Origin of the sequence: Streptomyces sp. NPDC048417, assembly GCF_040651615.1 — a bacterium.
In the GTDB taxonomy this organism is placed as follows: Bacteria; Actinomycetota; Actinomycetes; order Streptomycetales; family Streptomycetaceae; genus Streptomyces.
In genome coordinates this window covers 119,897-173,572 of sequence record NZ_JBEZKI010000004.1, presented here as the reverse complement: position 1 = coordinate 173,572, position 53,676 = coordinate 119,897, and the positions used below count along the sequence as shown (strand labels likewise).

At 71.3% G+C, this 53,676-nt stretch carries 62 protein-coding genes (1 of these 62 running past the window's edge); 33 read left to right on the top strand and 29 right to left on the bottom strand.

From position 1 onward, the window contains the following. The 3 genes from AB0D59_RS07885 to AB0D59_RS07875 form a co-directional block, all read right to left on the bottom strand. Positions 1-331, bottom strand: partial view of an NADAR family protein gene (locus AB0D59_RS07885; protein WP_362562169.1) — the 5' end (the start) only. 791 nt of this gene lie to the left of the window's left edge; 331 of the gene's 1,122 nt are visible here — the first part of the coding sequence; it begins with the start codon at positions 329-331; its stop codon lies beyond the left edge, outside the window. A gap of 103 nt (positions 332-434) precedes the next feature. After that, positions 435-1,109: a response regulator transcription factor gene (locus AB0D59_RS07880; RefSeq protein WP_362562166.1), complete on the bottom strand. Its 675-nt coding sequence runs from the start codon at positions 1,107-1,109 to the stop codon at positions 435-437. Next, on the bottom strand, positions 1,106-2,353 hold the full coding sequence (locus tag AB0D59_RS07875) for a histidine kinase (RefSeq protein ID WP_362562163.1): 1,248 nt from the start codon (positions 2,351-2,353) through the stop codon (positions 1,106-1,108). The genes AB0D59_RS07880 and AB0D59_RS07875 overlap by 4 nt, the downstream gene beginning before the upstream one ends. 173 nt (positions 2,354-2,526) lie before the next feature. On the opposite strand from AB0D59_RS07875, the gene AB0D59_RS07870 reads away from it, so the two are divergent. The 4 genes from AB0D59_RS07870 to AB0D59_RS07855 all read left to right on the top strand — a co-directional run bounded on the left by AB0D59_RS07870 (position 2,527) and on the right by AB0D59_RS07855 (position 7,319). After that, positions 2,527-3,219: an ABC transporter ATP-binding protein gene (locus tag AB0D59_RS07870; RefSeq protein ID WP_362562161.1), complete on the top strand. Its 693-nt coding sequence runs from the start codon at positions 2,527-2,529 to the stop codon at positions 3,217-3,219. After that, entirely contained in the window at positions 3,216-5,558 is a 2,343-nt protein-coding gene (locus AB0D59_RS07865; RefSeq protein WP_362562158.1) for an FtsX-like permease family protein, read from the top strand. The genes AB0D59_RS07870 and AB0D59_RS07865 overlap by 4 nt, the downstream gene beginning before the upstream one ends. Positions 5,559-5,637: 79 nt before the next feature. Further along, positions 5,638-6,003 (top strand): DUF779 domain-containing protein, encoded by a 366-nt coding sequence (locus tag AB0D59_RS07860; RefSeq protein ID WP_351733646.1) that lies wholly within the window; start codon positions 5,638-5,640, stop codon positions 6,001-6,003. A gap of 143 nt (positions 6,004-6,146) precedes the next feature. Beyond that, positions 6,147-7,319: a phosphodiester glycosidase family protein gene (locus AB0D59_RS07855; protein WP_362562155.1), complete on the top strand. Its 1,173-nt coding sequence runs from the start codon at positions 6,147-6,149 to the stop codon at positions 7,317-7,319. Between the two features lie 49 nt (positions 7,320-7,368). Here AB0D59_RS07855 and AB0D59_RS07850 read toward each other — a convergent pair whose 3' ends face one another. The 6 genes from AB0D59_RS07850 to AB0D59_RS07825 all read right to left on the bottom strand — a co-directional run bounded on the left by AB0D59_RS07850 (position 7,369) and on the right by AB0D59_RS07825 (position 12,658). Then, positions 7,369-7,563, bottom strand: a complete 195-nt coding sequence (locus AB0D59_RS07850; RefSeq protein ID WP_362562152.1) for a hypothetical protein — start codon at positions 7,561-7,563, stop codon at positions 7,369-7,371. A gap of 102 nt (positions 7,564-7,665) precedes the next feature. Next, positions 7,666-8,529, bottom strand: a complete 864-nt coding sequence (locus AB0D59_RS07845; protein WP_362562149.1) for a phosphatidylinositol-specific phospholipase C/glycerophosphodiester phosphodiesterase family protein — start codon at positions 8,527-8,529, stop codon at positions 7,666-7,668. Between the two features lie 227 nt (positions 8,530-8,756). Next, positions 8,757-9,848 (bottom strand): acyl-CoA dehydrogenase family protein, encoded by a 1,092-nt coding sequence (locus AB0D59_RS07840; protein WP_362562146.1) that lies wholly within the window; start codon positions 9,846-9,848, stop codon positions 8,757-8,759. Further along, complete coding sequence (locus AB0D59_RS07835) at positions 9,845-11,026, bottom strand: acyl-CoA dehydrogenase family protein (RefSeq protein ID WP_362562143.1); 1,182 nt, start codon at positions 11,024-11,026, stop codon at positions 9,845-9,847. The genes AB0D59_RS07840 and AB0D59_RS07835 overlap by 4 nt, the downstream gene beginning before the upstream one ends. Further along, on the bottom strand, positions 11,023-11,991 hold the full coding sequence (locus AB0D59_RS07830) for an NADPH:quinone oxidoreductase family protein (RefSeq protein ID WP_362562140.1): 969 nt from the start codon (positions 11,989-11,991) through the stop codon (positions 11,023-11,025). The genes AB0D59_RS07835 and AB0D59_RS07830 overlap by 4 nt, the downstream gene beginning before the upstream one ends. A gap of 91 nt (positions 11,992-12,082) precedes the next feature. Beyond that, entirely contained in the window at positions 12,083-12,658 is a 576-nt protein-coding gene (locus AB0D59_RS07825; RefSeq protein WP_362562138.1) for an XRE family transcriptional regulator, read from the bottom strand. A 78-nt stretch (positions 12,659-12,736) separates the two neighbouring features. On the opposite strand from AB0D59_RS07825, the gene AB0D59_RS07820 reads away from it, so the two are divergent. The 5 genes from AB0D59_RS07820 to AB0D59_RS07800 all read left to right on the top strand — a co-directional run bounded on the left by AB0D59_RS07820 (position 12,737) and on the right by AB0D59_RS07800 (position 17,420). Continuing rightward, a complete protein-coding gene (locus AB0D59_RS07820) occupies positions 12,737-13,666 on the top strand; it encodes an NAD(P)/FAD-dependent oxidoreductase (protein WP_362562135.1) in 930 nt (309 codons plus the stop codon). 29 nt (positions 13,667-13,695) lie between these two features. Continuing rightward, positions 13,696-15,234, top strand: a complete 1,539-nt coding sequence (locus AB0D59_RS07815; RefSeq protein WP_362562132.1) for an ATP-dependent DNA ligase — start codon at positions 13,696-13,698, stop codon at positions 15,232-15,234. After that, positions 15,231-15,698 (top strand): NUDIX domain-containing protein, encoded by a 468-nt coding sequence (locus tag AB0D59_RS07810; protein WP_362562130.1) that lies wholly within the window; start codon positions 15,231-15,233, stop codon positions 15,696-15,698. Before AB0D59_RS07815 ends, AB0D59_RS07810 begins: the two co-directional genes overlap by 4 nt. Positions 15,699-15,773: 75 nt before the next feature. Further along, positions 15,774-17,159, top strand: coding sequence for an NADP-dependent succinic semialdehyde dehydrogenase (locus AB0D59_RS07805; RefSeq protein ID WP_362562127.1), 1,386 nt, complete (start codon positions 15,774-15,776; stop codon positions 17,157-17,159). A gap of 24 nt (positions 17,160-17,183) precedes the next feature. After that, positions 17,184-17,420, top strand: coding sequence for a DUF6213 family protein (locus AB0D59_RS07800; RefSeq protein WP_351698394.1), 237 nt, complete (start codon positions 17,184-17,186; stop codon positions 17,418-17,420). A 76-nt stretch (positions 17,421-17,496) separates the two neighbouring features. On the opposite strand, the gene AB0D59_RS07795 is transcribed toward AB0D59_RS07800, so the two are convergent. Next, positions 17,497-18,159, bottom strand: coding sequence for a transcriptional regulator (locus AB0D59_RS07795; protein ID WP_362562125.1), 663 nt, complete (start codon positions 18,157-18,159; stop codon positions 17,497-17,499). A gap of 184 nt (positions 18,160-18,343) precedes the next feature. On the opposite strand from AB0D59_RS07795, the gene AB0D59_RS07790 reads away from it, so the two are divergent. Genes AB0D59_RS07790 through AB0D59_RS07780 form a run of 3 tightly spaced genes read left to right on the top strand, consistent with a single transcriptional unit; the run spans position 18,344 to position 21,169 of the window. Continuing rightward, positions 18,344-19,408, top strand: a complete 1,065-nt coding sequence (locus AB0D59_RS07790; protein WP_362562123.1) for a type III polyketide synthase — start codon at positions 18,344-18,346, stop codon at positions 19,406-19,408. Positions 19,409-19,413: 5 nt separating this feature from the next. Continuing rightward, positions 19,414-20,640: a cytochrome P450 gene (locus AB0D59_RS07785; RefSeq protein ID WP_362562674.1), complete on the top strand. Its 1,227-nt coding sequence runs from the start codon at positions 19,414-19,416 to the stop codon at positions 20,638-20,640. A gap of 7 nt (positions 20,641-20,647) precedes the next feature. Then, positions 20,648-21,169, top strand: a complete 522-nt coding sequence (locus AB0D59_RS07780; protein WP_362562121.1) for a cupin domain-containing protein — start codon at positions 20,648-20,650, stop codon at positions 21,167-21,169. 83 nt (positions 21,170-21,252) lie between these two features. Here AB0D59_RS07780 and AB0D59_RS07775 read toward each other — a convergent pair whose 3' ends face one another. Beyond that, a complete protein-coding gene (locus tag AB0D59_RS07775) occupies positions 21,253-22,482 on the bottom strand; it encodes an acyl-CoA dehydrogenase family protein (RefSeq protein ID WP_362562119.1) in 1,230 nt (409 codons plus the stop codon). 172 nt (positions 22,483-22,654) lie between these two features. Between AB0D59_RS07775 and AB0D59_RS07770 the strand changes: the two genes are divergently transcribed. After that, positions 22,655-23,299 (top strand): TetR family transcriptional regulator, encoded by a 645-nt coding sequence (locus AB0D59_RS07770; protein ID WP_362562116.1) that lies wholly within the window; start codon positions 22,655-22,657, stop codon positions 23,297-23,299. 94 nt (positions 23,300-23,393) lie between these two features. On the opposite strand, the gene def is transcribed toward AB0D59_RS07770, so the two are convergent. Further along, positions 23,394-23,933 (bottom strand): peptide deformylase, encoded by a 540-nt coding sequence (def, locus tag AB0D59_RS07765; RefSeq protein ID WP_362562114.1) that lies wholly within the window; start codon positions 23,931-23,933, stop codon positions 23,394-23,396. A 152-nt stretch (positions 23,934-24,085) separates the two neighbouring features. On the opposite strand from def, the gene AB0D59_RS07760 reads away from it, so the two are divergent. The 7 genes from AB0D59_RS07760 to AB0D59_RS07730 all read left to right on the top strand — a co-directional run bounded on the left by AB0D59_RS07760 (position 24,086) and on the right by AB0D59_RS07730 (position 31,062). Beyond that, positions 24,086-25,324, top strand: coding sequence for a MurT ligase domain-containing protein (locus AB0D59_RS07760; RefSeq protein WP_362562112.1), 1,239 nt, complete (start codon positions 24,086-24,088; stop codon positions 25,322-25,324). Positions 25,325-25,347: 23 nt separating this feature from the next. Continuing rightward, positions 25,348-26,076, top strand: coding sequence for a glutamine amidotransferase (locus AB0D59_RS07755; RefSeq protein ID WP_351698376.1), 729 nt, complete (start codon positions 25,348-25,350; stop codon positions 26,074-26,076). 179 nt (positions 26,077-26,255) lie between these two features. Then, positions 26,256-27,281 (top strand): 6-phosphofructokinase, encoded by a 1,026-nt coding sequence (locus AB0D59_RS07750; RefSeq protein WP_362562110.1) that lies wholly within the window; start codon positions 26,256-26,258, stop codon positions 27,279-27,281. Between the two features lie 192 nt (positions 27,282-27,473). Further along, the gene (locus AB0D59_RS07745; protein ID WP_362562108.1) at positions 27,474-28,427 is read left to right on the top strand and encodes a cytochrome c oxidase assembly protein; all 954 of its coding nucleotides are present in this window, start codon (positions 27,474-27,476) and stop codon (positions 28,425-28,427) included. A 128-nt stretch (positions 28,428-28,555) separates the two neighbouring features. Then, positions 28,556-29,842, top strand: a complete 1,287-nt coding sequence (locus tag AB0D59_RS07740; RefSeq protein WP_362562105.1) for a PASTA domain-containing protein — start codon at positions 28,556-28,558, stop codon at positions 29,840-29,842. 4 nt (positions 29,843-29,846) lie between these two features. Then, the gene (locus AB0D59_RS07735; protein WP_362562103.1) at positions 29,847-30,878 is read left to right on the top strand and encodes a protein kinase; all 1,032 of its coding nucleotides are present in this window, start codon (positions 29,847-29,849) and stop codon (positions 30,876-30,878) included. Between the two features lie 13 nt (positions 30,879-30,891). Beyond that, the gene (locus AB0D59_RS07730; protein WP_362562101.1) at positions 30,892-31,062 is read left to right on the top strand and encodes a hypothetical protein; all 171 of its coding nucleotides are present in this window, start codon (positions 30,892-30,894) and stop codon (positions 31,060-31,062) included. Between the two features lie 21 nt (positions 31,063-31,083). On the opposite strand, the gene AB0D59_RS07725 is transcribed toward AB0D59_RS07730, so the two are convergent. The 4 genes from AB0D59_RS07725 to AB0D59_RS07710 are packed head-to-tail and all read right to left on the bottom strand — an operon-like array spanning position 31,084 to position 35,158. Then, positions 31,084-32,289 carry a histidine kinase gene (locus AB0D59_RS07725; RefSeq protein WP_362562098.1) on the bottom strand — a complete coding sequence of 402 codons (1,206 nt, stop codon included), beginning with the start codon at positions 32,287-32,289 and terminating at the stop codon, positions 31,084-31,086. Then, a complete protein-coding gene (locus AB0D59_RS07720) occupies positions 32,286-33,998 on the bottom strand; it encodes a cation acetate symporter (RefSeq protein ID WP_362562096.1) in 1,713 nt (570 codons plus the stop codon). The genes AB0D59_RS07725 and AB0D59_RS07720 overlap by 4 nt, the downstream gene beginning before the upstream one ends. 48 nt (positions 33,999-34,046) lie before the next feature. Further along, a complete protein-coding gene (locus AB0D59_RS07715; RefSeq protein WP_362562094.1) occupies positions 34,047-34,406 on the bottom strand; it encodes a hypothetical protein in 360 nt (119 codons plus the stop codon). Positions 34,407-34,408: 2 nt separating this feature from the next. Then, positions 34,409-35,158 (bottom strand): LytTR family transcriptional regulator DNA-binding domain-containing protein, encoded by a 750-nt coding sequence (locus tag AB0D59_RS07710; RefSeq protein WP_362562092.1) that lies wholly within the window; start codon positions 35,156-35,158, stop codon positions 34,409-34,411. 120 nt (positions 35,159-35,278) lie between these two features. Between AB0D59_RS07710 and AB0D59_RS07705 the strand changes: the two genes are divergently transcribed. From AB0D59_RS07705 to rocD, 3 genes are all read left to right on the top strand, one after another. Continuing rightward, complete coding sequence (locus AB0D59_RS07705) at positions 35,279-35,764, top strand: Lrp/AsnC family transcriptional regulator (protein WP_351698356.1); 486 nt, start codon at positions 35,279-35,281, stop codon at positions 35,762-35,764. 99 nt (positions 35,765-35,863) lie between these two features. Then, positions 35,864-36,727 carry a dimethylargininase gene (ddaH, locus tag AB0D59_RS07700; protein ID WP_362562670.1) on the top strand — a complete coding sequence of 288 codons (864 nt, stop codon included), beginning with the start codon at positions 35,864-35,866 and terminating at the stop codon, positions 36,725-36,727. 19 nt (positions 36,728-36,746) lie between these two features. Further along, positions 36,747-37,967, top strand: coding sequence for an ornithine--oxo-acid transaminase (gene rocD / locus AB0D59_RS07695; protein WP_362562089.1), 1,221 nt, complete (start codon positions 36,747-36,749; stop codon positions 37,965-37,967). 422 nt (positions 37,968-38,389) lie between these two features. Here the strand turns inward: rocD and AB0D59_RS07690 are convergent, their stop codons facing one another. Next, entirely contained in the window at positions 38,390-38,881 is a 492-nt protein-coding gene (locus tag AB0D59_RS07690; RefSeq protein WP_362562086.1) for a MarR family transcriptional regulator, read from the bottom strand. 119 nt (positions 38,882-39,000) lie between these two features. On the opposite strand from AB0D59_RS07690, the gene AB0D59_RS07685 reads away from it, so the two are divergent. The 4 genes from AB0D59_RS07685 to AB0D59_RS07670 all read left to right on the top strand — a co-directional run bounded on the left by AB0D59_RS07685 (position 39,001) and on the right by AB0D59_RS07670 (position 42,176). Continuing rightward, positions 39,001-39,741, top strand: a complete 741-nt coding sequence (locus AB0D59_RS07685; RefSeq protein ID WP_362562083.1) for a glucose 1-dehydrogenase — start codon at positions 39,001-39,003, stop codon at positions 39,739-39,741. A 249-nt stretch (positions 39,742-39,990) separates the two neighbouring features. Then, entirely contained in the window at positions 39,991-41,037 is a 1,047-nt protein-coding gene (locus AB0D59_RS07680) for an AAA family ATPase (RefSeq protein WP_362562081.1), read from the top strand. A gap of 66 nt (positions 41,038-41,103) precedes the next feature. Next, positions 41,104-41,859, top strand: a complete 756-nt coding sequence (locus AB0D59_RS07675; protein ID WP_362562078.1) for a hypothetical protein — start codon at positions 41,104-41,106, stop codon at positions 41,857-41,859. Positions 41,860-41,894: 35 nt separating this feature from the next. After that, positions 41,895-42,176 carry a LuxR C-terminal-related transcriptional regulator gene (locus AB0D59_RS07670; protein WP_362562076.1) on the top strand — a complete coding sequence of 94 codons (282 nt, stop codon included), beginning with the start codon at positions 41,895-41,897 and terminating at the stop codon, positions 42,174-42,176. Positions 42,177-42,308: 132 nt separating this feature from the next. On the opposite strand, the gene AB0D59_RS07665 is transcribed toward AB0D59_RS07670, so the two are convergent. Next, complete coding sequence (locus tag AB0D59_RS07665) at positions 42,309-43,850, bottom strand: aromatic amino acid lyase (protein WP_362562074.1); 1,542 nt, start codon at positions 43,848-43,850, stop codon at positions 42,309-42,311. Positions 43,851-44,351: 501 nt separating this feature from the next. Between AB0D59_RS07665 and AB0D59_RS07660 the strand changes: the two genes are divergently transcribed. Further along, a complete protein-coding gene (locus tag AB0D59_RS07660) occupies positions 44,352-45,209 on the top strand; it encodes a SigB/SigF/SigG family RNA polymerase sigma factor (protein ID WP_362562667.1) in 858 nt (285 codons plus the stop codon). 137 nt (positions 45,210-45,346) lie between these two features. Here the strand turns inward: AB0D59_RS07660 and AB0D59_RS07655 are convergent, their stop codons facing one another. Genes AB0D59_RS07655 through AB0D59_RS07645 form a run of 3 tightly spaced genes read right to left on the bottom strand, consistent with a single transcriptional unit; the run spans position 45,347 to position 46,955 of the window. Then, positions 45,347-45,715 carry a hypothetical protein gene (locus tag AB0D59_RS07655; RefSeq protein WP_362562071.1) on the bottom strand — a complete coding sequence of 123 codons (369 nt, stop codon included), beginning with the start codon at positions 45,713-45,715 and terminating at the stop codon, positions 45,347-45,349. Next, positions 45,715-46,389 carry a hypothetical protein gene (locus tag AB0D59_RS07650; protein ID WP_362562069.1) on the bottom strand — a complete coding sequence of 225 codons (675 nt, stop codon included), beginning with the start codon at positions 46,387-46,389 and terminating at the stop codon, positions 45,715-45,717. Before AB0D59_RS07650 ends, AB0D59_RS07655 begins: the two co-directional genes overlap by 1 nt. After that, complete coding sequence (locus AB0D59_RS07645; protein WP_362562066.1) at positions 46,380-46,955, bottom strand: sigma-70 family RNA polymerase sigma factor; 576 nt, start codon at positions 46,953-46,955, stop codon at positions 46,380-46,382. The genes AB0D59_RS07650 and AB0D59_RS07645 overlap by 10 nt, the downstream gene beginning before the upstream one ends. A gap of 180 nt (positions 46,956-47,135) precedes the next feature. On the opposite strand from AB0D59_RS07645, the gene AB0D59_RS07640 reads away from it, so the two are divergent. From AB0D59_RS07640 to AB0D59_RS07620, 5 genes are all read left to right on the top strand, one after another. Next, a complete protein-coding gene (locus AB0D59_RS07640; RefSeq protein ID WP_362562063.1) occupies positions 47,136-47,624 on the top strand; it encodes an Asp23/Gls24 family envelope stress response protein in 489 nt (162 codons plus the stop codon). 77 nt (positions 47,625-47,701) lie between these two features. Further along, a complete protein-coding gene (locus AB0D59_RS07635; protein ID WP_362562706.1) occupies positions 47,702-47,872 on the top strand; it encodes a hypothetical protein in 171 nt (56 codons plus the stop codon). Continuing rightward, positions 47,869-48,282 (top strand): Asp23/Gls24 family envelope stress response protein, encoded by a 414-nt coding sequence (locus tag AB0D59_RS07630; RefSeq protein ID WP_362562060.1) that lies wholly within the window; start codon positions 47,869-47,871, stop codon positions 48,280-48,282. Before AB0D59_RS07635 ends, AB0D59_RS07630 begins: the two co-directional genes overlap by 4 nt. Before the next feature lie 49 nt (positions 48,283-48,331). After that, positions 48,332-49,042: a DUF6286 domain-containing protein gene (locus AB0D59_RS07625; RefSeq protein WP_362562057.1), complete on the top strand. Its 711-nt coding sequence runs from the start codon at positions 48,332-48,334 to the stop codon at positions 49,040-49,042. A gap of 31 nt (positions 49,043-49,073) precedes the next feature. After that, entirely contained in the window at positions 49,074-49,682 is a 609-nt protein-coding gene (locus AB0D59_RS07620; RefSeq protein WP_362562054.1) for an alkaline shock response membrane anchor protein AmaP, read from the top strand. Between the two features lie 205 nt (positions 49,683-49,887). Here AB0D59_RS07620 and AB0D59_RS07615 read toward each other — a convergent pair whose 3' ends face one another. The 8 genes from AB0D59_RS07615 to AB0D59_RS07580 form a co-directional block, all read right to left on the bottom strand. Beyond that, a complete protein-coding gene (locus tag AB0D59_RS07615) occupies positions 49,888-50,298 on the bottom strand; it encodes a gas vesicle protein K (protein WP_362562051.1) in 411 nt (136 codons plus the stop codon). After that, positions 50,282-50,530 carry a gas vesicle protein gene (locus AB0D59_RS07610; RefSeq protein ID WP_362562048.1) on the bottom strand — a complete coding sequence of 83 codons (249 nt, stop codon included), beginning with the start codon at positions 50,528-50,530 and terminating at the stop codon, positions 50,282-50,284. Before AB0D59_RS07610 ends, AB0D59_RS07615 begins: the two co-directional genes overlap by 17 nt. Continuing rightward, positions 50,527-51,357 carry a GvpL/GvpF family gas vesicle protein gene (locus tag AB0D59_RS07605; protein ID WP_362562045.1) on the bottom strand — a complete coding sequence of 277 codons (831 nt, stop codon included), beginning with the start codon at positions 51,355-51,357 and terminating at the stop codon, positions 50,527-50,529. The genes AB0D59_RS07610 and AB0D59_RS07605 overlap by 4 nt, the downstream gene beginning before the upstream one ends. Beyond that, the gene (locus tag AB0D59_RS07600) at positions 51,350-51,757 is read right to left on the bottom strand and encodes a gas vesicle protein (protein ID WP_362562042.1); all 408 of its coding nucleotides are present in this window, start codon (positions 51,755-51,757) and stop codon (positions 51,350-51,352) included. Before AB0D59_RS07600 ends, AB0D59_RS07605 begins: the two co-directional genes overlap by 8 nt. A 39-nt stretch (positions 51,758-51,796) precedes the next feature. Beyond that, on the bottom strand, positions 51,797-52,039 hold the full coding sequence (locus AB0D59_RS07595; RefSeq protein WP_351698326.1) for a gas vesicle protein GvpG: 243 nt from the start codon (positions 52,037-52,039) through the stop codon (positions 51,797-51,799). 20 nt (positions 52,040-52,059) lie between these two features. Continuing rightward, on the bottom strand, positions 52,060-52,773 hold the full coding sequence (locus tag AB0D59_RS07590; RefSeq protein ID WP_362562039.1) for a GvpL/GvpF family gas vesicle protein: 714 nt from the start codon (positions 52,771-52,773) through the stop codon (positions 52,060-52,062). Positions 52,774-52,800: 27 nt separating this feature from the next. Then, positions 52,801-53,283 (bottom strand): gas vesicle structural protein GvpA, encoded by a 483-nt coding sequence (locus tag AB0D59_RS07585; RefSeq protein WP_362562036.1) that lies wholly within the window; start codon positions 53,281-53,283, stop codon positions 52,801-52,803. Between the two features lie 28 nt (positions 53,284-53,311). Next, positions 53,312-53,676, bottom strand: a 365-nt coding sequence (locus tag AB0D59_RS07580; protein WP_362562033.1) for a gas vesicle protein, incomplete at its 5' end; no start/stop codon positions are given.

Genomic DNA, 53,676 nt, shown 5'->3' with positions numbered 1-53,676 from the left:
CCGGGCGGCCGTTGAGCTGGTCGATGGTGTCGCGTACCTCGCCCAGGAGTTGCTCGGGGGTGTGCCACATGCGCGGCTCGCTGAACTTCCAGGCGGCCAGTTCGTGCGAGGACGCCCGTGCCCCGTCCGGGAGTTCGGTGGCCACCCAGCCGCTGCGCAGCTTCTCCTCGAACTCCTCCAGAGTGACCAGACCCCAGCAGTTGACGAGCCCGTCCGCGTAGATGAACAGGTCGGTCAGGAAGTAGTCGCCGTTGCGGATGAAGGCATGGCGCCAGGTCCCGGGAACGCGTATGCCGTCCGCCATGCGGTAGGTGATTTTCTCGCCGATCATCACGTCAGTGTGACGGCCCGACCGGACGGCCCGCGCGCGGTTTTCCGCCGGGTCGTCCGGCGGACCAGGTCCGCTGTCCCAACCGCCGTGTGAGAAGGGGAACTTACCGGCCGCCCGGGGTGACCAGTCCGGTCTCGTAGGCGACGACGACCGCCTGGGCGCGGTCGCGCAGCGACAACTTGCCCAGAACCCGGGAGACATGGGTCTTGACGGTGGCCTCGGAGAGATGCAGGCGGGCGGCGAGTTCCGCGTTGGACAGGCCCTGGGCGAGCAGCCGCAGGACGTCGAGTTCGCGTGGGGTGAGGTGGGCGAGGTCGCGGTGCAGGGCCGCGGTGTCGGCGCCGGCCCGGGCGAAACGTTCGACGAGACGGCGGGTGATTGCGGGGGCCAGCAGCGCGTCACCGTCCCGGACCATGCGGACGGCGGCCGTGAGGTGCTCGGGCGTGACGTCCTTGAGCAGGAAGCCGCTGGCCCCGGCGGACAGCGCCGCGTACACGTACCGGTCGAGGTCGAAGGTGGTCAGCATCAGGATCCGGGGCGGGTCGGGGGTGGCCAGGATGCGGCGGGTGGCCTCCAGGCCGTCCAGCTCGGGCATCCGGATGTCCATCAGGACGACATCGGGCCGGGTGCGCCGGACCGCGTCCACGGCCTGGTGGCCGTCGGTGGCCTCGGCGACGACCTCGATGCCGTCGGCGGTGAGGATCAGCCGGAAGCCGGTGCGCACCAGAGCCTGGTCGTCCACGACGACGACCCGTGGCGGGCTCACCGATGAACTCACGCGGTCTCCAGGGGAATCAGGGCGCGAATCCGGTAACCGCCCAGCGGGCGAGGTCCGTTGCTCAGGATGCCGTCGTGAACGGCGAGCCGCTCGCGCAGCCCGATCAGCCCGCGCCCGTTGCCCGTGGTGGCGCCCGGTCCGCGGGTGCCGCCGGAGTCGGTGACCTCGACCCGCAGTTCGTCGGCGCCGTACTCGACGCGCACGCTCGCCTTCGAACCGGCCGCGTGTTTCAGGGTGTTGGTCAGCGCCTCCTGCACCACCCGGTAGGCGGTGAGTTCGACACCGCCGGGCAGCGGGCGGACGGTCCCGGAGACGGTCAGCTCGACGGGCGTACCGGCGCCGCGCAAGCCGTCGACGAGGGCCCCGAGCCCCTCCAGACCGGGCTGCGGCGACAGCTCCGGCTCGTCCGGGTCGTCCATCGTGAGCAGCCCCATCACCTGCCGCAGCTCCCCCATCGCCGTACGGCCGCCCGCCTCCACCGCGAGCAGCGCCTCGCGCGCCAGCTCCGGTGAACTGTCCATGATCTTACGGGCGGCGCCGGCCTGGATGACCATCACACTGACGTTGTGCGTCACGACGTCGTGCAACTCCCGGGCGATCCGAGCCCGTTCGTGTGCCACGGCGCTGCGCAGCGCCTCGGCCTGCCGCCGCTCGACCTCCACCAGCCGGATCCGGCTCTCGGCCGCCCGGACCTTCCAGGTGCGCAGACCGACGGTGGCCACGACCAGCGGCGCGGAGATCATCAGGGGCACGTACTGGGTGGGGACGGTGGGTTCGACTCCGAACGGACTGTGCGGTACCGACTTACCGATCGTGAAGGTGAGCAGCACGGCCAGCGCGAGGGTGGCCGTCGCCGCCGTCCGGTAGGGGCTGTAGGCGGCCGCGCTGTAGGCGGCGATGACACAGGCGTAGAAGGTGAGCCGGGTGACGTCGCCGGGGGTGAGCGCGTTCGCCGCCAGCACGATCCAGAGCACGGCCAGCGGGTAGCGGCGGCGCCAGGCGAGCGGTACGGAGGCCAGGAGCACCAGGCAGACCAGAGCCGTCGTGCTGTGCGTGTGCCACTGCTCGTCGAGATCGCCGGTCGCGTAGTCGAGCGAGGAGACGAGGACGACCAGGGTCAGGGCGGCGTCGAAGAGCCTGTTGCGTACGGTGGGCGTGGGCGTGGGGCCGTTCGGCTCGGCCAGCGCGCACAGCCGTGCCCGCACCCGCTCCGGGAGCGGCTCCCCGGCCCGCGTAGTCGTCATCACCCCATTCTCGGCGTGCGCCGCCGCCCGGGCATCCCTCCCCCGACTACATCTCAGGGATGACCCCGGGCCGGGTACTTCCGGCACGGTACGGCGATTACGCCCGGCGGCCGTCGTGCCCGCCCCGGCCGGCTCCCTAGCGTCGGCGGCCACCGACGAACGGAGACTTCCTGATGACGGCACCGCTGATCGAACTGCGGGACGTGACCCGGCACTACGACGCCGGACCACCCGCTCTGCTGGACGTGACCCTGACCGTGGCGCCCGGTGAGGCGGTCGCCGTGCTGGGACCGTCCGGCAGTGGCAAGTCGACGCTGCTGAACCTGATCGCGGGACTCGACCGGCCGGACGAGGGCACGGTGACCGTGGACGGGGTGCGGGTGGACCGGCTGGGCGAGGCCGGCGCGGCCCGCTACCGGCGGACGAAGGTCGGGATGGTGTTCCAGTTCTTCAACCTGCTGGACGACCTGACCGTCGCCGACAACGTCGTGCTTCCCGCCCAACTCGCCGGAACGGGACGCCGCGAGGCCCGCCGCCGGGCGGACGAGCTGCTGGAGTCACTGGGCATCGCCGCTCAGGCGACCGCCTACCCGGGCCGGCTGTCGGGCGGGCAGCGGCAGCGCGTCGCGGTGGCCCGGGCGCTGATGAACCGTCCCGCGCTGCTGCTGGCGGACGAGCCGACGGGCGCCCTTGACTCCGCGTCCGGCGCGGACGTCAGCCGTCTCCTGCAGGAGCTCAACGACGACGGCCAGACCCTCCTCCTGGTCACCCACGACCACGGGCTGGCGGCGGCCTGCACCCGGCGCACGGTCCACCTGGCCGACGGCGGGATCGCCACCGACGTCACGGCGGAGGTGGTCCGATGAGCGCCCTGGTCCGGGTCGTCCGGTCGGGCATGGGCCGCCGCCGTACGCAGACGCTGGTGATCGCGCTGGCCGCGCTGCTGGCGGTGACGGCGTCCGTGCTTGCCGGCGCGCTGCTGGTCGCCTCGCGGGCGCCCTTCGACAAGGCGTTCGCCCGCCAGCACGGGGCGCAGCTCGCCGCGCAGTTCGACGCGCGCCGGGCGACCAGTGCCCAAGCCGCCGCTACCGCCCGTGCCTCCGGGGTGACGGCATCGTCGGGTCCGTTCCCGACAGCGACCGTCACGCCGGACCACTGGGGCGCGCTGTCGGTCGTCGGACGTGCGGATCCCGGCGGGCCGGTCGACCGGGTCACGGTGATGGAGGGCCGGTGGGTGCGGCGGAAGGGTGAGATCGTGCTGGCCGCCGACTCCGACGCGCCGCCCGTACGCCTCGGGCAGACGCTGGAGTTCTCCGCCCTGCCCGGCAGCCCGACGCTCACCGTGGTCGGTACGGCCCGCTCGGTGAGCCGCACCGCGGAGGCCTGGGTGGTGCCCGCGCAGCTCGCCGGGCTCACCAAGTCCGCTCAGCCGGACGGTTACCAGATGCTGTTCCGCTTCGACCGCGCCGCCACCAAGGCCCAAGTCGCCCAGGACCGCGCGACGGTGGCGGCCACGGCACCGAAGGGCGCGTTGTCCGGTACCCAGTCCTGGCTCTCGGTACGGCAGTTCGCGACCCGCGAGACCGCGCTGTACGTGCCGTTCCTGGCCGCCTTCGGGGTGCTGGGCCTGGTGATGTCGGCGCTGGTCGTCGGGAACGTGGTCGCCGGTGCGGTGGGCACCGGGCTGCGGCGGATCGGCGTCCTCAAGGCGATCGGCTGCACTCCGGGACAGGTCGTCCGGGCCCATGTCGCGCAGGCGCTCGTGCCGGCCGCGCTCGGCAGCGGACTCGGCGTGGTCGCCGGGCAGTTGCTCGCCGCGCCCCTGCTGGCCCAGACCGCGGCCGTGTACGGCTCGGTCGGACTCGGAGTCTCCGCCGGCGTCGATCTGGCGGTGGTCGGCGGAGTGCTGGGTGTGGTCGCGGGCACGGCGTGGGTGAGTGCCTGGCGGGCGGGGCGGCTGCGCACGGTCGACGCACTGGCCGTCGGCCGGACCCCGGCGGCGGGCCGGGGGCGCCCGGCGGCCCGGCTGGCGGCGCGGCTGCCGGTGTCACGACCGGTCGGTCTCGGTCTGGCCCGGCCCTTCCACCGGCCGGGCCGCGCCGCCTCGATGGTCGCGGCGGTCGTCTTCGGCGCGGCGGCGGTCACCTTCTCCGTCGGGATGGCCGCGTCCTTGGGTGAGGTGATCGCGGCCAAGAACCATGACGCGGCCGATGTGACCGTGAGCGCCGAGCGGCCGGGAGTTCGAAGGCCCGTCCCGATGGGCGCGCCACAGGTGACGGCAGCCCAGGCCGCCGCCGTGAAGGCCGCCATCGCCGCCCAGCCGGGCACCCGCGACCAGTACGGCAGCGTCACGACCGACGCCAAGGTCTCCGGCGTGACGGGCAGCGTCCCGGTGATCGCCTACGACGGGGACGCCTCCTGGGGCGGCTTCACCATGGTCTCGGGGCGCTGGATCCGCTCGGCGGGCGAAGCGGTCGTACCGGCCCCGTTCCTGACCGCGAGCGGGGCCGAGGTCGGCGGGACGGTGACCCTCGACGTGAACGGCTCACCCGTACGGATCCGGATCGTCGGCGAGGTCTTCGACACCGGCCAGCAGGGCATGCGCGTGTTCACGGACCTGGCTACGCTCCGGACCGCCGCCCCGGGCCTGCACCCGGCCGACCACGCCGTACGGCTCGCACCGGGCACCGACGTGCAGGCGTACGTCAGGCATCTCGGCAAGGCACTGAAGACACTCGGCGTCGCCGCGACCGACGCCAAGTCCGTCAACGGCAGCGACGCGGTGGTCGCCCTCGACTCCCTCACCGTGGCGCTCACCGTGATCCTGGTCGCCGTGGCCGGACTCGGGGTGCTGGGCGGGGTCGTCCTCGACACCCATGAGCGCATCCGGGACCTGGGCATCCACAAGGCGCTCGGGATGACACCCCGGCAGACGGTGACGCTGGTGATCGCCTCGGTCGTGCTGCCCGGGCTGGCGGGCGGGGTGCTCGGCGTCCCGCTGGGTCTCGCCGTGCACCGCACGGTCATGCCCGCCATGGGCGACAGCGCCGGACTGCGTCTGCCCGAGGTGGTCCTCGACGTCTACCGGGCGCCCGAGCTGCTGCTCCTCGCCCTGGGCGGTACGGCGATCGCGGTCCTCGGCGCGCTGCTCCCCGCGGGCTGGGCGGCGCGCGTCCGCACGACGACGGCGCTGCGTACCGAGTAGTCAACGACCGCTTCTGGACCGGCCGGTGACAAGAGGTGAGACTGAGGGGATCCGACACCCCGGCCCCAGGAGGGTGACCATGGACGACCAGACAGCGCCGCCGCGTGTCGAGCTGACCCCGCAGGCCGCCGAGCTGGTGCGCCGGCTGCGCGCCGAGCACGGCCCGCTGATGTTCCACCAGTCCGGCGGCTGCTGCGACGGCAGCGCGCCGATGTGCTACCTCGACGGCGAGTTCCGCACCGGCGGCTCGGACGTGCTGCTGGCCGAGCTGGCGGTGGACGGCGTCGAGGAGCCGGTCACCTTCTGGATGTCCCGGAGCCAGTACGAGGCGTGGAGCCACACCCGGCTGATCGTGGACGTGGTACCCGGACGGGGAAGCGGTTTCTCCCTGGAGGCACCCGAGGGGGTGCGTTTTCTCACCCGTTCGCGCGTAGTCGACGTCTAGCCGCCCTGCCGGTCACTCTCTTCTGCTGCACTTCCCTGAGTCCTGAGGTACTTGACGAGACATCAGGGGGTGCGGTGACGCATCGTCAGAGACGATTTGCAGCGACGACCCGAACTCTGTTCACGATTCTCACGACGTCCGGCGTGCTGGCCGGTGCGGCCCTCACGGGGGCGGCACCGGCCGGCGCCGTGTCGGACACCGGACGGATCGCGTCCGGCGTCACCTACCGGCAGTTCGACGTCACGGCGGCCAAGGGCACGGTCCACGCCCATCTGCTGACCGTCGACCTGACCGATCCGCACGTCCATGTGGACCTCCTCCACCCGGGTGCGGTGGCCGCCCGGTCGCCGGTGTCCACGATGGCGGACACGGCGGGCGCGGTCGCCGGCGTGAACGGTGACTTCTTCAACATCACCGAGACCCAGCACCCGGGCGTCGAGGTGACCGGCGCGAGCGTCGGCCCGGCGATCGCGCACGGCCGGCTGCTCAAGGCGGCGGTGCCGACGGCCCAGCGGTTCGGCCCGTCGCTGCCGCCCGGCACCGACACCACCGAGGTCCTCGGCGTCGGTGTGGACCGCCGGGCCCGGCTGGACCGGCTGACGCTCGTGGGCACCGTCCGCACCCCGGACGGGAACCTCGCGCTGCGGGGGCTCAACCAGTACGCGCTGGCGCAGGACTCCGTGGGCGCCTACACCGCCGCCTGGGGCTCGGCCTCCCGCAAGCGCGCCACCTGCGGCTCGGACACCAGCCGGGCGGCCGGCTGCAGCACGGACACCTATGAGGTGCGGATCCGCGGCGGCAGGGTCGTCGACACCGCCACCAGCCCGGGCGGCGGCGCCATCGCTGCGGGTACGACGGTCCTGCTGGGCCGGGAGGCCGGCGCGGACAAGCTGCGCGAGCTCGCCAAGGGCGAACGGGTCACGGTACGCAGGCAGCTGGTGGCGTCCGCCGCCAAGGTCCCCTACCGCTTCGCGGTCGGCGGCTACCCGGTGCTGCGCGGCGGCGAACCGCTGGCCGGCCTCGACGACACCACCACGGCGGTACGCACCGCCGCCGGCTACACGAGCGGCGGGCGCAAGCTCCTGCTGCTCGCGCTGGACGGCGCGGTGGCCTACCGCAGCGGCCTGACCATCGCCGAAGTGGCCGGCGAAATGCGGAGGTTGGGTGCGGTCGACGCGTTCAGCCTGGACGGCGGCGGCTCCACGACGCTGGTGGCCCGCACCCCGGGCGACGACGCGGTGAGCGTGCTCAACCACCCGACCGAGAGCCCGGAACGCCCCGTGGCGAACGGGATCGGGGTCTTCTCGACTCCCTGACCGCGAGCCGCCGACCGGACCGCTCCGTCTGCGGCCCTGGGCGTCCGGCTCAGGGCCGCAGACTGCTCACCAGGTCGGCGGTCGCGGTGAGCCCGCTGCTGATGGTGGGCGCCATGCTGGTGCTGGCCAGATAGAAGCCGAGCAGCATGCAGACCAGGGCGTGCGAGATCTTCAGCGCGCCCTGGCGCATGAAGAGCACGGCCAGGAACAGAAGCAGCAGCACCACAGAGATGGAAACGGCCATCGCGAACCTCCTCCGCCACGCCCGTTTCGGGGCGTTCGGCCGCAAGTGTGGCGTAGCGGAGGGTGGGCCCGTGCGGTCGACACGTGCCCCGTTCGGGTGGTGTTACGACCCCCGGTGGGTGTCCAGGAAGGCTTCCAGGCCGGCCAGGTCGTCGGTGTTGAAGTAGTCGACGTCGGCGGCGAGCAGTTCGCTCCACAGCGCGTCGCGGGCGGACCCGGCCACGTCGGGGGTGTTCCAGAAGCGCACCGTCTGACCGCGGTCGTGCGCCTGGCCGATGATGGCACGCAGCTTCTGCCGCTCGGCCTCGGGGAACGCGCCCTCCCCGAGCCAGGTGAAGTTGAGCTGCCAGTTGTCGCTGATCAGTGGGACGAAGGAGGCGGGCGCCGAGGTGCCGAGGTCGGTGAGCCGGCCGTCGTAGAAGGCCCGGCGCACGGTCTGCGCCTCCATCGGCGTACGCGCGGCACGGTCACCGGAGATGACGTTGGTTACGGCACCGGGGACGACGCGGCCGTGGACGTACGTCGTGAACAGGTGCCGGTAGCGCCGAAGGTGCCGGTCGAGTTCGAGGTACGTCGACGATCCCTCGGTCTTGATGTCGATGAGCAGCTGGAGCGGCTCGCGCCAACCCCGGTACACGGAACCGTGGTTGGCCTTCACGATCCGGGCCAGCGGGTCCAGGTAGAGGGACTCCAGGGTGCGGCTCGGGTCGAGGTCGTCCGCGGTGTGGCCGATGAGCAGCTGGTCGCCGACGAGGAAGATGTCCGCCTCGACACTGCCGAAGCGGTGGCCGAGGGCGTCGAAGAGGGGGTGGGTGTGCTCGTAGTCGTTGTGGGCGTGGGCGCGCCACAGCGGACGCGGGCCGCGATGACCGCCGCCCGCCCAGGCCTGCGCGCCGGGCAGCACGACAGCGCCCGCGAGGGCGGCGCCGAGGGTGGTGAGGGCTCTGCGACGGGTGGTGAGGGCCATGATGCTCTGCCTCCCTTGTAGGGCCTTGAGGGACCCAAGGGAGTATGCGGGCGAGCAGAGCCCAAATGATGTATCTGCGCAGGGAGTTGGCTGGACTGCCACCCCCGGTTCATTTCATCCGGACCCCGGCACAGGCGCCCCGAAAGGGGCGCGGGGCTGTATCGCGTATGCGGCTCCGCCGCGGGTGCGCGACCAGCCCCCACGCACCCGCACTCGACGACCGAAAATCACGGCGCCCGGAGATCGACCAGTTCGGCCAAGGCCTCCCGATGCGCCCCCGCCGTACCAAACGCAATCGAATCAGCCTTGGCCCGCTTCAGATACAGGTGAATCGGATGTTCCCAGGTCATCCCGATCCCCGCATGCAACTGCAGCGCCTCCTCGGCCGCGTGCACGGCAACCGGCCCCGCATAAGCCTGCGCGACGGCCACCAACACGTCGGCATCCTCGCCGGAGGCGAGCGCATCGGCGGCCCCCCGCGCGGCTGCCCGAAGGTTCACCACCTCGAGCCACAGCTGCGCGAGCCGGTGCTTGATCGCCTGGAACCCGCCCACCGGCCGGTTGAACTGCTTGCGTTCCTTGAGGTACCGCACGGTCTCGGTCAGCGCCCAGTCGGCGAGACCGAACTGCTCGGAGGCCAGCAGCCCGGCCCCGGCCCGCAGCGCACGCCGTACAGCGGGCTCGGCGTCGCCCACCCGGCGCCCGACGGCCCCGTCGAGGGTGACCGTGGCGAGCGGGCGGGTCAGGTCGAAGGACACCTGCGGGGTGACGGCGACAGCCGCCGTCTCGACGGCGTACAGCCCCCCGTCGTCCCCCGGCACCAGCAGCACATCCGCGGCGACCGCGTCCGCGATCCCGGTCAGCTCACCGTGCAGCCGGCCCTCTTCGACGCGTACGGCCCTGACGTCGGCCCCCGGCGCGACATGCAGCCCCACGGCCAGCGCACCGATCGTCCGCCCGGACGCCAGCTTCTCGAGCAGTTCCTCGTCGCCGCAGGCCAGCAGCGCTTCCGTGGCCACCACCGCACTGCTCAGATAGGGCACGGGCGCCACCGCCCGCCCCAGTTCCTCCAGGACGACGGCGACTTCGCGGTGCGAGGCGCCCTGGCCGCCCTGTTTCTCCGGCACCAGCAGGCCGGCGAGCCCCATACCCTCCGTGAGGGCCTTCCAGGCCGCCAGGTCGTGCGGGGCGTCCGACTCGGTGCGGGCGATGACGCCCGGCGCGTCGCAGTGGTCGGCGAGCAGATCCCGCACCGCGGCCCGCAGCGCCTCTTCCTCCTCCGAGTACAGCAGGTCGAGCTGCGTGCGCTGTGTTGTCATCGGGCGAGGTCCTTCCACGCGACGTCCTTGTCGGTGCGCGGCTCGGCCGGCAGGCCCAGGACGCGTTCGGCGACGATGTTCAGCAGGACCTCGCTGGTCCCGCCCTCGATGCTGTTGCCCTTGGCGCGGAGGTAGCGGTAGCCGGCGTCGCGGCCGACGAAGTCCACCAGTTCGGGCCGACGCATGGTCCAGTCGTCGTACAACAGGCCTTCCTCGCCGCGGAGTTCGACCTCCAGGCCGCTGATCTCCTGGTTGAGGCGGGCGAAGGCGAGCTTCATGCCGGCGCCCTCGGGGCCGGGCTGTCCGGCGACGAGCTGCTGGCGCAGCCGCTCGGCGGTGAGCCGGGCGACCTCGGTCTCGACCCACAGCTTCAGCAGCCGCTGGTGCAGGTCGTGGGTGCGCAGCTCGGGGCGTTCGCGCCAGGTCTTCACGACCGGGCCGATCATGCCGCCCTCGCGCGGCAGCCGCATCCCGCCGATGGCGACGCGCTCGTTGTTGAGGGTGGTCTGCGCGACCCGCCAGCCGTCACCGATCGCGCCGAGGCGGCGGGAGTCGGGGATGCGGACGTCGGTGAGGAAGACCTCGTTGAACTCGGCCTCACCGGTGATCTGCCGCAGCGGCCGGACGTCCACGCCCGGGTCGGTCATGTCGCAGATGAAGTAGGTGATGCCCGCGTGCTTGGGCACGTTCGGGTCGGTGCGGGCGATCAGGATGGCCCAGCGGGCGTTGTGCGCGCCGGAGGTCCACACCTTCTGCCCGTTGACGATCCAGTCGTCGCCCTCCCGGACGGCCCGGGTGCCGAGCGCGGCCAGGTCGGAGCCGGCGCCGGGCTCGCTGAACAGCTGGCACCAGACCTCCTCGCCGATCCACAGCGGCCGCAGGTAGCGCTGCTTCTGCTCCTCGGTGCCGTACTTGAGGATGGTCGGCGCGGCCATGCCGAGTCCGATGCCGTTGCGGCGCGAGTCGTTGTCGGGCGCGCCGGCGGCCTCCAGCTCGGTGTCCCCGACGACCTGGAGGGAGCGCGGGGCGTCCAGTCCGCCGAGGCCCTGCGGGTAGTGCACCCAGGCGAGCCCCGCGTCGAAGCGTGCCTTGAGGAAGTCGAGCCGGTCCGTCGTGGCGGGCGGGTACGCGGCCAGCAACTCAGCTGTGCGGCGCCGGAGTTCTGAGGCGTCGGTCATGCCGCGGCTCCCGTCGGTACGACGGTGACCCGGCCGGTGGTGACACCGTCACCGACCCGCTGAACGGCCGCCGCGGCCTCGGACAGCGGGACCCGCTCGCTCACCAGGGGCTTGATGGCGCCCTTGGCGGCCAGCTCGGTGAGCTGCTGGTGGCAGTCCAGGATCAGCTTGGGGTTCTTGGTGGCGTACAGGCCCCAGTGCAGGCCCAGGATCGAGTAGTTCTTGACCAGGGCGTGGTTGAGCGCGGGGCTCGGGATGGTGCCGCTGGCGAAGCCGACGACCACGATCCGGCCCTCGAAGGCGACGACCTTGGTCGACTGGGTGTACGCCTCGCCGCCGACCGGGTCGTAGATCACGTCGGCGCCCCGGCCGCCGGTGGCCTCCTTCACGGCGGCGACCACGTCCTCGGTGCGCCGGTCGATGACGACGTCACAGCCCTGCTCGCGGGCCACGGCGGCCTTGTCGGCGCCGCCCACCACACCGATGACGGTGGCCCCGGCCGCCTTGCCGAGCTGTACGGCGGCGCTGCCGACGCCGCCCGCGGCGGCGTGCACGAGCAGTGTCTCGCCGGCCTGGAGGGCCGCCCGGCGGTGCAGTCCGAACCAGCCCGTCTGGTAGCCGATGTGCAGGGCGGCGGTCTCGGCGTCGTCCAGTGCGTCCGGCGCGGGCAGCAGGGCGGCGGCGTCCGCGACCGCGTACTCGGCGAGACCGCCGTGGGGCAGCACGGGGTTCGCGATCACCCGGCGCCCGTCCTCGGTCTCACCGCAGATCTCCACGCCGGGCGTGAACGGCAGCGGCGGGCGCACCTGGTAGTGCCCCCGGCACATCAGTACATCGGGGAAGTTGATGTTGGCGGCACGTACCTTGAGCAGGACCTGGCCGTCGCCGGGCGTGGGCCGCTCCACGTCCTGGAGCCGCATCACCTCGCTCGGCTCGCCGTTCTCGTGCACTTGCCATGCCTGCATGCGGTGCCTCCACAGACTGCTTCGTCGGGGTCCATCGCATACTAAGCGGTCGCTTGCCGATGAGGGAACAGCTGACGGCACGCCGGACGCGTCACGCCGTACTTCTCGGCCGTGCTCGCACATGCATCCGCTCCCCCTGCGGCCCGAACAGGCTGAGGAACTCCACCGGCCCCTCCCCCGTCGACCCGAACCAGTGCGGCACCCGGGTGTCGAACTCGGCCGCCTCCCCCGCCGCCAGGACGACGTCGTGCTCACCGAGCACCAGCCGCAGCTTCCCGGACAGCACGTACAACCACTCGTAGCCCTCATGGGTACGCGGCTCGGGATCGTCTTTCCGCTTCGGTTCGACCACCTTGAAGGCCTGCAGGCCGCCGGGCTGCCGGGTCAGCGGCCAGAAGGTCCGGCCGTACCGCTCCATCGGCTTGGCCCGCACCCGGGGATCCCCGACCGGCGGTGCGCCGACCAGTTCGTCCAGGGGCACCTGGTGGGCCTGCGCGATCGGCAGCAGCAGCTCCAGGCTGGGCTTGCGCAGGCCCGCCTCCAGCCGGGAGAGGGTACTGACCGAGATGCCGGTGGTCTCGGAGAGAGCGGCGAGAGTGACCTCCCGTTCCTTGCGGAGCTTGCGCAGCCGGGGGCCCACCCCTGCGAGAACGTCGTCCGTAGTCATGCTCGTATTGCAGTTTCGGCAAGGACGTTTGTCAATCCGGCCCCGGATGCACGACCGTCGCCGATGGAGGTGGTCACCATGACCGATACGTACGAAGTGGTCGTCGTCGGAGGCGGTGCGGCCGGGCTGTCCGCCGCGCTGGTCCTGGGCCGGGCCCGGCGCCGCACCCTGGTCGTCGACGCGGGCGAACCGCGCAACGCCCCGGCCGCCCATATGCAGGGCTTTCTGTCCCGGGACGGCATGCCGCCCGCGGAGTTCCTGGCCGTCGGCCGCGAGGAGATCGCGCGGTACGGCGTGGAGCTGGTCCGGGACCGGGCGGTGGACGCGTCCAGGGACGGCGACTTCAGGGTGTCGCTGGCGAGCGGCCGCCGGGTCCGGGCCCGGCAGCTGGTGGTCGCCACCGGCCTGGAGGACGAGCTGCCGCCCTTGCCCGGCGTCGCCGAGCGGTTCGGCCGGGATGTGCTGCACTGCCCGTACTGCCATGGCTGGGAGGTCCGCGACCAGGCCTTCGGCGTACTGGCCACGACCTTGATGAGCGTGCACCAGGCGCTGATCGTCACCCAGTGGTCCAAGGACGTGACGCTGTTCCTGCACCAGGTCGCCGAGACCGAGCTGTCCGACGACGACCTGCGGCGGCTGGCCACGGCCGGGGTCCGGGTGGTGCCCGGCGAGGTGGCGGGGCTGCGCATCGAGGACGACCGGCTCACCGGCGTACGGCTCTCGGACGGCGGCGTGCACGCGCGGGAGGCCCTGTTCGTCGCCCCGCGTCCGGTCCCGCGGAACGACCTGCTGGTCGGACTGGGCGCGGAGATGACCGAGACCCCCTTCGGCGCCTACCCGGTGATCGACGAGCGGGGCCTGACGACCGTGCCCGGGCTGTGGGCGGCCGGCAACGCGAGCGGCTTCGCCGAGCAGGTCGTCAACGCGGCCAGCCGGGGTTATCGCGCCGGTGCGGCGATCAACGGCGAGTTGCTCTTCGCGGACCTGGACGCCGCCGTGCGGGTGTAGTCCCGAGCCGCCCGTTGCACCATGGCTGCATGTTGCTGACCCGGCTCGCCGAAGTGTCCCGGGAGGTCGCCGCCAGTGCGGCCCGGTCCCGCAAGACCGCACTGCTCGCCGACCTCTTCCGGGAGACGGCCCCGGACGACGTGCCGGTCGTCATCCCCTATCTGGCGGGCCGTCTCCCGCAGGGCCGCCTCGGCGTCGGCTGGAAGGTGCTGAGCCGGCCGGTCCCGCCGGCCGCCGAGCCGTCCCTCACCGTCCGCGAGGTCGACGCCCGGCTCACCGAGCTGGGCAGGGTCGCCGGGCCCGGTTCGCAGGCCGAGCGCGCCCGGATGGTGGGCGAGCTGATGGGCGCGGCGACCGCCGACGAGCAGCGCTTCCTGCTGGGGCTGATCACTGGTGAGGTACGGCAGGGCGCCCTGGACGCGGTGGCCGTGGAGGGTCTCGCACAGGCGACCGGCGCGGACGCGGCCGACGTGCGCCGGGCGGTGATGCTCGCCGGGTCCCTCCAGACGGTGGCCGAGGCCCTGCTCGCGGACGGCCCGCCGGCCCTCGCCCGTTTCCGGCTCACCGTCGGCCGCCCGGTGCTGCCCATGCTGGCGCACTCCGCCTCCTCGGTCGCCGAGGCGGTCGGCAAACTGGGCGCCTGTGCGGTAGAGGAGAAGCTCGACGGCATCCGGGTCCAGGTCCACCGGGACGGCGACACCGTACGGGTCTTCACCCGCACCCTCGACGACATCACCGACCGCCTACCCGAAGTGACGTCCGCAGCACGGGAGTTGAGTGGCGATCGGTTCATCCTGGACGGCGAGGTGATCTCCTTCGACGCCGACGGCCGCCCCCGCTCCTTCCAGGAGACGGCGGGCCGGGTCGGCTCCCGGACGGACGTGGCGAAAGCCGCCCGGGAGGTGCCGGTCTCCCCCGTCTTCTTCGACGCGCTCTCGGTGGGCGACCACGACCTCCTCGACCTCCCCTTCGCCGAACGGCACACGGAGCTGGCCCGGCTGGTCCCCGAGCCGATGCGGGTCCGGCGGGCGCTGGTGTCCGGGCCCGGGGACACGGCGGCCGCCGAGGAGTTCCTGGCCGCCACCCTGGAACGCGGCCACGAGGGCGTGGTCGTCAAGGCCCTGGACGCCCCCTACAGCGCGGGCCGGCGCGGCGCCTCCTGGCTGAAGGTCAAGCCGGTGCACACCCTCGACCTGGTCGTCCTGGCCGCCGAGTGGGGGCACGGCCGGCGCACCGGCAGGCTCTCCAACCTCCACCTCGGCGCCCGTACCCCGGACGGCGGCTTCGCCATGCTCGGCAAGACCTTCAAGGGCATGACCGACGCGATGCTGGAGTGGCAGACCGCCCGGCTGAAGGAACTGGAGGTCTCGGACAACGGCTGGGTGGTGACCGTACGCCCCGAACTCGTCGTCGAGATCGCCTACGACGGCCTGCAGAAGTCCTCCCGCTACCCGGCCGGCGTCACCCTCCGCTTCGCCCGGGTCGTCCGCTACCGCGAGGACAAGCGGCCGCAGGAGGCCGATACGGTGGAGACCCTGCTGGCCGCCCACCCGGAGGTACGGCGTTGACGGAGCCGAGGCGAAGTGCCGGACTGCTGCTCTTCCGCCACACCGAGCACGGCGTCGAGGTATTGCTCGGCCATATGGGCGGCCCCTACTTCGCGAAGAAGGACGCGGGCGCGTGGAGCGTCCCCAAGGGCGAGTACCAGCCCGACGAGACCGCCTGGGAGGCGGCCCGCCGTGAGTTCCAGGAGGAGCTGGGCCTGCCGCCACCGGACGGCGAGGCGATCGCCCTCGGGGAGGTCCGGCAGAGCAACGGCAAGATCGTGACGGTGTGGGCGGTCGAGTCGGACCTGGACCCGGCCGCGACGAACCCCGGCACCTTCACGATGGAGTGGCCGCCGCGGTCGGGCCGGGTCCAGGAGTTCCCCGAGCTGGACCGGGTGGCCTGGCTCGGCCGCGACCGGGCCCACGAGGTGATCGTCAAGGCGCAGGCGGCGTTTCTCGACCGGCTGGCGGAGCACACGGACTGAACAGATGCGCACGCGTTGCGGTCCGCCGGGCCGCGCGCGAAGGTCGAAGCAAACCCGCTCCCAGGGAGGTCAGCCATGCCCATCGCGACGGTGAACCCGGCGACCGGCGAGACGCTCGAAACGTTCGAGGCCATGGACGAGGACGAACTCGAACGCCGGCTCGAACTGGCTGAGGCGACGTTCCGTACGTACCGTACGAGCGCCTTCGCCGAGCGCGCCCGGCTGCTGCACCGGGCCGCCGACCTGCTGGACACGGACCAGGACGACATCGCCCGCACGATGACCACCGAGATGGGCAAGCCGCTGGCGCAGGCCCGCGCGGAGGCCGCGAAGTGCGCGAAGGCGATGCGCTGGTACGCCGACCACGCGGAGGAACTGCTGGCCGACGAGGAGCCGGCGGAGACGGACGTGAAGGACTCGGGCGCGTCCCGGGTGCGGGTGCGCTACCGCCCCATCGGGCCGGTGCTGGCCGTCATGCCGTGGAACTTCCCGCTCTGGCAGGTGGTCCGGTTCGCCGCGCCGGCGCTGATGGCCGGCAACGTGGGCCTGCTCAAGCACGCGTCGAACGTCCCGCAGACCGCCCTGTACCTGGAGGACCTCTTCCACCGGGCGGGCTTCCCGGAGGGCTGTTTCCAGACCCTGCTGATCGGCTCCGGGGCGGTCGACGACGTCCTGCGCGACGAGCGGGTGCGAGCGGCCACGCTCACCGGCAGTGAACCCGCGGGTCGCGCGGTCGCCGCCACCGCCGGCGAGATGATCAAGAAGACGGTGCTGGAGCTGGGCGGCAGCGACCCCTACGTGGTGATGCCCTCGGCGGACATCGACCGGGCCGCGCGGATCGCGGTGACCGCGCGGGTGCAGAACAACGGGCAGTCGTGCATCGCCGCGAAGCGGTTCATCGTGCACACGGACGTCTACGACGCGTTCGCCGAGCGGTTCGTGGCGGGCATGGAGGCGCTGCGGACCGGCGACCCGATGGACGAGGGGACGGACGTCGGGCCGCTGTCGAGCGAGCAGGGACGGGCCGACCTGGAGGAACTCGTCGACGACGCGAAGCGGTCGGGGGCCCGGGTGCTGTGCGGCGGGCAGCGGCCGGAGGGGACCGGCTGGTTCTACCCGCCGACCGTGCTCGCCGGGATCCACCGCGACATGCGCATCCACCGCGAGGAGGCGTTCGGGCCGGTGGCCACGCTCTACCGGGCCGGGGACCTGGACGAGGCGGTCCTCATCGCCAACGACTCGCCCTTCGGGCTGAGTTCCAACGTGTGGACGCGGGACGAGGCCGAGGTGGACCGTTTCGTACGGGATCTGGAGGTCGGTGGCGTGTTCGTCAACGGCATGACCGCCTCCCACCCGGCGTTTCCGTTCGGGGGTGTGAAGCGGTCCGGATACGGGCGTGAGCTGTCCGGGCACGGAATCCGGGAGTTCTGCAACATCACCACCGTTTGGCAGGGTGCGTGACGGTTGCGCGGCTACGATCCGGGTGTGAACCGGGAAGTGACTCTGCCTCTGATCGTCGACGACCGCGGTACCTTGCAGGTGGCCGCGGCCGACGTGAGTAAGTTGTTGCGGACCGTGGGCGGGCGGTGGGTCCGGCTGGTGGAGGCCGGGGAGAGCGGGCTGGACGAGGACACGGTGGCCGCGCTGACCATTGAGCTCGCGAAGCTCGCGGATCGGATCGACGTGGCTTGTATCGCCCACAGCAGTGGGCAGCAGGGGTAGTTCGGCGGGTGCGAGTGGTTTGTGGCTGGTCGCGCCCGCGCGGCGGCAGCCGTACATCGACACAGCCCGCGCCCCTTTACGTAAGTCCGGCCAGCGACGTCCAGAACATCGCCTCGTATGCCTGGAGCAAGCGGCCGTAGGCGTACACGCGCTCCTCGTCCAGGCGACCTGAGTTCAGTCCCGCCTGTACCGCTGCCGTCGCCTGCTCGTCCAACGTCGGAGCCGGTGTCGCGAAGAAGTCGAAGAACGCGCAGGCCTGGTCCGTGAAGCCGTAGTGGGTGCGCAGACCCTCGGCGATGCGGGCGCAATACGTGCCCCAGGTCGCAAAGTTGGCCGTGATGGCCAGGACGGTGTCCGTCGGGGTCGCGTTGAGCGCGAGCCAGGAGATGTACGCCGGGTATGCCTGGCAGCCCGGTAGGGGCTCGTACGCTTGCATGCGCCGCTGATCCACTTCGCACGCCTCGGTGAACGCGCCCAGCCGCTCTGCCGCGAGTTCCTCCCCCTCGGCCAGCATGGTGAAGAACCCGGCGGCCGCCGGCTCCTCGGCGGCGCGCTGCGCCAGATGCACGAACGCGCGGTGGTCGGCCGGAATCACGTGGTGTTGTTCCAGGGCAAGTGCGGCGAGTGTCTCCAGGCTCGCCCGGCCGCTGGCGACGAGGGGGACCAATGGATTGGCGTTCGGGTCGGGGGCAAGCTCTGACCTGGTCGTTTTCAGCAATTCCGCGGCCGTGCCAGGCATCGCGTCCTCCTCGTCGGGATACCTCCGTGCTGCTCCGACCCTGACACGGGGTCACCGGTTCGGAGTAGTCCGGCGAGAGATCATCGCCCTCACGGGTGATCGTGAGGGAACCACCTCCTGAGGTGAACCACCTTCTGACCGGCCGGGCCCAAACCCGCCGGAAGGCTGAAAGCAGGCACGGTTCATGGCGACTTTGTGCAAACCCTCAGTGTCGGTCCCGGAGTACGTGATCACGATGGAGGAGACGCTGGAACTGGCGCGCTCCCACCACGAGAACCACCCGCAGCTGCCGTTGGCGCTGAGACTGATCGAGAACACGGGCGTTCGCACCCGGCACATCGTGCAGCCGATCGAGGAAACCCTCAAGCACCCTGGCTTCGAGGAGCGCAACAAGCTCTACGAGGTCGAGGCCAAGGCCCGGGTCCCCGCAGTCATCCAACGAGCGCTCGACGACGCCGAGCTGCTCACCAGCGACATCGACGTGATCATCTACGTCTCGTGCACGGGCTTCATGATGCCCTCGCTCACCGCGTGGCTGATCAACGAGATGGACTTCGACTCCACCACCCGCCAGATCCCCATCGCGCAGCTCGGCTGCGCGGCCGGCGGAGCGGCGATCAACCGGGCGCACGACTTCTGCTCGGCGTACCCGGACGCCAACGCGCTCATCGTGGCCTGCGAGTTCTGCTCGCTGTGCTACCAGCCGACCGACCTCGGCGTCGGCTCGCTGCTCTCCAACGGCCTCTTCGGTGACGGCATCGCCGCCGCCGTGGTCCGAGGCAAGGGCGGCACCGGCGTCGAGCTCGAACGCAACGGTTCGTACCTGATCCCCAAGACCGAAGAGTGGATCATGTACGACGTCCGGGCCACCGGGTTCCACTTCCTGCTGGACAAGCGGGTCCCGGCGACCATGGAGCCGCTCGCGCCGGCCCTCCAGGACCTGGCGGGGCTGCACGGCTGGAACGCGTCCGACCTGGACTTCTACATAGTCCACGCGGGCGGGCCGCGAATCCTGGACGACCTGAGCAAGTTCCTCCAGGTGGATCCGCACGCGTTCCGGTTCAGCCGGTCCACGCTCACCGAGTACGGCAACATCGCCAGCGCCGTCGTCCTGGACGCACTGCGCCGGATGTTCGACGAGGGCGGTGCCGAGCACCAGGCGCGCGGCCTGCTGGCCGGCTTCGGTCCCGGCATCACCGCGGAAATGTCGCTGGGTCGCTGGCGGCGTTCGGACGAAGAGGCGGCTTGACCGAGATGACGCTCAGCGAACCCCTGGACTCCGCCACGGAGGCCGCCTGCCCGGTCCGGCACTGGGAGGTGCCGGACCTGGCGGGGGTGGACTTCGACCCCACCCTGGCGGAGCTGATGCGGGAGGGTCCGGTCACCCGGATCCGACTGCCCAACGGCGAGGGCTGGGCCTGGCTGGTCACCCGGTACGAGGACGTACGGATGGTGGCCAACGATCTCCGGTTCAGCCGTGAGGCGGTGATGGAGCAGCCGGTCACCCGGCTCGCCCCGCACTTCATCCCGGACCGCGGCGCGGTCGGCTTCCTGGACCCGCCCGACCACACCCGGCTGCGCCGGTCGGTGGCCTCCGCGCTCACCTCCAAGGGCGTGGAGCGGGTCCGCGAGAAGGCGCGCCGGATGCTGGACGAGCTCATCGACGAGCTGGTCCAGGACGGGCCGCCCGCCGATCTCACGGCGACGGTCCTGAGCCCCTTCCCCATCGCGGTGATCTGCGAGGTGATGGGCGTTCCGGCCGCCGACCGGCACTCCATGCACATCTGGACCCAGCTGATCCTGTCCTCCAGCCACGGCAAGGAGATCAGCGAGAAGGCCAAGCGCGAGATGAGCGCCTACTTCGGCGACCTCATCGCCCTGCGCGAGGGCAGTGCGGGCGAGGACGTGGCCTCCCTGCTGGGCGCGGCCGTGGGCCGCGGCGAGGTCACCCTGGAGGAGGCCGTCGGTCTCGCCGTCCTCCTCCAGATCGGCGGCGAGGCGGTCACCAACAACAGCGGGCAGATGTTCTACCTGCTGCTCACCCGCCCCGACCTGCTGGACCGGCTGCGCACCGAGCCGGAGATCCGCCCCCGGGCGATCGACGAGCTGCTGCGCTACATCCCGCACCGCAGCGCGGTCGGGCTGTCCCGGATCGCCCTGGAGGACGTGGAGATCAAGGGCGTGCGGATCCAGGCGGGAGACGCGATCTACGTCTCCTACCTGGCCGCCAACCGCGACCCGGACGTCTTCCCCGACCCCGAGACGATCGACTTCACCCGCACTCCCAACCCACATGTGTCCTTCGGGTTCGGCCCGCACTACTGCCCCGGCGGTCAGCTCGGCAGGCTGGAGGAGGAACTCCTGGTCGACGCCCTGGTCGACCGGCTCCCCGGACTGCGGCTCGCCGTACCTCCGGACCAGGTTCCCTTCAGAAAAGGTGCGTTGATCCGGGGACCCGAGGCACTTCCGGTGACCTGGTGAGTGGCCCATGACCACGACCGAGGGACTCCTCGTACCACCGGGCCACGGGCGCGTGGTCCACACGCCGGCCCAGCGTGTCACGTTCAAGGTGACGGGCACGCACTCGCGGACGGCCTCCACCTTCGAGGTGGAGGTCCCGCCGGGCTTCGACGTGGGCGCCCATGTGCACACCCGCAGCGAGGAGTTGTTCTACGTCCTCGAAGGCGAGCTGGACGTCCTCGCCTTCGAGCCCCGCATCCGCACTCCCGACAACTGGCAGAAGTGGGAGTCGAGTTCGGGCACAAGGGTGGTGCGGGCAACCCCGGGCACGATGATCGCCGTTCCCCCGGGCTGCCCCCACGCCTTCGCCAACCCGACGGACACCCCGGCGCGGATGTTCTTCCAGGCTTCCCCGCCACCCGACCATGAGCGTTACTTCGAGGAACTCCTGGAGATCCTGGGCAGCGCCGGTCCTCCGGACCTCGAGGCGATCGGGCAACTCCGCAAGCGCTACGACATCGAGCAACTCACGCCTCTGAAACACCGGTGAGGAGATCTACCTAGGGGCGCGGGGAACTGCGCGAGCAACCACGACGCCGCGTGGGCCCGCAACGCACCCGCACCCCCACGGCGCTACCGAATCGGCATCCCCGACAAGGTCCGGGCGATCACCAACCGCTGCACCTCACTCGTACCCTCGAAGATCGTGTAGATCGCCGCATCGCGGTGCATCCGCTCCACCGGGTACTCCCGCGTGTACCCGTTGCCGCCCAGGATCTGGATCGCCTGGGCGGTGACCTTCTTCGCGGTCTCGCTGGCGAACAACTTCGACATCGAGCCCTCGGCGGCGGTGAACGGCTTCCCGTTCACCGCCATCCAAGACGCACGCCACACCAGCAGCCGGGCCGCGTCGATGGACGTACGCATGTCCGCGAGCTGGAAGGCCACACCCTGGTTGTCGATGATCGGCCGCCCGAACTGCTCACGCGTCTTGGCGTAGTCAAGGGCGACCTCGTAGGCGGCCCGCGCGGTGCCCACCGCCATGGCCCCCACCGCGGGACGGCTCGCCTCGAACGTCGCCATCGCCGCGTTCTTGACCCTCCCCATGCCGCCGGTCTTCGCCCGCTCGCGGGCCCGGGCGAGGCGCTCGTCCAGCTTCTCCTTGCCGCCGAGCAGGCAGGAGCCCGGCACCCGGACACCGTCCAGGATGACCTCGGCGGTGTGCGAGGCACGGATCCCGTGCTTCTTGAACTTCTGGCCCTGGGCGAGCCCGGGGGTCCCGGCCGGCACGATGAAGGACGCGTGGCCCTTGGAACCCAGCTCCGGGTCGACGACCGCGACGACGACATGGACGTTGGCGATGCCGCCGTTGGTCGCCCAGGTCTTCGTGCCGTTGATCACCCACTCGTCCTTGGCCTCGTCGTACACGGCCCGGGTACGCATGGCGGCCACGTCGGAGCCGGCGTCGGGCTCGGAGGAGCAGAACGCGGCGACCTTGACGTCGTTGGGGTCGCCGTACATCTGGGGGATCCAGGTGCCGATCTGCTCCTCGGTGCCGTTGGCGAGGACGCCGACGGCGGCGAGACCCGTGCCCACGATGGAGAGCGCGATGCCCGCGTCACCCCAGAACAGCTCCTCCATGGCCGTCGGGATGCCGAGGCCGGTGGGGTCGAAGTACTGCTGGGCGTAGAAGTCGAGGGAGTAGATGCCGACCTTGGCGGCCTCCTGGATGACCGGCCAGGGAGTCTCCTCACGCTCGTCCCATTCGGCGGCCGCGGGGCGGATCACATCGGCGGCGAAACCGTGCAGCCAGTCCCGGACCTCCTTCTGTTCGTCGTTGAGCTCCATGGTGAACTCGGCCATGACCCCTCCAGCGGCGGCGCATAATGTGTTACTAGCGGTAACAAGAGTCTGTTACTCGCCGGTAGGAAAAGTCAACTCCCAAGGTCACCTCGGCAGCCAGTTCGAGATCGGGTGGCTGCCAGGTGTTAGTTTGCGCAGGCGTCACCGAAACAGCACGGGGTGGGGAGAGCACATGGACACCACACAGCGGACCGAACAGCAGCGGTCCGCCGACCGCCGACGGCGGGAGCTGTTGGAGGCCGCCGACCGGGTGGTGCTGCGCGACGGCCCACAGGCCTCGATGAACGCGATCGCGGCGGAGGCCGGCATCACCAAGCCGATCCTCTACCGCCACTTCGGCGACAAGGGCGGCCTTTACGCGGCCCTCGCCAAGCGGCACACGGACGCGTTGCTGAACTCCCTGCGGGAGGCGCTGGACGCGCCGGCGGACCGACGCGAGCGGGTCGAGGCCACGTTGGACACGTACCTCACGGCGATCGAGGCGCGGCCCCAGGTGTACCGGTTCCTGATGCATCCCGCGGAGGGGAGCACGGGGGCCGACCAGGGGTTCGACGTCGGCAAGCACTCGGCTCCGCTGCTGCGGCGGATGGGCGAGGAGCTGGCCCAGGTCATCGAGGATCGGCTGGATCTGGGGCCCGGGAGTCAGCAACTGGCTCGGGTGTGGGGGCACGGGATCGTCGGGATGATGCATGCGGCCGGGGACTGGTGGCTGGGGGAAAGGCCCTGTTCTCGTGCAGAGTTGGTGAAGAGTTTGGCCGATCTGTTGTGGGGGCGGCTCGCCGCGGCCGGGGACAAAATAGGAGGTCCTGGTTTCTAGGGGTTGATTTTCGGCTGACCGCCGGTGGGGGCTTGTCGCGCCCACGCGGCGGAGCCGCACATCGATACCGTCCCGCGCCCCTGAAACCATGTCCTCACCGGCGCCAGGAGGCCTTGGCCACTTGTCGCATCAGCTTGCGCTTGCGCCAGCCCGTCACGTGGTCGGCGTACACGCGGCCCTCCAGGTGATCGGTCTCGTGCTGCAGGCACCTCGCGAAGAAGCCCGTGCCGTGGATCGTGATCGGCTCCCCCGCCGCCGTGAACCCCTCCACCACCGCGTGGTCGTAGCGCTCCGTCCCCGCTTCCAGGCCCGGCAGGGACAGGCAGCCCTCCGGGCCGCGGAGCGTCACGCCGTCCGTCTCCACCAGGCGGGGGTTCACCACGTGGCCCAGGTGACGGACGTCCTCGTCGTCGGGGCAGTCGAAGACGAACACCCGCAGCGGCTCCCCCACCTGGTTCGCCGCCAGGCCCACACCCTCGGAGGCGTACATCGTCGCGAACAAGTCCTCCACCAGACGGGAGAGTTCGGGGCCGAAGTCGGTGACCTCCGCGCAGCGGGTGTGCAGGACGGGGTCGCCGAGCAGGGTGAGGGGCCGGACCCGCCCATGGGCGCCCGGAATGGAACCTTGTCGCATGGCCGCAAGGGTACGGTTCGAATCGGCCCCTGCCCGCCGCGCAGGCGAGGGCCGGAATTCGGGTGTGCGAATGGATCTCGATAGGCTGAGCTCCACCACCACGTTGCCGAATGGCTGAGGCGCGGCGCGTAGTCAAGGAGGATCGAGAACTGATGGCAGGCAACTCGGACCCGCTCACGCCGCGGGCCAAGATCGCCGTGACCGCGGGCAAGGCGGTCGCGGCGGCGTCCCGTGCCGCGGGACGCGGCAGCGGATCCGTGATCGGCGGCCGGGTCGCACTGAAACTCGACCCCGACCTTCTCGCCCGGCTCGCCCAGAACCTGGACGTCACGCTCGTCTCGGCGACCAACGGCAAGACGACGACCACCCGGCTGATCGCCGAGGCGCTCAAGGCCGCGGGCCCGGTCGTCTCCAACGCGCTCGGCGCCAACATGCCCGCCGGTATCACCTCGGCGCTGGCCGGCGGCTCCGACGCCAAGTTCGGTGTGATCGAGGTCGACGAGAAGTACCTCGCCGGGGTGGCCCGGGACACCGACCCGAAGTGCATCGCGCTGCTCAACCTCTCCCGCGACCAGCTCGACCGGGCCGCCGAGACCCGGATGCTCGCCGAGAACTGGCGGGAGGGCCTGGCCGGCTCGAAGGCCGTCATCGTGGCGAACTGCGACGACCCGCTGGTGGTGTGGGCCGCGTCCTCCTCCCCCAATGTGGTCTGGGTCGCCGCCGGGCAGATGTGGAAGGACGACGCCTGGTCCTGCCCGTCCTGCGGCGGTGTGATGCAGCGCCCGGGCGACGACTGGTTCTGCGGTGAGTGCGGGTTCCGGCGGCCGACCCCCAGCTGGGTGCTGTCCGGTGACCACGTCCTCGACCCGCACGGGTCCGCCTGGCCGATCCACCTCCAGCTGCCGGGCCGTGCCAACAAGGCCAACGCGGCCTCCTCGGCCGCCGTCGCCGCCGTCTTCGGGGTGCCGCCGCAGGTCGCCCTGGAGCGGATGTACCAGGTGCAGGCCGTGGCGGGGCGCTACGACGTGGTGCAGTTCCAGGGACGCGACCTGCGGCTGCTCCTCGCGAAGAACCCGGCCGGCTGGCTGGAGACGTTCTCGCTGATCGATCCGCCGCCGGCCCCGGTGATCCTCTCCGTGAACGCGCGCGGCGCCGACGGCACCGACACCTCCTGGCTGTGGGACGTGGACTACACCCGCCTCACCGGCCACCCGATCTTCGTGCTCGGCGACCGCAAGCTCGACCTCGCGGTGCGGCTGGAGGTCGCGAACCAGCACTTCCAGGTCTGCGACTCCCTCGACCAGGCCGTGCAGATGTGCCCGCCGGGCCGGATCGAGGTCATCGCGAACTACACCGCGTTCCAGGACCTGCGCCGCCGCGTCGGCAACTGACTGACCACGAAGGACGATCATTGATGAGCGACAACCAACTGCGGCTGGTGTGGATCTACCCGGACCTGCTCAGCACCTACGGCGACCAGGGCAACGCGCTCGTCGTGGAGCGCCGGGCGCGGCAGCGCGGTCTCGACGTGGCCCGGCTCGACGTGCGCAGCGACCAGCCGATCCCCACCTCCGGCGACATCTACCTGATCGGCGGCGGTGAGGACCGTCCGCAGCGGCTCGCCGCCGAGCGGCTGCGCCGCGACGGGCACCTGTACCGGGCCGTGGAGAACGGCGCGATCGTCTTCTCGGTGTGCGCCGGCTACCAGATCCTCGGGCACGAGTTCATCAACGACCTGGGTCAGCGCGAGCCGGGTCTCGGCCTGCTCGACGTGACGACCGTGCGCGGCACCGGCGAGCGGTGCGTCGGTGACGTCCTCGCCGACATCGACCCGCGCCTCGGGCTGCCCCAGCTCACCGGGTTCGAGAACCACCAGGGCATCACCCAGCTCGGCCCCACCGCCCGCCCCCTCGCCCGCGTCCAGCTGGGCCGGGGCAACGGCACCGGGGACGGCACGGAGGGTGCGTACAACGACACCGTCTTCGGCACGTACATGCACGGGCCGGTCCTCGCCCGCAACCCGCTCATCGCCGACCTGCTGCTGAAGCTGGCGCTCGACGTGAACGCGCTGCCGCCGATCGACGACCGGTGGTACGAGGCCCTGCGCACCGAGCGGATCGCCTCCGCGCAGCAGCCCGCCTGACCGTACCGGAGTGGTCGATTCCGGGCCCGCCTGACAGGGTGTCCGCTCACATGTGCGGGCGCGTCCAGCAGGCGGACGCCCGGTACGGCGAGGCACCCTCGCGCGGGTAGGGTGACGGCGATGACAGCCGGACAGCGTGGTCCGGTCTTCGGCCCACGTGGAGAAGGTTGTTTCGGGCTATGCGCATTGGTGTCCTCACGTCCGGCGGCGACTGCCCCGGCCTGAACGCCGTCATCCGGTCCGTCGTGCACCGTGCCGTCGCCGACCACGGCGACGAGGTCATCGGCTTCCGGGACGGCTGGAAGGGCCTCCTGGAATGCGACTATCTCAAGCTCGACCTCGACGCCGTGGCCGGCATCCTGGCCCGCGGCGGCACGATCCTCGGCTCCTCCCGGGTCCAGCCCTCGCACCTGCGGGACGGCGTGGAGCGGGCCAGGGGACATGTCGCCGAACTCGGCCTCGACGCGATCATCCCGATCGGCGGTGAGGGCACGCTGAAGGCGGCCCGGCTGATGTCCGACGCCGGCCTGCCGATCGTCGGCGTGCCGAAGACCATCGACAACGACATCGCCGTCACCGACGTCACCTTCGGCTTCGACACGGCCGTGGGCGTGGCCACCGAGGCCCTCGACCGGCTGAAGACCACCGCCGAGTCCCACCAGCGGGTCCTCGTCGTCGAGGTCATGGGCCGGCACACCGGCTGGATCGCCCTGCACTCCGGGATGGCGGCCGGTGCCCACGCCATCGTCGTACCGGAACGCCCCTTCGACATCGACGAGTTGGCCCGCCGGGTCGGCGAGCGGTTCGAGGCGGGCAAGCGGTTCGCGATCGTCGTCGCGGCGGAGGGGGCCAAGCCGAAGGCGGGCACGATGGCCTTCGACGAGGGCGGCAAGGACATCTACGGCCACGAGCGGTTCGCCGGGATCGCCCGGCAGCTCTCCATCGAGTTGGAGCAGCGGCTCGGCAAGGAGGCGCGGCCGGTCATCCTCGGACATGTGCAGCGGGGCGGCACGCCGACGGCCTACGACCGGGTGCTGGCCACCCGGTTCGGGTGGCATGCGGTGGAGGCCGTGCACCGCGGGGAGTTCGGTCACATGACGGCGTTGCGGGGGACGGACATCGCGATGGTGCCGCTCGCCGAGGCGGTGGAGACGTTGAAGACGGTTCCCGCGGAGCGGTACGACGAGGCGGAGACCGTGCTGTAGGGGTTTTGCGGTTGTGCGTTGTCTGCGGGTGTGTGGGGGCTGATCGCGCCCACGCGGCGGAGCCGCATATGGACATAGCCCCGCGCCCCTTTAGGTGGGGATCGTGGGCCCCGCTCACAAGTGCCGTCGGCGGCGGTTCTAGTCTGGGGTCGGCAGTAAACGTACAACCCCCCACGAATCAGGAGCCGCCGGATGGATCACAGCGGGCACGGCATGACGATGGACTTGCCGCCGTTCACGCTGGGGCGGGGGCTGGAGTGGTCGGCGGATCCCTTCTTTCTCGTGGCCTGTGTCGCGGGGCTCGCGCTGTACGGGTGGGGTGTGGTGCGGCTGCGGCGGCGCGGTGACGCGTGGTCCGTCGGACGTACGGTGTCGTTCGTCGTCGGTGTGCTGACCGTCATGCTCGTGATGTGCACCGGGCTGAACGACTACGGGATGGTCATGTTCAGCGTGCACATGGTGCAGCACATGGTCATCAGCATGCTGTCGCCCATCTTCCTCCTGCTGGGCGCCCCGGTCACGCTCGCGCTGCGCGCGCTGCCCGTCGCCGGGAAGGGAAGGCGGAAGGGGCCGCGTGAGCTGTTGCTGGCCCTGCTGCACAGCCGGTACATGCGGATCATCACCCATCCCGCCTTCACGATCCCGCTGTTCATCGCGAGCCTCTACGCGCTCTACTTCACCCCGCTGTTCGACTTCCTGATGGGGTCGAAGACCGGGCACATCGCGATGATGGTGCACTTCCTGGCCGTCGGTATCGTCTTCTTCTGGCCGATCATCGGCGTCGACCCGGGGCCGCACCGGCCGGGGTATCTGATGCGGATGCTGGAGCTGTTCGCGGGCATGCCGTTCCACGCGTTCTTCGGTATCGCGTTGATGATGGCATCGGAGCCGATGGTCGAGACGTTCAAGAATCCGCCCGCCTCGCTCGGTATCGACGCGCTCTCCGACCAGAACGCGGCCGGCGGTATCGCCTGGGCGTTCAGTGAAGTCCCGTCCGTGCTGGTGCTGATCGCCCTGCTGTTCCAGTGGTACAGCTCCGAGCAGCGGCAGGCCCGGCGCTCGGACCGGGCCGCGGACCGGGACGGCGACAAGGAACTCGAGGCCTACAACGCCTATTTGGCCTCACTGCACGCACGCGAGGGCTGAAAGGCCTCCCATTCAGTAGCATAAAGCGCGATGGGGAAACCGCCGGGGGGAGCGGTGATGACATTTCGCGCTTTTCTGCACAGGGCCTGCGTGCTCGGTGTTCTCATTCCGGTATTGCTGCTCAGCGGATGCGGGCGGAGTTCGCCCCTGTCCGTCGTCAAGGCGGTCGCCGCCGGGGGCCGGCGCTGCACCCCTTCTTCGACGAGAACCAGGGGCTCGGCCATGACGCCCGGATCCGTTCGCTGCCGGTGCACGGCAGCCTGCAGCAGGGGGACTCGCCCGGTCTGTACGGCGGCACCCGGCAGCCGACGATCTGTGACGTCGAGAAACTGAAGGAATTCCTCACCGATCCCGCGAATCACTGCAAGGCACAGGCGTGGGCCGGTGCCTTCGGAATCGGCACCGAACAGATTCCGGATTATCTCGACCGGCTCACTCCCGTGCTCCTGCGTCACGACACACTCGTGGAGAACCACGATTACAAGAGCGGCACCGCCGCGCCTTTCGACTCTCTCCTCCAATCCGGAATCGCCGTGCTCGTCGACCGGCGGGGACAGCCCGCCGTGAAGTGCTCGTGCGGAAATCCGCTGCGGCCCTTCACCGGGGACACCGGCCGGACAAAGGTCGAGTTCGACCACGGCAACAGGAGGTGGCGCGGCTACGACCGCGTCCAGGTGACCGCCGTACGACCCGCTGCGCGCCCGCTGGAGCGACTCGCCCTCGTCGATGTCGCCGACCCGGGGCGCGGTATCGAGCGGCCGGTCGGGACGACGGGCGCGCAGGACGCCGTCTTCCGCACCGGCGAGCGGCATGCGGTGCCCGAGGTGACCGGGACGTCCTTCGGGGAGGCGAGCCGACGACTGTCGGACGCCGGGCTGGCGGTCGCCTACGACGGTGCGGGGCTGCCGCCCGGCGACGCCCGGGTGCTGGCGTCGGATCCGGTGGCGGGGACGGAGCTGCGGTTCGGGGAGTACGTGACGCTGCGGGTCGCCGACGGCAGCGGCGACGGCAACGGCAACGGCAACGGCAGTAGCGACAGCAGCCGCGGCGGCGGGGCGGCTTCCCCCGCCGGGCCGGGGTCGCCGCCGATCCCGCCACCGTCCGCTCCGTCGCCGTCCGGGGCGCCCTCCTCCGTCGTACCGCCGCCGTCCCCGCAGCCGACGTCCAGGGAGCCGTCGGCCGCCCCGCCCTCGTCACCCTCCTCGGACCCCGGTACGCCTTCCCGCGCCGCTCCGCCCGACGTCACGCACTCGACCGACGGCGCCCCGCCGGACCCGCCCGGCTCGTCCCCGGCCGTCAGCGGCTCGGCCCCGTCCGCCGCGCCCGTGACGAGCGAACCGGCGAGCAGCGGCCCCACGTCGACGGCCGGCGAAGCCGACGCGAGCACGACGATGTCACGCCGAACCCGGGAGTGACCGGATGCCTCATGGATCACCGACGTCGGGAGTGGGCCGGGTCGTCGCCGGCCGGTACGTGCTGCTGAACCGACCGGGCAGCGGCGGTATGGGCCATGTCTGGCTCGCTCACGACCGGAGACTCGAGTGCGAGGTCGCTCTCAAGGAGCTGGTCCTGCGCGAGACGGAGGACGAGCCGGAGCGTACGGCGCGGGTGGCGCGGGCCCGGGCGGAGGCGCGGCACGCGGCCGGGCTGCGCGGGCATCCGCATGTGGTGACCGTGCACGACGTGCTGGAGCACGACGGTCTGCCGTGGATCGTCATGGAGTACCTGCCGGGCGCGGTCGACCTGCGGGACCTGGTGGAGCGGGACGGGCCGCAGCCGCCCGCCGAGTGTGCCCGGGTCGGTCTCGCCGTCCTCGACGCGCTGACCGCCGGCCATGAGCGGGGGGTGCTGCACCGGGACGTGAAACCGGCGAACATCCTGCTCGCGCCCGACCGCACCGGGGCGCCGTACGCCCGGGTGCTGCTGACGGACTACGGCATCTCGGTGCAGCCGGACACCGGGACCGCGGGGCTGCGCGGGAAACTCGCGGATGTGCGGTCCCTGGCCGTCGTACCGACCGGGAAGGGCTGGGAGGCGGCCCGGGGGCGGGTCGTTTGTCTGGTGCTGGGGGCGCACGGGCCGGTGTACGGGCCGCTGGACGAGCATCGCAAGGAGGGCACCGCGTTCGCGGACACCGCCACCATGCAGAAGCGGGACTGTCTGCGGGTGCCGTCGGCGCGGGACGCGCTGCTGGTGCCGTCCTCGGGGGCGCACGACCAGGAGGTGCTCGGGTTCACCCGGCTCGGTGCCGGCGTGACCCTGGCGCGGGCGCGGACGGAGTCGGACGCGGCCTGCGCCCGCGACGTGCCGCCCCGGCTGTACGGATTCGATCCTTCCGGGTATCAGGCGGCCTCCTGGACCAGCGAGGGGATGTGGAAGACCGGCGCTCATTTCGTCGTCTGCACCGTACGGAGGCAGAACGGGGGCACCATGGAGGGAGTCGGACCATGAGGAGGGTGTCGCGATGCCCGGTTCTACGAACGGTTCCACCAAGACGATGGGGGTCCTCACCGTAGGCGGACTCGTGGTGGTGACGGCCTACACGGTGGCACTCGGCAGCAACGGCTGGCTCTGGTTCGGGTGGGTGGTGCTGGGGCTGCTGACCCTCGCGATGGTGGTCACCCAGAGCGGCTGAGGGGCTGAGCGGGCCGGGGGCTCACTCGGGTGAGAGGCGCGCGGCCGGGTGGACCCCGGGCTGGTACTTGGGCAGCCGGGCGGTGATCTTCATGCCCGCGCCGGGGGCCGTCTCGATGACGAGGCCGTGGTCGTCGCCGTAGACCTGGCGCAGCCGGTCGTCGACGTTGGACAGGCCGATGCCGCCGGAAGGGCTGGTCTCGCCGGCGAGGATGCGGCGCAGCAGGCCGGGGTCCATGCCGGTGCCGTCGTCCTCGATGACGACCAGGGCCTCGGCGCCCTCGTCCTGCGCGGTGATCTGGATGTGGCAGGTGCCGGTCTTGCCCTCCAGGCCGTGCTTGACGGCGTTCTCGACCAGGGGCTGGAGGCAGAGGAAGGGGAGGGTGACCGGGAGCACCTCGGGGGCGATCTGGAGGGTGACCGTGAGGCGGTCGCCGAAGCGGGCCCGGACGAGCGCCAGGTAGTGGTCGATGGCGTGGAGCTCGTCGGCGAGAGTGGTGAAGTCGCCGTGCCTGCGGAACGAGTAGCGGGTGAAGTCGGCGAACTCCAGCAGCAGTTCGCGGGCGCGCTCGGGGTCGGTGCGCACGAACGAGGCGATCACCGCGAGCGAGTTGAAGATGAAGTGCGGGGAGATCTGGGCGCGCAGGGCGCGGATCTCGGCCTCGATGAGCCGGGTGCGGGAACGGTCCAGGTCGGCCAGCTCCAGCTGGACGCTCACCCATCGGGCGACCTCGCCGGCCGCCCGGACCAGGACGGCGGACTCGCGCGGGGCGCAGGCGACCAGGGTGCCGTGGACGCGGTCGTCGACGGTGAGCGGGGCGACGACGGCCCAGCGGACCGGGCAGTCGGGGGCCTCGCAGTGCAGGCGGAAGGCCTCGCCGCGGCCGGACTCCAGTGGTCCGGCGAGGCGTTCCATGATCTCGGTGCGGTGGTGGTCGCCGACCCCGTCCCAGACCAGCAGGTTGTCGTGGTCGGTGAGGCAGAGGGCGTCGGTGCCGAGCAGGGTGCGCAGCCGGCGGGCCGAGCGGCGGGCGGTCTCCTCGGTCAGGCCCGCGCGCAGCGGGGGTGCGGCGAGGGACGCGGTGTGCAGGGTCTCGAAGGTGGCGTGCTCGACGGGGGTGCCGAGACCGCCGAGGCTCTCGGGGCGTGCGGTGCGGCGGCCCAGCCAGAAGCCGGCGGCCAGCAGCGGGAGTACGGCCACCAGGAGGCCGGCCAGGAATCCGGTCACGCCTTCACCTCCGCGCGCAGTTCCTCGGGGAGGTGGAAGCGGGCCAGGATCGCGGCCGTTCCCGGCGGAACCCGGCCCGGGGTAGCCAGGGACACCAGGATCATGGTGAGGAAGCCCAGCGGCACCGACCACAGGGCGGGCCAGGCGAGCAGGGCGTGCAGGTTCCCGGTGCCCGGGAAGTCGGCCATCGTCGCGGCCACCGCGCAGAACGCCGAGCCGCCCCCGACCAGCATTCCGGCGGCCGCGCCGGGCGGGGTCAGCCGCCGCCACCAGATGCCGAGGACCAGCAGCGGGCAGAAGGAGGAGGCGGACACCGCGAAGGCGAGGCCCACGGCGTCCGCGGCCGGCAGCCCGCCGACGAGCACGCTGGCGGCCAGCGGTACGGCCATGGCCAGCACGGTCCCGAGCCGGAAGTGCCGTACCCCGCGCGCCGGGAGGACGTCCTGGGTGAGGACGCCGGCGACCGCCATGGTCAGTCCGGAGGCGGTGGAGAGGAACGCGGCGAAGGCGCCGCCCGCGACCAGGGCGCCGAGGAGATCGCCGCCGAGGCCGCCGATGACCCGGTCGGGCAGCAGCAGGACGGCCGCGTCCGCGTTGCCGGTGAGGGTGAGTTCGGGGGTGTAGAGCCGGCCGAGGGCGCCGTAGACGGGCGGCAACAGGTAGAAGAGCCCGATCAGGGCGAGCACGGCGACCGTGGTGCGGCGGGCGGCGACACCGTGCGGGCTGGTGTAGAAGCGGACGACGACGTGCGGCAGGCCCATGGTGCCGAGGAAGGTGGCGAGGATCAGCCCGTACGTGGCGTACAGCGGGCGTTCCTCGCGGCTCTCGGCGAGCGAGGTGGACATACCGCCGTTGGTGCCCCGGTCGGTGGCGGGCACCCGGGTGCCCTTGGCGAAGGTCAGACGGGTGCCGGCGGTGATCCGGTGGGTGCCCTCGGGGAGGGTGACCCTGGTGTCCCGGTGCGGGCGGCCGTCGACGGTTCCGGTGACGGTGACGGTGAGGGGGCGGTCGAGCTTGAGGTCGAGGGTGTCCTGGACGCCGACGGTGCGCTGGTCGCGGAAGGCGGCCGGCTCGTCGAAGGCGTGGGTGGGGGCACCGGCGCCCTGCCAGGCGAGGACGAGAAAGAGGGCCGGGACGAGCAGGGCGGTGAGTTTCAGCCAGTACTGGAAGGCCTGCACGAAGGTGATGCTGCGCATGCCGCCGGCGGCGACGGTGGCCACCACGACGACGGCCACGATCAGCCCGCCCAGTGCGTCCGGGGCCCCGGTGAGCACCGCCAACGTCAGCCCCGCGCCCTGGAGTTGGGGCAGCAGATAGAGCCAGCCGACGCCGACGACGAACGCCCCGGCCAGCCGCCGTACCGTCTGCGAGGCGAGCCGTGCCTCTGCGAAGTCGGGGAGGGTGTAGGCGCCGGAGCGGCGCAGCGGGGCGGCGACGAACAGGAGGAGGACCAGATAGCCGGCGGTGTAGCCGACCGGGTACCAGAGCATGTCCGGGCCCTGCACCAGGACCAGTCCGGCGATGCCCAGGAAAGAGGCGGCGGAGAGGTACTCGCCGCTGATCGCGGCCGCGTTGAGCCGCGGGCCGACGGTGCGCGAGGCGACGTAGAAGTCGGACGTGGTACGGGAGATGCGCAGGCCGAAGGCGCCGACGAGGACGGTCGTGACGACGACGAGGGCGACGGCCGGGACGGCGTAACCGGAGTTCATCGGGCCTCGTCACGAAGGGAGTTCATCGGGCCTCGTCACGAAGGTAGTTCATCGGTCCTCGACGAGGCGGACGAAGTCCTTCTCGTTGCGTTCGGCGCGGCGCACGTACCAGCGGGCCAGCAGGATCAGCGGGGCGTACAGGCAGAAGCCGAGCACCAGCCACTCCAGGCGGCGGGCCTGCGGAGCGGCCGCGAACACCAGCGGAAGCGGGCCGATGAGCAGCACGAGGACCGCGAACACAACCACGGCGACCCGGAGTTGCGAGCGCATCAGGGAGCGGACGTAGGTGTGGCCGAGGGTGGTCTGTTCGTCGATCTCGGTGCGCGGCCGGTAGTAGCCGGAGGTAGGGCGGCGGCTGCGGGGCGGCCCGGTGACGGTGACCCGGCGTTCGACGGGGTCGGTGGGCACCGTCAGACCCTCCGCATCAGCAGGTCCCGCAGCTCGCGGGCGTGGCGCCGGCTGACCTGGAGTTCCTCGCCGCCGACCAGGACGCTCACCGTGCCCGCGTCCAGACGGAGTTCGCCGATGTGGCGCAGTGCGACCAGGTGGCGGCGGTGGATGCGGACGAAGCCGCGGGAGCGCCAGCGGTCCTCCAGGGTGGAGAGCGGGATGCGCACGAGGTGACTGCCGCGGTCGGTGTGCAGGCGGGCGTAGTCGCCCTGGGCCTCGACATGGGTGATGTCGTCGACGGCCACGAACCGTGTGACGCCGCCGAGTTCGACCGGCAGGTGGTCCGGGTCGGGTTCGTGCACGGGTATGTGCGGTGCGGCGCCGCGCCGTTCGGCGACCCGTCGTACCGCCTCCGCCAGGCGTTCCTTCCGAACCGGCTTGAGGATGTAGTCGACCGCCTTGAGATCGAAGGCCCTTACGGCGAAGTCCTCGTGGGCGGTGACGAACACGACCAGCGGGGGCCGGGCGAAGCCGGTGAGCAGCCGGGCCATCTCCAGGCCGTCCAGGCCGGGCATCTGGACGTCCAGGAAGACGACGTCGATGGCCTCGGGGCCGTGGGGTCCGGACTCCAGGGCGCGGGTGATGCGGCGCAGCGCCTCGGTGGCGTCCCCGGCGCCCTCGACGCTGCCGATGCGCGGATCGGCGTTCAGCAGATAGAGGAGCTCCTCCAGCGAGGGGCGTTCGTCGTCGACGGCGAGGGCGCGCAGCATGAACGGAGTGTAGGCGGCGGACCGGTGCGCTGGACATGTGCCGGACGTGGACGTTCGCGTCGGACGGACCGCGTGAAGTGGCGTACCTGAAGTGCCTTTCCCCGTGGATACAGTGCGGACATGAACAGCGGCACCGCCCCCTTCGACGATCTCGACCGGAAGATCACCACCGCGCTGATGGCGAACGCGCGGACCAGTTTCGCCGAGATCGGCGCGGCCGTCGGGCTCTCCGCGACGGCCGTGAAACGGCGGGTCGACCGGCTGCGCGAGACCGGAGTGATCACCGGGTTCACGGCCACCGTGAAGCCGTCGGCACTCGGCTGGCGTACCGAGGCGTATGTCGAGGTGTACTGCGAGGGCGCGGCGCCGCCCAGGCGGCTCGCGGAGGTGGTCCGCAACCATCCGGAGATCACCGCCGCCATGACGGTGACCGGCGGCGCGGACGCCCTGCTGCATGTCCGTGCCCGGGACGTGGACCACTTCGAGGAGGTGCTGGAGCGGATCCGGGTGGAGCCCTTCATCCGGAAGACGATCAGCGTGATGGTGCTGTCGCATCTGCTCCCGGAGAGCCCCGAGGCGGGTGCCACACACGCGGCTCCTGAGTAAACGCACCGATGCTGCGTTCGCCGGATCAGAGACGCAGCAATCCTGCGCAGACACGCAGCATTGATCGCTTGTCGTCCGTATCCGACGCTTTCTACCTTGGTGTCAACCCTCGTCGACACCGCAGGAAAGCGGAGGAAAACCTCTGTGTCCGAAAGCCGTGTGCCGCGCGTCCGGCGCTTCCTCGTCTGCGAACCCAGACACTTCGCCGTGCAGTACGCGATCAATCCCTGGATGAACCCCGACACCAGGATCGACGTCGACCTGGCCCATGAGCAGTGGACCGCGCTCATCAGCGCCTACCGTGCCCATGGCCACAGCGTCGACCACCTGGAGCCGGTCCCCGGTCTGCCCGACATGGTCTTCGCCGCGAACTCGGCGGTCGTCGTCGGCGGCCGGGTCTTCGGCTCCCTGTTCCACGCGCCCGAGCGGCGCCCCGAGTCCTCCCACTACGACCTCTGGTTCAAGACCGCCGGCTATGACGTGTACCGCCCGGGCTCGGTGGCCGAGGGCGAGGGCGACCTGGTCTGGACGGGCCGGTACCTGCTCGCCGGCACCGGATTCCGCACCACCCGGGAGGCCCACCGGGAGGCACAGGAGTTCTTCGGCCACCCGGTGATCAGCCTGACCCTGGTGGACCCGTACTTCTACCATCTGGACACCGCGCTGTTCGTCCTGGACGGCGGGCACGACGGAAATATCGTCTACTACCCCGAGGCCTTCTCCAGCGGCAGCCGTGAGGTGCTGCGCCGCCTGTACCCGGACGCGGTGCTCGCCACCCGGGACGACGCCATGGCGTGGGGGCTGAACTCCGTCTCCGACGGCCGCCGGGTCTTCATCGCGCCGCAGGCCGAGGCGCTCGCCACCCGGCTCGCCGACCAGGGCTACGAACCGATCCCCGTCGACCTGTCGGAGTTCCACAAGGCCGGCGGCGGCATCAAGTGCTGCACCCAGGAAATCCGCTGAGGTCCGAGGAGAGTCATCGATGACCGCACCCGCGCACACCCGTACCTCCGCCGAGCTGATCGAGGCCGAGGAGCCGGTCCTCGCCCACAACTACCACCCGCTGCCCGTGGTCGTCGCCCGCGCCGAGGGCGCCTGGGTGGAGGACGTCGAGGGCCGCCGCTATCTCGACATGCTGGCCGGATACTCGGCCCTCAACTTCGGCCACCGCCACCCTGCCCTGATCGAGGCCGCCCACCGCCAGCTGGACCGGCTGACCCTCACCTCCCGCGCCTTCCACAACGACCGGCTCGCGGAGTTCGCCGAGCGCCTGGCCGGGCTGACCGGCCTGGACATGGTGCTGCCGATGAACACCGGCGCCGAGGCGGTGGAGAGCGGGATCAAGGTGGCCCGCAAATGGGCCTACGACGTGAAGGGCGTCCCGGCCGACCGGGCCACGATCGTCGTCGCGGCTGACAACTTCCACGGCCGTACGACCACGATCGTCAGCTTCTCCACGGACGAGACCGCCCGGGCGGGCTTCGGCCCGTTCACGCCGGGCTTCCGGATCGTGCCCTACAACGACCTGGCGGCCCTGGAAGCGGCGGTCGACGAGACGACGGCCGCCGTGCTGATCGAGCCGATCCAGGGCGAGGCCGGGGTCGTGATCCCCGACGACGGCTATCTGACCGGGGTCCGCGAACTGACCCGGCGGGCGGGCTGCCTCTTCGTGGCCGACGAGATCCAGTCCGGCCTCGGCCGCACCGGCCGTACCCTCGCCGTCGACCATGAGGACGTCGTCCCGGACGTCGTGCTGCTCGGCAAGGCGCTGGGCGGCGGGATCGTACCGGTGTCTGCGGTGGTGGCCCGGCGCGAGGTGCTGGGTGTGCTGCGGCCGGGCGAGCACGGCTCGACGTTCGGCGGCAACCCGCTCGCCGCCGCGGTCGGCACGGCCGTGGTCGAGTTGCTGGAGGGCGGCGAGTTCCAGCGCAGGGCGGCCGAGTCGGGGGTGGTCCTGCGGGACGGTCTGGCGGAGCTGGTCGGCAAGGGCGTGGTCGGCTTCCGCTCGCGCGGACTGTGGGCGGGCGTCGACGTGGACCCGGCGATCGGCACCGGGCGCGAGATCAGCGAGCGCCTGATGCGCGAGGGCATCCTGGTCAAGGACACGCACGGCTCGACGATCCGGCTGGCCCCGCCGCTGACCGTCACGGCGGAGGAACTGCGGTCGGCGCTGGGCGTACTGGAGAAGGTACTGGCGGTCTGAGCGAGGGATCGGCCGCGCCGGCGAGCGCGGCCGACCCGTCCGGCCGGAGATCATCCGTGCGGTCGGCGGCCGGCGGTCAGCGGTCAGCATGGCGGCGCGGCCGACCGGCGGCGGTCAGCGGTCAGCATGGCGGCGCGGCCGAGCCTCGACGGTCAGCGGTCAGCATGGCGGCGCGGCCGAGCGTCGGCGACGCCACGCTTCCGGCACGCCGCCGCGCTTCCGGTGCCCCGCCACCCACGGTCGCGACCGTCTCCGGCCCCGCGGGCCCTCCCCGTGGAAGCGGTGATGGACCAGGGCGATGGTGCGCCGGTGCTCGCGCACCGTGCGCACGTCGCAGCGGGTGACGTCTGCCGCGACACGGATCAGCCGAGGCGCACTCCACAGCGTCCGGGACGCCGCCCAAGCCCTGGCCGCGGTGCGGGTCACCTGGGGGGCGCGGTCGCCCCCGGGGCCTGTTCGACGATGCGGGTCAGGAGTCGGTCGAGTACCTCCAGCTCCTCTTCGCTGAGGACGCCGTACACCTCCGCCATCGTGTGCTGCACGGCAGCGTCGGCGGCCTTGAGGCGCGCACGCCCGAGATCGGTGAGGTTGACGGCATGAGCTCGCCGGTCGACCTCGTGACGACGTCGCTCCACGAGACCCCGCTGCTCGAGGTCATCGATCTGACGCCCCATCCCCGAGCGGTCGACCCCGACGCGGTTCACCAGCTCGGTCTGGGTCAGCGGCTGGTCGGCGGCGAGGGACAACAGCACGCTGTACTGCCGCGGCGTGAGCTCGAACTCACCGAGCGCGTCGGCGAAGTTGCGGTCCGATATGCGCCACGCGAGGAACAGCGACATCCCGACGTGAACACCGTGGGCGGTGGCCAGCGCGCGCCGGCTGCTCTCCCGAAGGTCGCTGGAATCCCTGATCACACGGCCTGATGCTACCCGGCCCATAACTGCTCCCAGGTGATATTGTCCCAACTGGGAGCAAGTGATCGAGGCGGCGGCGTCGCAAGTCGCCGAGCCCGCCGTGAAAGGACTGGGAACACATGGGACGTCTGGAGTCGAAGGTCGCTGTCGTCACCGGCGGAGCACTCGGGATGGGGGCGTCCCACGTGCGGACCTTCGTCGCCGAAGGCGCCCGCGTGGTGATCGCCGACATCCTCGAGACGGAGGGACGCGCACTCGCCGCCGAACTCGGCGATGCCGCCCGCTTCATCCGCCTGGACGTGACCGACCCGGAGCAGTGGGCCGCACTGGTTACCGAGACCGAACGTGAATTCGGGCCGATCACCGTGCTGGTGAACAACGCCGGTGTCGCGGGGCCCTTCCTCCCCGCCGCGGAGCTCTCGATCGCCGACTACCGCCGCACCGTGGACGTCGACCTGAACGGCACCTTCTACGGAATGCACGCCGTCATTCCGGGCATGGTCGCGGCAGGCGGCGGGTCGATCGTGAACATCTCCTCCACGGCCGGATTCCAGGGCAGGACCCCGAACGCCGCCTATTCGGCGTCGAAATTCGGCGTGCGGGGTCTCGCGCGTGCCACCGCCAAGGACTACGCGGCCGCGGGCGTTCGGGTGAACTGCGTCTGCCCGGGCATCGTGCGCACCCCGCTGCTGGAGGCCACGTGGGACGAGGACGCCCAGGCACAGGAGCGCCTGCGCGTGCCGATGGACCGCTTCGCGGACTCCACGGAGCTCTCCGCCGCGGTCCTGTTCCTCGCCTCCGACGAGGCCTCCTACGTGACCGGCACCGACCTGCTCGTCGACGGCGGAATGAACGCCTGAAGCACCGCAGACCCCTTCCACGTGGGGCGGGCACGCAGCCACGCCCCACACGCAGGCCCAGCTCGAGCGCGTTCTCGACCATGACGGCGGCCTGCCGCAGCTTCGTCGCAAACAGGCCCGGCGATCCTCCTGCGCTCCGGCATCGGCCCGGCCGCCGACCTCACCGCACTGGGAAACCCGCGCACCGTGAGACAACCGGAACGACTCCGCGCCGCACGTCCTGGGGTGCGGCGCGGTATACACCCGGATATGACGATCGACGTGCCGGCGATACCGGATCCTGGCTCCAGGGGACTGATCCACCGTCACGACCTGGTCTCCACACTGGACCGGGCGGCCCAGAAGCAGGTCACGGTCGTCTCGGCGCCGGCCGGCAGCGGGAAGACATCCCTGCTGCGGGCGTGGACGGACCGGACGGGTCAGGATCGCGGGATCGCCTTCGTGTCCGTACGGCCCGGTCTGCGCGACGCACGGCTGTTCTGGGGAGCGGTGTTGAGCGCGGTGCGGGCCGCGCCCCACCCCGACGGCGGCGGGGAACCGCTGCCGATGACGCCAGGCCTCAGCGGCGGCGCCACGGTGGACAAGGTGCTGTCCGAGTGCGCGAGAGCCACTGGTCCTTTGGTGCTGGTCGTCGACGACCTGCACGAGCTGAGCTCACCCGAAGCCGCCGAACAGCTGACAGCGCTGCTCACCCGTCTGCCCCAGGGTGTCCACGCGATCGTGGCGACCCGACATGCGCCGCCGCTCCGCCTGCACCAGCTCCGGCTGGAAGGGGAACTGGCCGTGGCCGGGATCGCGCTGCCCGGGCGAACCGTGGCAACGCTGCATCAGCGGACCGAGGGCTGGGCGGCCGGGTTACGACTCGCCGTACTGGCTCTCGCCGAACACCCCGACCCGGAACGGTTCGTCGCCGAGTTCTCCGGAAGCGACCGTACGGTCGCCGAATACCTGATGGCCGAATTGCTGGAGAGACAGCCTCCGGACGTTCAGAGCCTGCTGCTGCGCACCTCCGTACTGGACCGGGTGAACGGCGAGCTGGCCGACCTGCTCACCGGCACCACGGGGTCGGAGGGCATCCTGCTGGGCCTGGAGGACGCCAACGCGTTCACCGTGTCCCTCGATCCCGGCCGCACTTGGTTCCGCTACCACCGCATGTTCGGTGACCAGCTGAAGCTGGAACTGCGACGCACTTTCCCCGGGGACATCCCGGGACTGCACCGGCTCGCCGCGCACTGGCTCGGCGAGCACGGGCACGCCGCAAGTGCCGTCGGCCACCTGCAGGCCGCCGGCGACTGAACCGAAGCGGCGCGTCTGCTCACGGACCACGCCATCAGCCTCACCCTCGACGGACAGGCCGGGACGTTGGCGGCGCTGTTGGGTGCCTTCCCCGCGCGGAGCGGCACGGACTCCGCGGGTCTGGCCCTGGTGCACGCCATCGCCGCGCTGGACCGGCTCCGCCTCGACCAGGCGGCTGCGCATCTCACAACGGCCAGGTCCTACGCCGCCACCACGCCGCCCGACCGCCAACGCCGCCTGCGGATGGCCGTCGGCTCGCTGGGCCTGCGCCTGGCGCGGCTGGGCGGCCACTTCGAGGGGGTGTTCGACCAGGTGGGCACGCTTCTCACGCCTGCCAACGGACAGTCGGTCACCGAGGTCGCGCTCAGCGCGGACCTGCGGGCCGACGCTCTTCTGAATCTCGGCGTCACCGAGGCCTGGTCACTGCGACTGGCCGACAGCATGCGGCATCTTGAGGAGGGCGCCGCGCTCGCCCGCCGCATCGGCCGGCCCTGTCTGGAGGTCTCCTGCCTCGGCCACCTGGGGTTCGCCTCCACGAAGCACTCTTTCTCGCTGGCCCGGCAGCGCTGTGAGGAAGCGTTGGCGCTCGCCGAGCGACACGGCTGGAGTGACGATCCGGTGATCGCCCCCGCGCAGGCGACGCTCGCCAATGCGCTTGTCCGGACAGGAGAGTTCGAGCACGCCGCACACTGGCTGAAGCGCGCCCAGCACACCTCCGACGCCACGAGCGAACCGGCCATGCGGCTGCTGGTCAGCCTCACCGCCGCGATTCTCTCAGCAACGCAAGGCCGTCATCACCGGGCGCTGCATGGGAGCTGCTGAAGGCCCTGCCACCGCAGGGAACGTCGCACGCGGCCATGGTCACCGATGTCCTCGACGCCGTCCACGGAAGCGCCCGGGCCAGAGCCGACCGGGCAGCCCGGGAACCGGCCCCGGCGCTCAGCCCCAGCGAGTTGCGCGTGCTGCGATACCTGCCGACGAACCTGTCCAGGCCGGAGATCGCCACCGAGCTGTCGGTCTCGGTGAACACGGTCAGCACCCACATCCGTCGGATCCACGCCAAGCTCGGCGCCACCGACCGGTCTGCGGCAGCGCAGCGCAGCCGCGAGTTGCGCCTGCTCTCACTGTGCCGTGCCTGAGCGCGGGCCGGTGCTCGGACGACAGCCCCTCGGGGCTCACGACGGCAGGGAAAGCCCGCGCAGGTCCGTCATCGCAGTGCCCGCGCCCGCGGGCCGCCGACCGGCACAGACACCGCAACAACACCCGCCGTCTCAACGGGACAGCGGGCCGGTCACCTCCTCGACGGTTCGCAGCGCCTCCCCGCTGCGCACGAGCTCGGCGATGTGCTCCACATCGGCGTGAAAGACCCGGTCGTCGTTCACGGTCGGCACGGTCTCCCGGATCCTGGCCCGCAGCGCCTCAGCCGCCGGGGAGGGCGAGCGCGGCGCGAGCAGGTCCAGTGCCTGCACGGCGCACATCAGCTCGATCGCTATGACGTAGCCGAGCTTGCGCGCCGCGCGGTAGGCCTTCAGCGCCGCCAGATAGGCGTTGCTGACCGCGTCCTCCTGATTGGCCGAGGTGGTGATGTTGTCCGCGGATGAGGGCACCGCCATGCCGCGCATCTCCATGGTCAGCGCGGCTGCCGTGTACTGCGCGATCATGTAGCCACTGTCGAGTCCCGGCCGGCGAACCAAGAAGGCGGGCAACTCGCTGAAGTTGCTGTTGACCATGCGGTCGGTGCGGCGCTCGGACACCTTGGCCAGCACCGTCATCGCGTTCACCATGGAGTCGGCCTGGATGCCGACGAAGGTGCTGTCGCAGTTCGCCCCGCTCAGCGCCACCCCGTCTTCGCCCTCGGGGTGGATGACCGGGTTGTCGCCCACGGAGTGCAGCTCCTCGACGATGACCTCCCGAGCCTGCGCGAGCGCCCGCTTCGCACCACCGTGCATCTGCGGCACCGCGCGCAGGGCCAGGCTGTCCTGGAGCCGGTGGTCGAGGAACTCGGCGCTGAGGGCGCTGGACTCGGTCAGCCGCCGCAGGTTCTCGGCGACCGCGGCCTGCTCGGGGTGCCGCTTGCGTTCCTGGAGCCGGGCGTCGTAGGCGCGGACGGTGCCCTTGAGTGCCTGCACCGACAGGCTCGCGGCGACGTCGGCGGTGGTCGCCGCGAGGCCGGCGTCGTGGGCGGCCAGGACGGCGATCGCGGTGACCGAGTGCGTTCCGTTGGTGAGCGACAGCCCTTCCTTGGAGGCGAGCCGGGTCGGCTGCTCCCCGATCCGGGCCAGTGCCTCGGCGCCGGGCAGCAGCTCGTCGCCGTACCGGGCCCGGCCCTCTCCCAGCAGTACGAGAGCCATGTGCGCCTCCGGGGCCAGATAGCCGACGGAACCCTCGCCGGGTACGTGCGGCGTGACCCCGGCGTTGAGCATTCGCCGGATCAGCTCCAGGGTCTCGAACCGGATGCCGGAATAGCCTTCGCCGAGGCCGACCAGCTCCATCAGCGCGATGGCGCGGACGATCTCGGTGGGCAGCGGTTCGCCGACCGACACGGCGTGCGAGCGCACGATGTTCCGCTGCAGTTGCTCGGCGTCCGCCGGGTCTATCACCTTCGTGACGTTGTCGCCGAATCCGGTGGTGACGCCGTACACCAGGCGGTTCTCAGCCAGGAAGCGCTCCACAAGCGCGCGTGACTTGCGCACCCGGTCGACATAGGTCGTATCGAAGGCGACCCGAGCGCCGTACCGAGCCACTGCGACGAACCGCTCGACGGTGATCGGCTCCGCACCCAAGGTGACAGCGGTGATCTCATGGGCAGGCATGGGACCCTCTCAGGTCGGTCAGCGGTTGACAGCGAGACAGACGAACGTCGACCCGTCCGGCCGGTCACCGCCCTGACGGGCCTGGTGAGCCTCGGCGGTTCCGCCGGCGCGACGGCAGGAGTCGGCAGCGGAAGGCTCCGGCTGGGTCACAGCCGCCTCCCGCGCGTGAAATGTACTCATTCACTTGCCACGACAATGAATCACTTTATTTAGAGCTTGGCAAGGGTGCGGTCGGCGGCGGGCAACAGGTGTGCTGGGGTGGGGTGTTTCGATGCCGATCCGACCACCGTCGTGCCGACGCGTCGGGCGGTCGGCGTGCCTGCCGCCGCGCCCCAGAGGCGGGTGCCGGGCGGCCAGAACGCACCCGGCCGGATCCGGCGAGGAGAGGGGCCCGGGCAGTCTCCGCTCCAACGTGCCACGCTGCCGGGACATGCATCTGGCCTACGGGGGCAGGAGAAGCTCACCCCCTCGTCCACCGAAGGCGACACAGTGACCCACTCCGTGCGTGCCCGCGAGACCACCGCCACCATCACGGAAACACCTGCCGTCACGGACGACCTGCCCTGGATCGAGGACGGCGGCAAGGTAACCCCCAGGGACGCACGTGAGTTGTCCCGGCTCTTCCTCGATCGCCTCCAGACCCTGGAGGAGGGCACCCACGAGTACCAGTACGCCCGCAACACCCTGATCGAGATGAACCTGTCCCTGGTGCGGTTCGCGGCCCGCCGGTTCCGCAACCGGGGCGGCGGCGACATGGAAGACGTCATCCAGGTCGGCACGATCGGCCTGATCAAGGCCATCGACCGCTTCGACCTGACCCGCGAGGTCGAGTTCACCTCGTTCGCGATCCCCTACATCGTCGGCGAGATCAAACGCTTCTTCCGTGACACCACCTGGGCCGTCCACGTCCCACGACGCCTGCAGGAACTCCGCGTCAGCCTCGCCAAGAGCAAGGACACGCTCGCGGCCGAACTGGGCCGCACCCCCACAGTGGCGGAACTCGCCGCCCACCTGGACCTGACCGACGACGAGATCATCGAGGGCCTCGTCGCCGCCAACGGTTACGTCGCCGGCTCCATCGACACCGCGGGCAGCGACGACGAAACCGACAGCACGCCCACCTACGCGGACACGATGGGCGACATCGACCCGGCCCTGGAGCTGTTCGAGGACCTGCACACGCTCGGACCCCTGCTCCAGGAACTCGACGACCGCGAACGGGCCATCATCGAGATGCGCTTCGGCCAGGAGATGACACAGGCCGAGATCGGCCGCGAACTGCATGTCTCCCAGATGCACGTCTCCCGCCTGCTGACCAGCATCCTGACCAGACTCCGCATCGGCCTCCTGCCCGGGTGAGCCCGCGGATCCCACCGCCTGCCGGCGGATGTGGCCGCTCTTCGGTCCGCCTCTCAGGTGCCGGCGGGCCCCGGGTGGTGAACTCCTGTCGGCCCGGTGCCACCGCTGACGGTCCGCGGGGCCGGTGCCCACGGCGCTCATGGCGCGTCGTAGCGGGTGATGATGCGGGTCACGGTGACCGTGACGGTGACCGGCTCCGGGGCGGCGAGGCGGGAGATGACGGCGGTCCGCACCCGGCCGTGCACGTCGCGGGCGACGTCCAGCGCCCGCCGGCCCTCGGCGAGGGCGCAGCGCACCTCGATGTGCCATCCGGAACCGTCCGGCGCCCGCTCGGCGCGGACGCCTGCCTCCGGCGGCGTGCGGTGGGATGCGGTGTACGTCCCGCTGGGCGCGGCGGCTGCCGCGAGGCGATGGGCGAGTCGGGGTGGCAGGCCGGTCACGCCGGGAACCGCGAGGGCCGCCTCGGCCGCGACGCCGAGGAGCGTGGTGGGGCCGACGGTGGTCATCACCCACCCCCGCCGGTCCGGACGTCACCGCCGGGGTGCGGCGGCCAGGGCTCCAGTACGTCGACCACGGCGATGTCGACGGCCGCCACCGCCAACCCCAGCTCCTGACCGGCCGAGTGGAGGACCGATCGGCGCACCTGGTGAACGCGCTCGGGCAGCGGACGGTCGAAGGCGGCGACCAGAGTCATGGTCACCCGGACGTCGGTGCCCTCGCCCTCAGATGCGAGCCGGCAGGTCGCGGCCCTCGCACCGGGGACCGCGTCCGCGGCCTGCCGCAGTACCTTCGCCGCCGCGCTCTCGGTGATCCGCAGGTCCCGGTCCGGGTCGGCCAGGGGCAGCAGCCGTCCCAGCCTGGCCTCCGCCCTGACGGCGTTCATGACGCGGTCGGCGAGTGCGTGCAGTCCGGGAGGGTCCACGGCGTGCAGCGCCCGGGCGGCCGCGTTCACCGTGGCCAGCCCCTCGACGGCCTCGCGGCAGTGCGGACAGGACACGGTGTGCGGGTCCGCGGCCGACGCCTCGTCCTGGACCTGTTCCCAGACCCGGCTGAGGAGGCGGCCGCAGGGCAGCGCCTCGTCCCCCGGGAACGGGGGCGCGTCGGCGGCGGCCGATCCGGTGCGGGGTCCGTCGGCGGCGGGCGGTTCGGGAGGCCGCGTGCGCGGGTCGCCTAGCGCCATGGGTCCATCGCCTCCTGCAGGGATCGGCGTGCCCGGAACAGTCTGCCGCGCACCGTCGGCTCGCTGGTCCGCGTCACGTGGGCTATCTCCCGGTAGGGCATGCCCTGCACCTCTCTCAGGATCCAGCAGATCCGCTGCCCGGCGTCCAGTTCGGCGAGCGCGCGGGTCAGGGCGGTGGCGGCCGCGTCCCGCTCGGCGGACCGGTCGGGCTGGCTCCACGCGTCGCCCGCCACCGGTTCGAGGACGGTGTTCAGAGACAGGGGCGGCAGCCGGCGCCGGCGCATGGCCAGGCAACGGTTGACGGTGATCCGGTACATCCAGGTACGGAACTCGGCGCTGTGGCGGTATTCCGGCAGTCGTCGCCAGGCGCTGACGAAGGCGTCCTGGACTGCGTCCTCGGCGTCCTGGGGATTGCCGAGCATGCAACGGGCCAGGGTCAGGAGGGACCGACTGTGCCGTCGGACGAGAACGGCGAAGGAGTCCTCGTCTCCCTCGGCCGCCCGTACGGCCAGCAGTCCGTCCGGCAGATCGCATTCCAGCCGTGGCGAAGCAGCGCGTTCGATCATGACAACTCCCGCACAGGGCCCGGAACAACTCCCCTACAAGGCCCGGAATGAGCGGGTACCCGCCCACATCAATGTGATGCACGTCACATGTGATGGGCGTGAGAAGTGCGCCGTCACGTGTGTCCAACCTTTCGACGGCACCACACAGGTGTCTGCCACTGACCGATCGAGGCGACCGCCATGACGGACGACATCACCAGCGTCAGCGGGGGCGGCCGGGCCGATGCGGGCGTGAGCGCGCTGAAGGGCCGTACCGGATCCGGGGCTCCGGCCGAGACACGGGGGAAGACCACCATCGCGGACGGCGTGGTGGCCAAGATCGCGGGCATGGCCGCCCGTGAGGTACCCGGCATCCACAGCCTGGGAGCGGGGATGGCCCGTGCCTTCGGCGCCATGCGGGAACGCGTCCCCGGCGGCGGCGGAGGAGGTGTCACACGGGGAGTGAAGGTCGAGGTCGGCGAGCGGCAGGCCGCGGTGGACCTGGATGTCGTCGTCGAGTACGGCGTCTCCATCGTCGACGTCGCCGGCGGTGTACGCACCAACGTGATCAGCGCCGTGGAACGGATGACGGGGCTGGAGGTCGTCGAGGTGAACGTCCTGGTCGACGACGTCGACCTCCCCGACGACGAGGAGGGGCAGACCGAACCGGACGAGGGCCGCGTGCGGTGACCGCTGCCGGGACCGCCGCGCCTCGGTCATGAGCGGATGATCACGGCGACCGGGACGCTCGCGAGACGGGTGAGTGCATGATGAACGCAGCGACGACGGGCCTCGCGGCCGGCATGGCCCTGGGCTTCGCCGGTTACTTCGGCGGCTTCTGGGCATTCCTGCTCGTTCTCGTCCTGGGGACGGCGGGGCTGATCGTCGGCCTCGCCGTGCAGGGCGATCTCGACCTCCATGCGCGGAGGCAACGGTGAACACCCGGCCCGGTGCCCCGCCCCTCGGCGAAGGGTCCGGCCCACCGGCGCGGGCCGCCGGCCTGCCGCCCCCGGCCGAGCGGGGCGCCACCGTCATACCGGACAGGGTGGTCGCCCGTATCGCCGTCCAAGCCGCCCGCACGGCCCAGTCCCGACGCGCCGCCATACCGCCCGACCGGAACGGACCGACGGCGCCCGCCGCCTCCGCGGTCACCCGTACCGGATCGGTGCGCCTGCACCTGACCATGGACCTGCCCTACCCCGCCGACATCCCCCAGGTCTGCGAGCGGATACGGCAGGACGTCTCAGAACGGGTGTCTCAACTGACCGGTCTGAAGGTACGGGAGGTCACGCTCACCGTCCGGCGGCTGGTGACCGCCGCCGGCCCGAACCGGGGACGGGTCCGGTGAGCCGCCCCGCGGCCGGTGCCGGTCACGCCACGGAAGAAGGAGGACCGGAATGACACCCGACCCGGATCCGCCCAGCCGCAGCTCCGCACCGTCCGCGCGCCCTGCCACGGTGCCGCTGGCGAAGGAGCCCGAGGAGCCGAGGGAGCAGCCGGCAAAGTCCGCTCCGCCCGAACACGAGGCGCCCCCACCGGACCTGACCTCCGGTGAGCCCGACGGAGCGCACCGAACCCACCGGCCGTGGTCGGCGCGCCGCCTTCCGGCCGCGCTGGTCGCCGCGCTGGTTCTCGTAGCGGCGGGCGCGGCACTGGTCGACGTCGTCGCCGTACGGGCGGGACGCCCTGCGGCAGCCTGGCGCCGGCACCTGGCCGACGAACTGGCCACCCGCCCGGTGGACGACGTGTGGATGCTCACGGGAGCCGCTGTGGCGGCCGTCGTCGGCGTCTGGTTGATCGTGCTGGCCCTCACTCCCGGCCTACGCCACTGGCTGCCCCTGCGCTCCCCCGCACCCGGGCTGCGGGCCGCCCTCGACCGCGACGGCGCCGCCGATCTGATACGCGACGCCGCCATGCGGGTACCCGGGGTCCGCAAGGCCCACGTCCGGGTGCGCCGCCACCGCGTCAAAGCCCGCGCGGACGTCCGGTTCCGCGAACCCCGGCAAGTGAAGGACGACCTCACCGCCGTCCTCGGCGACGAGTGCGACCAACTCGCCCTCGCCCGCCCTCCCCGCATCGTCGTACGGGTACGGCGACGCACCGACTGACCGAGAAACCAGCAGCACCGGAGCCCGCACCATGACGCCGCAACCCGTAGTCAACCGCAGTCTGCTGGCCCTCGCCGGACTGGTACTGCTCGGCGGCGGTCTGCTGATCCTCTTCGCCGGGCTCGACGTCTTCCGGCGGCACCACCTGGTGCCGCCCGCCGGCTGGCCCCTGACCGCACCGGACGACGTCCTGCTCGGCTCCGCCGACCGGGCCGGCTGGAGCAGCCAGGGCTGGTGGTGGTGGCCCGCGGTGATCGCCGCCCTCGCCCTCGTCGCCCTGCTCGCGCTGTGGTGGCTGCTCGCCCAACTGCGCCGACACCGCCCGGGAACGCTGCCCGTCGGAGGCACACCTCCGCAGGAAGGCATCGAACTGCGCGACCGCGCGCTCAGCGACGCGATCGCCGCCGAAGCCGGTGCTCTGCCGGGCGTGGAGCATACGGCCGTACGCATCACCGGCCGTCCTGCCCGTCCCCGCACCCGCGTCGGACTCACTCTCACCTCGCAGGCGGCACCCGGCACCGTCCTCGATGCCCTGTGCGAAGGCCCGCTCCGCACCGCCCGTCGGTCCACCGGCTCCTCTCACCTGCCCACCGAGGTCCGCCTGCAGGTCGCCGGCCACAAACCGCATCGCGTGGAGTGAGGAGGAGGCCACCCACCTCCGCGTCCCCTTTACGGTCTTTCGCCGTTCGCCGGGGCGCCGGGGCGCCGGCCGCACTCCCCCATGGCGAAACCATGATCATCCTGGCGGTCGTCGGAGCCGTCCTGTGAGTCCTCGGCGGCATGGGACAGGCCGTCGCCGGTCGACGCCGTTGATCGCCCCGCGTGGCCTGCGGGCCTGCCGGGGTTCAGTCGGAGGGCGGAAGCAGCGTGCCGAGCGGTCCGAGGTCGAGGTTGAGGTCCTCCATGGTCAGTCCGTACTCGGCGCACAGGTCGCTCATGCGGTCGTGCAGGAGCAGGAGGGTCGCGCCCAGGCGTTCTTCCTGGTCCTCGGTGAGGTCTCCCTGGTCGACTCGGTGCAGGGCCTGTCGTTCCATCAGCTGTCGCAGCAGTTCCACGAGGGTGAGGACCAGCTTGAGGAGGTCCCGTTCCACGGTGTCGCGGTCGGAGCTGATCCGCCGGGCCGGGGAACGTGAGCCCTTGCCGGCCGACAGGTCGAGGTCACGTGGGGCGGCGGGCAGCAACCGGAAGGCGCGGGCGGCGGCCTCCGCGACTTCTTCGGCGCGGCGCGGCGGCCGGCTCTCACCCTCGGCCGGCATGGTCGCCGCCCTGCGGCGGGCCGGTGTTCGACCATGGCGAGGGGTTCTGCTCGCTGATGGAGACGATCAGGGCACGCAGTGAGACGCGTACCAGATCGATGTCGGCGATGGACAGCACCACGTCACCGGTGAGGACGACGCCACCGGTCAGCAGCCGGTCCAGCAGGTCGATGAGAGCGACCTGCCGCTGGGGCAGACGCTCCGCTTCGGGTGGCGGGCCGGGCGTGATCACGGGGGTGCCCCCTCCGCGGCGACGCCGGATTCACCGGGTGGCATGGCGAAGGAGTACGGCGCCCAGGGGCCGGTGGCCTCGACCCGCACCCCGTCCAGACCGTCGGCGGCGCGCGTCACGTCGGCCAGGAAGTCGTCGCAACGTTTCAGGGGCACCAGGTACGCGTCGTTGACGACGTTCTCGCCTGCGCCGCCGGCGCTTCCGGCCGCGTCGGCGAGAGGACCCTGTTGTACGCGGTGCCGGACCCGGTCGGAGGCGTGTCTGCGGCCGGCGGTCTCCACCCGCTCGGCGGCTTTCTGCGCCGCCTGGTACACGGTGTCGCGAACGCTCTGCTGCTGCCGGCGGTTCCGCAGATAGGCGCGCCCGGGGGTCAGGTCCCCCGCGGGAACGGGCGGGGCCGCGGGGACCGCGGACGGCTCGACATAGATCTTGACCCCCCATTCGACGTGTTCGGAGAGCCGGGCCAGGAGCTCGGCGAACACGGTCCGCCCTGCTTCCAGTACCTCCCGGGCCCGCCGGTCGTCGAGGTAGACGGTCGCCAGGCGCAGGGGCAGGACGGTGGTGCGCTCGGCCAGGGCTTCGACGACGCCGTGGTGGGCGCGGGCCACCGCCTCCAGCCATTCCAGGTCCTCGAGATGCTCCTTGAGAGCATGTTCCTGGAAGTCCTGTGCGGGCACACGGCTCACCACGAGCGCCGGCTGATCGTCGCCGGCGTCGGTGACGAGGCCGACCGGGGCGTCGGCGACGCCCCGGAGGGGCGCGATCGCCTCCCGCAGTCCCCCGGTGTCGCGTACCACCGCATACGCGTAGGTCAACAGGTCACTCATCGCGAGCACTTCCCCGGCCACGGCTGCCTGTGCCCCGGGGCCCTTCCTCCTCCGCGGGGAGGGCTTTGCCCTGGCGGAGAGCATCGATCTCGGTCCGCAATCGGCGGTTCTCCTCGGCCAGTGACCGGTCCCCCCTGGCCCGGGAGGAGAGCGCGGGGTCGTGCTCCCACCAGTCGATGCCCATCTCCTTGGCCTTGTCGACGGAGGCGACCAGGAGGCGCAGTTTTATGGTCAACAGCTCGATGTCGAGAAGGTTGATCTGTATGTCGCCCGCGATGACGATGCCCTTGTCGAGTACCCGTTCAAGGATGTCGGCGAGGTTCGCGGAGGATCCCTGCCCGTAGGGCGGCGCCGCTCGGGACGGGTAGGAACCAAGCCTGTTGGCCAGGGGTTCAGTCACGGTTGCGGCCTCGGATTCCCTCGTGCCGGATCAGGAGTGTCAGCCCTGCCGATAGGCGCGGATCTCCTCCAGCCGGTCGAGCAGTTCGTCCTCGCGCCGGTCGAACGTCTCCTCGTCGATGTCCCCCGCGACCAGGAGACGTTCGAGCTCGGCGAGTTCCCGGTGCACCGGCGCGGGGTCGTAGTACTGGTTCTCGGCTTCCTCCCGGACCCGCTCCACGACCCATACGACGCCGCGCACGGGGGCCAGGGGAAGGGTGACGAGCTGGGTGAACAGGCCCATGGGAACTCCTTCGGTCGGAGTCAGACGAAGCTGTAGGGGGGCAGGGGACCGTTGAGCCGGAAGTCGAAGTCGTCACCCATCTGATGCGTGACGCTCAACTCCGCCGTGAGGAACGCCTCTTCCCGGTCCTCGGACACCAGGAACGACACGTTGAGAAAGTCCGAACCCGTCGGCTGGGACGATTCAAGCGTCCGGGCGAAGGGGCGCAGTGCTTCGACCACACCCGCCGCCAGCGCCTCCTGCCGTGCCTGTACCTCCTGGGTGACCAGCTCACCGAGTCGCAGCGACGCCTCGGGGGCGGCGTTGCCGCCGCGGATCTCGTCGTTGAGCTCTCGTGCCACGTCCGACTCCCGCAGGATCTGCCGCAGCAGCGCGTCCTCGTCCTGCGACGCCTTGAGGTGGTACTCGCTGCATCCCTCCAGTGCCTGAAGCCGGTCCGTGTAGTCCGCGGCGTTCTGCTCCAGGGCCACCAGGACGGCCTCGTCGTTCTCGGCGATGAGGCCGAACCGCATGGGGAGCACGGTGCCGTCGGCCATGAGGCGCTCCTGTACTGCCTGGTGCGCGATGACGTCGCGGCGCTTGGGACGCAGGTCCTCCGGCGCGTCGCTGACCACAGCACACAGCGGTCCCGCGGTCACTGTCCGCAATCCCGCCGGGGATTCACCGACGCCGTTGAGACCGTCGAGCCGGAGCGGGTGCTGCTTTCCGGTGATGGAGTAGATGTATACGGCCATGGCTCATTCCTTCTCGCGCGGCGAGCCTCATTCGCGCTCACGTCGGGAGGTACGCCGAACCGGCCGCCGTCGCCTCTCCACGGGTTCCCTTTCCTTGCCCTCGTCCTCTTCCTCGGGCTCTTCTTCTTCGGCTTCTTCGGCGTCGTCACGGCCGGTGATCCCCTTGAGGGAATCGGTGACCGCTTCGGCCGCGCCGGAGAGCGCCCCCTTGGATTTGCCTTTGGCTCCGCTCTCGACCGTGTCTCCGACGATGTCGGTCAGTTGGGCGGGCGCCTTCCTCCCGGATTCGAGGTCGAGACGGTTGCACGCCTCGGCGAAACGCAGATAAGTGTCGACGCTGGCCACGACGATGCGAGCGTCGATCTTGAGGATTTCGATCCCCACCAGCGAAACGCGGACGAACACGTCGATGACGAGCCCGCGATCGAGAATGAGTTCCAGGACGTCGTAGAGGCTGCTCGTGCCGCCACCGCGAGCGACACCGCCTCCACTTTGCGGCACCACTGTCATGGTGCCTCCCTTCACCGGCTGTGCTGCCTCAGCCCCGCCGGTCGATTTGGCCACGCGTATAACGGCGCTTCCGTTCGTAACTCACCAGGTCGCCTTCCTCGTCGAGCGTCACTCGATAGGTGGCCATCACGCTGGTGGTTTCGGGGACGCGCTCCAATTCGAGTACCTCGATGTCGGCTTCCCAACCGGTTTCGGTCGGTTTCAGTGCCGAGACGGACTCGGGAGCACGCCCGAGCAACTCCTGAAGCTGTCCGACGGCGGAGCGTATGGCCCAGGCGGCGTTGCCCTTGCCGGAGTGGCGACGGGAACCGCTCGCGCCGTCCCCGTCGGAGCCGCGGGGGGGGCCCCCGGCGGGCCCCCCGGGGGGGTGGGGGGGGGGGGTGGATACCGGGG

Excerpts from the sequence above, each read along its gene's own strand:
- AB0D59_RS07745 (WP_362562108.1), top strand. The coding sequence starts at position 27,474 with ATGGATCACAGCGGGCACGGCATGACGATGGACTTGCCGCCGTTCACG.
- AB0D59_RS07770 (WP_362562116.1), top strand. The coding sequence starts at position 22,655 with ATGGACACCACACAGCGGACCGAACAGCAGCGGTCCGCCGACCGCCGA.
- AB0D59_RS07790 (WP_362562123.1), top strand. The coding sequence starts at position 18,344 with ATGGCGACTTTGTGCAAACCCTCAGTGTCGGTCCCGGAGTACGTGATC.
- AB0D59_RS07705 (WP_351698356.1), top strand. The coding sequence starts at position 35,279 with ATGAACAGCGGCACCGCCCCCTTCGACGATCTCGACCGGAAGATCACC.
- AB0D59_RS07875 (WP_362562163.1), bottom strand. The coding sequence starts at position 2,353 with ATGACGACTACGCGGGCCGGGGAGCCGCTCCCGGAGCGGGTGCGGGCA.
- AB0D59_RS07585 (WP_362562036.1), bottom strand. The coding sequence starts at position 53,283 with ATGACAGTGGTGCCGCAAAGTGGAGGCGGTGTCGCTCGCGGTGGCGGC.
- AB0D59_RS07620 (WP_362562054.1), top strand. The coding sequence starts at position 49,074 with ATGACGCCGCAACCCGTAGTCAACCGCAGTCTGCTGGCCCTCGCCGGA.
- AB0D59_RS07615 (WP_362562051.1), bottom strand. The coding sequence starts at position 50,298 with ATGCCGGCCGAGGGTGAGAGCCGGCCGCCGCGCCGCGCCGAAGAAGTC.
- AB0D59_RS07680 (WP_362562081.1), top strand. The coding sequence starts at position 39,991 with ATGACGATCGACGTGCCGGCGATACCGGATCCTGGCTCCAGGGGACTG.
- AB0D59_RS07595 (WP_351698326.1), bottom strand. The coding sequence starts at position 52,039 with ATGGGCCTGTTCACCCAGCTCGTCACCCTTCCCCTGGCCCCCGTGCGC.
- AB0D59_RS07645 (WP_362562066.1), bottom strand. The coding sequence starts at position 46,955 with ATGATCGAACGCGCTGCTTCGCCACGGCTGGAATGCGATCTGCCGGAC.
- AB0D59_RS07840 (WP_362562146.1), bottom strand. The coding sequence starts at position 9,848 with ATGACAACACAGCGCACGCAGCTCGACCTGCTGTACTCGGAGGAGGAA.
- AB0D59_RS07845 (WP_362562149.1), bottom strand. The coding sequence starts at position 8,529 with ATGGCCCTCACCACCCGTCGCAGAGCCCTCACCACCCTCGGCGCCGCC.
- AB0D59_RS07625 (WP_362562057.1), top strand. The coding sequence starts at position 48,332 with ATGACACCCGACCCGGATCCGCCCAGCCGCAGCTCCGCACCGTCCGCG.
- AB0D59_RS07795 (WP_362562125.1), bottom strand. The coding sequence starts at position 18,159 with ATGCCTGGCACGGCCGCGGAATTGCTGAAAACGACCAGGTCAGAGCTT.
- AB0D59_RS07740 (WP_362562105.1), top strand. The coding sequence starts at position 28,556 with ATGCGGGCGGAGTTCGCCCCTGTCCGTCGTCAAGGCGGTCGCCGCCGG.
- AB0D59_RS07735 (WP_362562103.1), top strand. The coding sequence starts at position 29,847 with ATGCCTCATGGATCACCGACGTCGGGAGTGGGCCGGGTCGTCGCCGGC.
- AB0D59_RS07670 (WP_362562076.1), top strand. The coding sequence starts at position 41,895 with ATGGTCACCGATGTCCTCGACGCCGTCCACGGAAGCGCCCGGGCCAGA.
- AB0D59_RS07825 (WP_362562138.1), bottom strand. The coding sequence starts at position 12,658 with ATGACTACGGACGACGTTCTCGCAGGGGTGGGCCCCCGGCTGCGCAAG.
- AB0D59_RS07860 (WP_351733646.1), top strand. The coding sequence starts at position 5,638 with ATGGACGACCAGACAGCGCCGCCGCGTGTCGAGCTGACCCCGCAGGCC.
- AB0D59_RS07640 (WP_362562063.1), top strand. The coding sequence starts at position 47,136 with ATGACGGACGACATCACCAGCGTCAGCGGGGGCGGCCGGGCCGATGCG.
- AB0D59_RS07755 (WP_351698376.1), top strand. The coding sequence starts at position 25,348 with ATGAGCGACAACCAACTGCGGCTGGTGTGGATCTACCCGGACCTGCTC.
- AB0D59_RS07780 (WP_362562121.1), top strand. The coding sequence starts at position 20,648 with ATGACCACGACCGAGGGACTCCTCGTACCACCGGGCCACGGGCGCGTG.
- rocD (WP_362562089.1), top strand. The coding sequence starts at position 36,747 with ATGACCGCACCCGCGCACACCCGTACCTCCGCCGAGCTGATCGAGGCC.
- AB0D59_RS07820 (WP_362562135.1), top strand. The coding sequence starts at position 12,737 with ATGACCGATACGTACGAAGTGGTCGTCGTCGGAGGCGGTGCGGCCGGG.
- AB0D59_RS07685 (WP_362562083.1), top strand. The coding sequence starts at position 39,001 with ATGGGACGTCTGGAGTCGAAGGTCGCTGTCGTCACCGGCGGAGCACTC.
- AB0D59_RS07590 (WP_362562039.1), bottom strand. The coding sequence starts at position 52,773 with ATGGCCGTATACATCTACTCCATCACCGGAAAGCAGCACCCGCTCCGG.
- AB0D59_RS07605 (WP_362562045.1), bottom strand. The coding sequence starts at position 51,357 with ATGAGTGACCTGTTGACCTACGCGTATGCGGTGGTACGCGACACCGGG.
- AB0D59_RS07710 (WP_362562092.1), bottom strand. The coding sequence starts at position 35,158 with ATGCTGCGCGCCCTCGCCGTCGACGACGAACGCCCCTCGCTGGAGGAG.
- AB0D59_RS07835 (WP_362562143.1), bottom strand. The coding sequence starts at position 11,026 with ATGACCGACGCCTCAGAACTCCGGCGCCGCACAGCTGAGTTGCTGGCC.
- AB0D59_RS07775 (WP_362562119.1), bottom strand. The coding sequence starts at position 22,482 with ATGGCCGAGTTCACCATGGAGCTCAACGACGAACAGAAGGAGGTCCGG.
- AB0D59_RS07830 (WP_362562140.1), bottom strand. The coding sequence starts at position 11,991 with ATGCAGGCATGGCAAGTGCACGAGAACGGCGAGCCGAGCGAGGTGATG.
- AB0D59_RS07815 (WP_362562132.1), top strand. The coding sequence starts at position 13,696 with ATGTTGCTGACCCGGCTCGCCGAAGTGTCCCGGGAGGTCGCCGCCAGT.
- AB0D59_RS07730 (WP_362562101.1), top strand. The coding sequence starts at position 30,892 with ATGCCCGGTTCTACGAACGGTTCCACCAAGACGATGGGGGTCCTCACC.
- AB0D59_RS07665 (WP_362562074.1), bottom strand. The coding sequence starts at position 43,850 with ATGCCTGCCCATGAGATCACCGCTGTCACCTTGGGTGCGGAGCCGATC.
- AB0D59_RS07655 (WP_362562071.1), bottom strand. The coding sequence starts at position 45,715 with ATGACCACCGTCGGCCCCACCACGCTCCTCGGCGTCGCGGCCGAGGCG.
- AB0D59_RS07720 (WP_362562096.1), bottom strand. The coding sequence starts at position 33,998 with ATGAACTCCGGTTACGCCGTCCCGGCCGTCGCCCTCGTCGTCGTCACG.
- AB0D59_RS07805 (WP_362562127.1), top strand. The coding sequence starts at position 15,774 with ATGCCCATCGCGACGGTGAACCCGGCGACCGGCGAGACGCTCGAAACG.
- AB0D59_RS07785 (WP_362562674.1), top strand. The coding sequence starts at position 19,414 with ATGACGCTCAGCGAACCCCTGGACTCCGCCACGGAGGCCGCCTGCCCG.
- AB0D59_RS07870 (WP_362562161.1), top strand. The coding sequence starts at position 2,527 with ATGACGGCACCGCTGATCGAACTGCGGGACGTGACCCGGCACTACGAC.
- AB0D59_RS07760 (WP_362562112.1), top strand. The coding sequence starts at position 24,086 with ATGGCAGGCAACTCGGACCCGCTCACGCCGCGGGCCAAGATCGCCGTG.
- AB0D59_RS07650 (WP_362562069.1), bottom strand. The coding sequence starts at position 46,389 with ATGGCGCTAGGCGACCCGCGCACGCGGCCTCCCGAACCGCCCGCCGCC.
- AB0D59_RS07635 (WP_362562706.1), top strand. The coding sequence starts at position 47,702 with ATGATGAACGCAGCGACGACGGGCCTCGCGGCCGGCATGGCCCTGGGC.
- def (WP_362562114.1), bottom strand. The coding sequence starts at position 23,933 with ATGCGACAAGGTTCCATTCCGGGCGCCCATGGGCGGGTCCGGCCCCTC.
- AB0D59_RS07865 (WP_362562158.1), top strand. The coding sequence starts at position 3,216 with ATGAGCGCCCTGGTCCGGGTCGTCCGGTCGGGCATGGGCCGCCGCCGT.
- AB0D59_RS07850 (WP_362562152.1), bottom strand. The coding sequence starts at position 7,563 with ATGGCCGTTTCCATCTCTGTGGTGCTGCTGCTTCTGTTCCTGGCCGTG.
- AB0D59_RS07750 (WP_362562110.1), top strand. The coding sequence starts at position 26,256 with ATGCGCATTGGTGTCCTCACGTCCGGCGGCGACTGCCCCGGCCTGAAC.